Annotated in this window: 41 protein-coding genes and 2 pseudogenes (2 of these 43 cut by a window edge); 27 read left to right on the top strand and 16 right to left on the bottom strand. The window is 67.8% G+C overall.

The genetic code is table 11. The annotated features are described in order from the left end of the window. The 4 genes from ACFYPD_RS26605 to ACFYPD_RS26620 form a co-directional block, all read left to right on the top strand. Nucleotides 1-2,636, top strand: partial view of a DEAD/DEAH box helicase gene (locus ACFYPD_RS26605; protein ID WP_387118915.1) — the 3' end only. It extends 3,793 nt beyond the left edge of the window; the window shows 2,636 of its 6,429 coding nt (coding positions 3,794-6,429); the start codon falls outside the window, past its left edge; its stop codon occupies nt 2,634-2,636. Beyond that, a complete protein-coding gene (locus tag ACFYPD_RS26610; RefSeq protein WP_387118918.1) occupies nt 2,636-4,804 on the top strand; it encodes a UvrD-helicase domain-containing protein in 2,169 nt (722 codons plus the stop codon). Before ACFYPD_RS26605 ends, ACFYPD_RS26610 begins: the two co-directional genes overlap by 1 nt. A gap of 52 nt (nt 4,805-4,856) precedes the next feature. Beyond that, nucleotides 4,857-6,125: a protein kinase gene (locus ACFYPD_RS26615; protein ID WP_387118921.1), complete on the top strand. Its 1,269-nt coding sequence runs from the start codon at nt 4,857-4,859 to the stop codon at nt 6,123-6,125. A gap of 482 nt (nt 6,126-6,607) precedes the next feature. Beyond that, nucleotides 6,608-8,812, top strand: coding sequence for a hypothetical protein (locus tag ACFYPD_RS26620; protein ID WP_387118924.1), 2,205 nt, complete (start codon nt 6,608-6,610; stop codon nt 8,810-8,812). A gap of 35 nt (nt 8,813-8,847) precedes the next feature. Here ACFYPD_RS26620 and ACFYPD_RS26625 read toward each other — a convergent pair whose 3' ends face one another. The 5 genes from ACFYPD_RS26625 to ACFYPD_RS26645 form a co-directional block, all read right to left on the bottom strand. After that, nucleotides 8,848-9,462: a hypothetical protein gene (locus tag ACFYPD_RS26625; RefSeq protein WP_387118927.1), complete on the bottom strand. Its 615-nt coding sequence runs from the start codon at nt 9,460-9,462 to the stop codon at nt 8,848-8,850. Further along, nucleotides 9,459-10,184 (bottom strand): PD-(D/E)XK nuclease family protein, encoded by a 726-nt coding sequence (locus ACFYPD_RS26630; protein ID WP_387118930.1) that lies wholly within the window; start codon nt 10,182-10,184, stop codon nt 9,459-9,461. Before ACFYPD_RS26630 ends, ACFYPD_RS26625 begins: the two co-directional genes overlap by 4 nt. Further along, nucleotides 10,177-10,959 carry a DUF429 domain-containing protein gene (locus ACFYPD_RS26635; RefSeq protein WP_387118933.1) on the bottom strand — a complete coding sequence of 261 codons (783 nt, stop codon included), beginning with the start codon at nt 10,957-10,959 and terminating at the stop codon, nt 10,177-10,179. The genes ACFYPD_RS26630 and ACFYPD_RS26635 overlap by 8 nt, the downstream gene beginning before the upstream one ends. Nucleotides 10,960-11,240: 281 nt before the next feature. Further along, nucleotides 11,241-13,871: a hypothetical protein gene (locus ACFYPD_RS26640; RefSeq protein ID WP_387118936.1), complete on the bottom strand. Its 2,631-nt coding sequence runs from the start codon at nt 13,869-13,871 to the stop codon at nt 11,241-11,243. Continuing rightward, nucleotides 13,868-15,409: a hypothetical protein gene (locus ACFYPD_RS26645; protein ID WP_387118939.1), complete on the bottom strand. Its 1,542-nt coding sequence runs from the start codon at nt 15,407-15,409 to the stop codon at nt 13,868-13,870. The genes ACFYPD_RS26640 and ACFYPD_RS26645 overlap by 4 nt, the downstream gene beginning before the upstream one ends. Nucleotides 15,410-15,660: 251 nt before the next feature. On the opposite strand from ACFYPD_RS26645, the gene ACFYPD_RS26650 reads away from it, so the two are divergent. After that, entirely contained in the window at nt 15,661-16,545 is an 885-nt protein-coding gene (locus tag ACFYPD_RS26650; protein WP_387118942.1) for a hypothetical protein, read from the top strand. 79 nt (nt 16,546-16,624) lie between these two features. On the opposite strand, the gene ACFYPD_RS26655 is transcribed toward ACFYPD_RS26650, so the two are convergent. Beyond that, nucleotides 16,625-17,119, bottom strand: a complete 495-nt coding sequence (locus tag ACFYPD_RS26655) for a hypothetical protein (RefSeq protein WP_387118945.1) — start codon at nt 17,117-17,119, stop codon at nt 16,625-16,627. A gap of 119 nt (nt 17,120-17,238) precedes the next feature. On the opposite strand from ACFYPD_RS26655, the gene ACFYPD_RS26660 reads away from it, so the two are divergent. Continuing rightward, nucleotides 17,239-23,238, top strand: coding sequence for a DUF4011 domain-containing protein (locus ACFYPD_RS26660; protein ID WP_387118947.1), 6,000 nt, complete (start codon nt 17,239-17,241; stop codon nt 23,236-23,238). A gap of 117 nt (nt 23,239-23,355) precedes the next feature. Here ACFYPD_RS26660 and ACFYPD_RS26665 read toward each other — a convergent pair whose 3' ends face one another. Next, nucleotides 23,356-23,922 (bottom strand): helix-turn-helix domain-containing protein, encoded by a 567-nt coding sequence (locus tag ACFYPD_RS26665; protein WP_387118950.1) that lies wholly within the window; start codon nt 23,920-23,922, stop codon nt 23,356-23,358. A 491-nt stretch (nt 23,923-24,413) separates the two neighbouring features. On the opposite strand from ACFYPD_RS26665, the gene ACFYPD_RS26670 reads away from it, so the two are divergent. Next, the gene (locus tag ACFYPD_RS26670; protein ID WP_387118953.1) at nt 24,414-25,073 is read left to right on the top strand and encodes an HAD family hydrolase; all 660 of its coding nucleotides are present in this window, start codon (nt 24,414-24,416) and stop codon (nt 25,071-25,073) included. Here ACFYPD_RS26670 and ACFYPD_RS26675 read toward each other — a convergent pair. Further along, nucleotides 25,070-26,404 carry a multiprotein-bridging factor 1 family protein gene (locus ACFYPD_RS26675; RefSeq protein WP_387118956.1) on the bottom strand — a complete coding sequence of 445 codons (1,335 nt, stop codon included), beginning with the start codon at nt 26,402-26,404 and terminating at the stop codon, nt 25,070-25,072. The genes ACFYPD_RS26670 and ACFYPD_RS26675 overlap by 4 nt on opposite strands. 544 nt (nt 26,405-26,948) lie before the next feature. Between ACFYPD_RS26675 and ACFYPD_RS26680 the strand changes: the two genes are divergently transcribed. From ACFYPD_RS26680 to ACFYPD_RS26715, 8 genes are all read left to right on the top strand, one after another. Next, complete coding sequence (locus tag ACFYPD_RS26680; protein ID WP_387118958.1) at nt 26,949-27,686, top strand: hypothetical protein; 738 nt, start codon at nt 26,949-26,951, stop codon at nt 27,684-27,686. A 134-nt stretch (nt 27,687-27,820) separates the two neighbouring features. Next, nucleotides 27,821-28,189 (top strand): hypothetical protein, encoded by a 369-nt coding sequence (locus ACFYPD_RS26685; protein WP_387118960.1) that lies wholly within the window; start codon nt 27,821-27,823, stop codon nt 28,187-28,189. A 6-nt stretch (nt 28,190-28,195) separates the two neighbouring features. Next, nucleotides 28,196-28,873 carry a class I SAM-dependent methyltransferase gene (locus ACFYPD_RS26690; protein WP_387118963.1) on the top strand — a complete coding sequence of 226 codons (678 nt, stop codon included), beginning with the start codon at nt 28,196-28,198 and terminating at the stop codon, nt 28,871-28,873. A 282-nt stretch (nt 28,874-29,155) separates the two neighbouring features. Next, the gene (locus ACFYPD_RS26695) at nt 29,156-29,392 is read left to right on the top strand and encodes a hypothetical protein (RefSeq protein ID WP_387118966.1); all 237 of its coding nucleotides are present in this window, start codon (nt 29,156-29,158) and stop codon (nt 29,390-29,392) included. Continuing rightward, complete coding sequence (locus tag ACFYPD_RS26700; RefSeq protein WP_387118969.1) at nt 29,389-30,126, top strand: GPP34 family phosphoprotein; 738 nt, start codon at nt 29,389-29,391, stop codon at nt 30,124-30,126. Before ACFYPD_RS26695 ends, ACFYPD_RS26700 begins: the two co-directional genes overlap by 4 nt. A 63-nt stretch (nt 30,127-30,189) precedes the next feature. Beyond that, nucleotides 30,190-31,686 (top strand): APC family permease, encoded by a 1,497-nt coding sequence (locus tag ACFYPD_RS26705; protein ID WP_387118972.1) that lies wholly within the window; start codon nt 30,190-30,192, stop codon nt 31,684-31,686. A gap of 10 nt (nt 31,687-31,696) precedes the next feature. Next, nucleotides 31,697-32,353 (top strand): GNAT family N-acetyltransferase, encoded by a 657-nt coding sequence (locus ACFYPD_RS26710; RefSeq protein ID WP_387118975.1) that lies wholly within the window; start codon nt 31,697-31,699, stop codon nt 32,351-32,353. An 8-nt stretch (nt 32,354-32,361) separates the two neighbouring features. After that, the gene (locus tag ACFYPD_RS26715; protein ID WP_387118977.1) at nt 32,362-32,964 is read left to right on the top strand and encodes a hypothetical protein; all 603 of its coding nucleotides are present in this window, start codon (nt 32,362-32,364) and stop codon (nt 32,962-32,964) included. Nucleotides 32,965-33,222: 258 nt separating this feature from the next. Here the strand turns inward: ACFYPD_RS26715 and ACFYPD_RS26720 are convergent, their stop codons facing one another. Beyond that, nucleotides 33,223-33,777: a hypothetical protein gene (locus tag ACFYPD_RS26720; protein WP_387118980.1), complete on the bottom strand. Its 555-nt coding sequence runs from the start codon at nt 33,775-33,777 to the stop codon at nt 33,223-33,225. 233 nt (nt 33,778-34,010) lie between these two features. Between ACFYPD_RS26720 and ACFYPD_RS26725 the strand changes: the two genes are divergently transcribed. The 4 genes and pseudogenes from ACFYPD_RS26725 to ACFYPD_RS26740 all read left to right on the top strand — a co-directional run. Continuing rightward, nucleotides 34,011-34,283, top strand: coding sequence for a hypothetical protein (locus ACFYPD_RS26725; RefSeq protein ID WP_387118983.1), 273 nt, complete (start codon nt 34,011-34,013; stop codon nt 34,281-34,283). A 395-nt stretch (nt 34,284-34,678) separates the two neighbouring features. Continuing rightward, nucleotides 34,679-35,299 (top strand): hypothetical protein, encoded by a 621-nt coding sequence (locus tag ACFYPD_RS26730; RefSeq protein ID WP_387118986.1) that lies wholly within the window; start codon nt 34,679-34,681, stop codon nt 35,297-35,299. Between the two features lie 88 nt (nt 35,300-35,387). Further along, on the top strand, nt 35,388-38,663 hold the full coding sequence (locus ACFYPD_RS26735) for a CHAT domain-containing protein (RefSeq protein WP_387118988.1): 3,276 nt from the start codon (nt 35,388-35,390) through the stop codon (nt 38,661-38,663). A gap of 40 nt (nt 38,664-38,703) precedes the next feature. Next, nucleotides 38,704-39,035 (top strand): annotated as a pseudogene (locus ACFYPD_RS26740) (transposase family protein); the annotation flags it as partial. A gap of 189 nt (nt 39,036-39,224) precedes the next feature. Here ACFYPD_RS26740 and ACFYPD_RS26745 read toward each other — a convergent pair. After that, on the bottom strand, nt 39,225-39,710 hold the full coding sequence (locus tag ACFYPD_RS26745) for a hypothetical protein (RefSeq protein ID WP_387119409.1): 486 nt from the start codon (nt 39,708-39,710) through the stop codon (nt 39,225-39,227). An 822-nt stretch (nt 39,711-40,532) separates the two neighbouring features. Beyond that, nucleotides 40,533-42,185, bottom strand: a complete 1,653-nt coding sequence (locus tag ACFYPD_RS26750; RefSeq protein ID WP_387118991.1) for a hypothetical protein — start codon at nt 42,183-42,185, stop codon at nt 40,533-40,535. 636 nt (nt 42,186-42,821) lie between these two features. Between ACFYPD_RS26750 and ACFYPD_RS26755 the strand changes: the two genes are divergently transcribed. Together ACFYPD_RS26755 and ACFYPD_RS26760 are read left to right on the top strand one after the other, a co-directional pair. After that, complete coding sequence (locus ACFYPD_RS26755; protein ID WP_387118994.1) at nt 42,822-44,795, top strand: hypothetical protein; 1,974 nt, start codon at nt 42,822-42,824, stop codon at nt 44,793-44,795. Between the two features lie 84 nt (nt 44,796-44,879). Next, complete coding sequence (locus tag ACFYPD_RS26760; protein ID WP_387118997.1) at nt 44,880-46,499, top strand: hypothetical protein; 1,620 nt, start codon at nt 44,880-44,882, stop codon at nt 46,497-46,499. A gap of 667 nt (nt 46,500-47,166) precedes the next feature. Here ACFYPD_RS26760 and ACFYPD_RS26765 read toward each other — a convergent pair. After that, nucleotides 47,167-48,285 (bottom strand): IS110 family transposase, encoded by a 1,119-nt coding sequence (locus tag ACFYPD_RS26765; RefSeq protein ID WP_387119000.1) that lies wholly within the window; start codon nt 48,283-48,285, stop codon nt 47,167-47,169. 181 nt (nt 48,286-48,466) lie between these two features. Between ACFYPD_RS26765 and ACFYPD_RS26770 the strand changes: the two are divergent. After that, a pseudogene (locus tag ACFYPD_RS26770) lies at nt 48,467-48,706 on the top strand (IS630 family transposase); the annotation flags it as partial. Here the strand turns inward: ACFYPD_RS26770 and ACFYPD_RS26775 are convergent. Continuing rightward, nucleotides 48,703-49,632, bottom strand: a complete 930-nt coding sequence (locus ACFYPD_RS26775) for a hypothetical protein (protein WP_387119003.1) — start codon at nt 49,630-49,632, stop codon at nt 48,703-48,705. The pseudogene ACFYPD_RS26770 and the gene ACFYPD_RS26775 sit on opposite strands and share 4 nt — an antisense overlap. Before the next feature lie 327 nt (nt 49,633-49,959). Beyond that, nucleotides 49,960-50,835, bottom strand: coding sequence for a hypothetical protein (locus ACFYPD_RS26780; protein WP_387119006.1), 876 nt, complete (start codon nt 50,833-50,835; stop codon nt 49,960-49,962). Between the two features lie 310 nt (nt 50,836-51,145). On the opposite strand from ACFYPD_RS26780, the gene ACFYPD_RS26785 reads away from it, so the two are divergent. The 4 genes from ACFYPD_RS26785 to ACFYPD_RS26800 are packed head-to-tail and all read left to right on the top strand — an operon-like array spanning nt 51,146 to nt 53,771. Continuing rightward, nucleotides 51,146-51,403, top strand: coding sequence for a hypothetical protein (locus ACFYPD_RS26785; protein ID WP_387119009.1), 258 nt, complete (start codon nt 51,146-51,148; stop codon nt 51,401-51,403). Nucleotides 51,404-51,406: 3 nt separating this feature from the next. Further along, the gene (locus tag ACFYPD_RS26790) at nt 51,407-52,234 is read left to right on the top strand and encodes a phage minor head protein (RefSeq protein ID WP_387119012.1); all 828 of its coding nucleotides are present in this window, start codon (nt 51,407-51,409) and stop codon (nt 52,232-52,234) included. Between the two features lie 32 nt (nt 52,235-52,266). Continuing rightward, a complete protein-coding gene (locus ACFYPD_RS26795) occupies nt 52,267-53,601 on the top strand; it encodes a hypothetical protein (protein WP_387119015.1) in 1,335 nt (444 codons plus the stop codon). Nucleotides 53,602-53,612: 11 nt separating this feature from the next. After that, on the top strand, nt 53,613-53,771 hold the full coding sequence (locus ACFYPD_RS26800) for a hypothetical protein (RefSeq protein ID WP_387119018.1): 159 nt from the start codon (nt 53,613-53,615) through the stop codon (nt 53,769-53,771). Nucleotides 53,772-54,195: 424 nt separating this feature from the next. Here the strand turns inward: ACFYPD_RS26800 and ACFYPD_RS26805 are convergent, their stop codons facing one another. Further along, nucleotides 54,196-55,029, bottom strand: a complete 834-nt coding sequence (locus ACFYPD_RS26805) for an IS5 family transposase (protein WP_387119020.1) — start codon at nt 55,027-55,029, stop codon at nt 54,196-54,198. An 893-nt stretch (nt 55,030-55,922) separates the two neighbouring features. Here ACFYPD_RS26805 and ACFYPD_RS26810 point away from each other — a divergent pair. Continuing rightward, the gene (locus ACFYPD_RS26810; protein WP_387119023.1) at nt 55,923-56,096 is read left to right on the top strand and encodes a hypothetical protein; all 174 of its coding nucleotides are present in this window, start codon (nt 55,923-55,925) and stop codon (nt 56,094-56,096) included. Nucleotides 56,097-56,242: 146 nt separating this feature from the next. Here ACFYPD_RS26810 and ACFYPD_RS26815 read toward each other — a convergent pair whose 3' ends face one another. Continuing rightward, a protein-coding gene (locus ACFYPD_RS26815) for a hypothetical protein (protein WP_387119025.1) crosses the window boundary here: on the bottom strand, nt 56,243-57,671 show its 3' portion. Its footprint extends 212 nt past the window's final position; 1,429 of the gene's 1,641 nt are visible here — the last part of the coding sequence; its start codon lies off the right edge, out of view; it ends in the stop codon at nt 56,243-56,245.

Consider the following 57,671-nt stretch of genomic DNA (forward strand, 5'->3'; position numbering starts at 1 on the left):
CCGACCTCGAAGCCACCCTGACCTGGGAGGAGCAGACCGACGGCGACCGCCGTTTCCATAGTGAACTGCGCGAGTACGCCCGCCCCGCCCGCCCAGCCCTCGTCGAGATCGCCCCCGGCAACAGCTACTACGTGCGGGGCTACAAGCACGAGATCTCCGGCCTCGACATCGGCCCGGCCGATCGGCCCGCCTATGAGCAGTGGCGGGTCTGTGCCCAGTGCGGGTACGTGCGCACCCACCTGGCCAAGGAGGACACCAGCGCGTGCCCGCGCTGCGAGGACGGGGGCATCGCCGACCACGGCCGGCTGTTCCAGGTGCTCCAGCCGACGCGGGTCTACAGCCGGGACAAGCGCGACGACGCCCGGATCCGGGACGACAGCGATGACCGGGACCGCCGTTTCTACGCCACCAGCGTCGCGGTCGACATCGACCCCGCCAAGGTCGAGTCGTCGTGGCGGCACGCCCGCGACACCTTCGGCGTCGATTACAGCCGGCACGCAATGATCCGCCGCTTCAACCTCGGCGCCCAGCGCTACGACCGGACCGCCGAACTCTTCGCTGGCGAGGAGGTGCGGATCAACCGGTTCCACACCTGCACCTCATGCGGTGGCACCACGGTGGATGGCACTCCGGCGGCCAGCCAGCAGCTCGCCGCGCAGGCCTCCGGCACGACCGTAGTCCAGGGCGCGGAGCACCACCTGCCGTGGTGCCCGTACCGGCGTTCGGCGGCCGGCCCGAACAGCCACGTGGATCTGATCCTGGCCCACGAGCTGGAGACCGAAGCGCTGCGCATCCTCATCCCGGCGGCGACCGCGATGGTGCAGGAGCGGCTGCTGTCCTTCGCCGCCGCGATCCGGCTCGGCATCGCGGCCCAGTACGGCGGCGAGCCGGCCCACCTGCAGGCCGTCCCGGCCACGATGCCCGACGGGCACAGCGAGGGCACCCGCAACTTCGTGGTCGTCTACGACACCCAGCCGCAGGGCACGGGATATCTGCACCGTCTCGCCAAGCCGGACGAGTTCCGGGCGGTCCTGGAGCTGGCCCGGCAGCGCATCGTCGACTGCGACTGCCGGCACGAGGCCAAGCCCGTCTGCCACCGCTGCCTTCTGCGCTATGCCCGCAACGAGCACTTCGCCCTCATGAGCAGGGACGAGGCGCTGGGCATGCTCGACAAGCTCCTGGACAGCTGGGGCGTTGAGGAGGGCACCCGTACCGATGAAATCTCGCTAATCCACCAGGTGGAGAGCGAACTGGAGCTGCAGTTCCTGACCAAGCTGCTGGCCCTCGGCGAGACGCCGGGCTCCGGGCTGCGAATCGACCGACGCCGGGACCACGACGGCGCCCGCATCGCCGACCTGAGGTTCGTCCGGGACGGCGGGCAGAGCGTCACGCACTGGCAGATGAAGCTGCAGAACACGGTCAAGGGCACCCGACCTGATGTGCACTTCAAGCGCCTCGACGCGCCGGCGCCGGAGGTGGCCGTCTACCTCGACGGGTTCAAGTACCACGCCTCTTCGCAGTACAACCGGCTCGCCGACGATGCCGAGAAGCGCGCCCGGCTGCGTGCTCACGGCTACCTGGTCTTCGCCTCCACCTGGGACGACGTCAAGACCTGGGGGAGCGCTGAAGGGCAGGGGCGCTGGACGCCGTACGGCGGGGTCTGCAAGCAGACGGCGCGGGAGCGGTATCGGCAGTTCCTCCCCGGCGCGGATCCGGACGAGCTGGAGGAGGCGATCTGGACCAACCCGATCGAGCAGCTGATGCGCTTCCTCGCCGACCCGGACCTCGTCCGCTGGCAGCGCCGAGCGGAGGCGACTCTGGCGGGCATGCTCAAGCAGGCCCGTGACAACAGCCCCACCGACTCCGCTGGTGTCGGTGATCGGTTGCTCGCCTCGCTGCGCGGCGAGCCGCTGCCTGCGCCCTCGCCGCAACGCCACATCATCGTCGGCCGCGCGCGTGACAACGCAGATTGTCCCGTAACGGTGGTCGTCGACAGCCGCAGCAAGCCTCTGCCCACGTGGTCGGCGCTCACCGTCGTCGACGATCTGCCGGCTGCGGTTGCCGGCGAGGGACACAAGGAGCGCTGGGCGGCCTGGCTCGCCTGGGGCAACGTCATCCAGTTCCTCGCCAACGGCGGCGGTGACGCCGGCCAGCTCGCGAACTCCACCCTGGGCACCTTCGATCCCGCGTCGATGGCGGTCACCGAAGGCACCGGACTCGTGTTGGCCCAGCGGGCGCTGCCGTTGGACGAGGAAACCGCCACCTGGCTCGGCGTCGCGCCGCAGCAGGTGCCAGCCGACCCGGAGCCGGTCGACGACGAGTCGCCTTGGCATGAGGTCCTGCAGTACATGGACCGTGACGAGGACACGCTGGAGCTTCTCGTACAGCAGCTCGCGCGGCAGAACCTGCCCGCACCGGTCGTCGGCTACGAACTGGGCGACCAGGCGTGGCCCGCGGAGCTCGCCTGGCCGGATCGGCGGATCGCCATCGTGCTCACCGGCCGGCCCGACGATCCAGAAACGGAAGATCGCGACCGGGCGTACGCCGAGGCGGGCTGGCACGCGCGGACCGCGCGCGGATGGTCGGTTGAAGAGCTGACAGCACAGCTCACGGGGACGAGTGGGGGAGAGAGCTGATGAGCACCGGAGCCATCCTGCGGATGCTGGACCGCGCCGACAAGGAGGTCATGAAGCTCACCCGCGCGGACATCGGCGCGGTCTACGAGTTCATGCACAAGTTCCGACACAACCCGGAGAACCCGGGCCTCAACCTCAAGGCGCTCAACAGCGACTCCCGGCTGATGTCGGCCCGAGTGAACAAGGACTACCGGGCGCTGCTTCTGCATATCGCCGACCGCGACTACCTGCTCGTCGCGGTCAAGCATCGCGGCGAGGTGTACGACGACCTGTCTCGGTACGCGTACCGGATCAACCGGGTCACCGGTGGCATCGAAGTCGTCGACCTCGCGCCCGTCGGCGACAGCATCATCGGCCGTGTCGTGCCGCCGGACGCCGACCCGCAGCCTGCCCAGAAACCGCTCTTCGACACGTACACCGACGCACAGCTGCTGGAACTAGGCGTCTCCGAGCCGCTGCTGCCGCAGATCCGGGAACTCACCACCGAAGCCGAACTGCTGGAGCTACTCGACCGGGCACCGCAGCTCACCACCGACGTCCTGTTCGCGCTCTTCGACGGCACCCGGTACGACGAGGTGCTCCAGCAGGTCACCGACCCGGTACGCGCCGACGAGCCGGTCGACCCGGAGGACTTCGAAGCGGCGGTGCAACGCCCCGCCACACAGGTGACCTCGGACGACGAGGCGCTGCAGGCGATCATCGGCGAGGCCTTCGAGCGGTGGCAGATCTTCCTGCATCCAACTCAGCGCAAGCTCGTCGAGAAGAAGTACAACGGCCCCGCGCGGGTCGGCGGCGGTCCCGGCACCGGCAAGACCATCGTCGCGCTGCACCGAGTCGCGCACCTCGCCCGGCAACTGCCGCCCGGCACGGACAAGCCCATCCTGCTTACCACCTTCAACCGCAACCTCGCCGCCGACCTGCGGACCCGGCTGCTGGCCCTCGGCGGCCAGGAGCTGGTGGCGCGCGTCGACATCGTCAACATCGACCGCCTGGCCAGCCGGGTCGTGACCGAGGCGAAGGCGGGTGGTAGCCGGCGGGTGGTCGACGACAACCGGGTCTCCGAGCTGTGGAGCGAGTTCCTCCTCGAGACCGGCGAGTCCCGCTGGGACGCGGAGTTCCTAACCGCCGAGTGGACCCAGGTGATCCTCGGTCAGGTGCTCAACTCCCGGACCGAGTACTTCAAGGCACGTCGCCCCAACCGTGGCCGGAGCCTGACCCGGGTCGAGCGGGACCAGATTTGGCAGTTGACCGAGCGTTTCACCACGTGGCTCGAGAGTCGCGGTGTCTGGACCTGGCGCCAGGTGGCCCAGCGGGCAGCGCGCCTGGAGATGGACCGCGCAGCCGCTTCCACCGAGTCTTCCGGCGGCTTCCACCGCCCGCGCTACCGCCACATCGTGGTCGACGAGGCGCAGGACCTCAGTGCCGCCCACTGGAAGATGCTGCGCGCCATGGTCATCCCCGGACCGGACGACATGTTCCTGACCGGCGACACCCACCAGCGCATCTACGACAACCACGTGACGCTGAGCAGCCTCGGCATCAACATCCGTGGCCGTTCGTCCCGCCTTACGCTCAGCTACCGGACCACCCGTCAGATCCTGGCCGACGCGCTCCAGATCATGACCGGGGAGGTGTACGACGACCTCGACGGCGGCGAAGAAGACCTCGCCGGCTATCGGTCCCTGCTGCGAGGCGGCCGGCCGGTGTTCCGGGGCGCGGCTACCTGGGCGCAGGAGCGTGACCTGATCGCCGAGCAACTGCACACCTGGGGCAACCCCACCGACGGATCCGTCGCCATCTGCGTCCCCACGAGGGAACTCGCGGCCGACGTGATCAGCCGACTGGACGCCGACGGACTGTCGGCCGTGGAGATCGGGCCGGACGGTCCGAAGCAGCCCGACGGCATCCACGTCGGCACCATGCACCGATTCAAGGGCCTTGAGTACCAGCGGATGATCATCGCCGCGGTCAGCGATGGCCTCGTGCCCCGGCAGATGATCAGCCGCTACCGGGACACCGATCCCAAGCGCTACCAGCGCGAGCGCCAACGGGACCGGTCCCTGCTGTTCGTGGCCGCCACCCGGCCCCGCGACGAGCTGGCGGTGTTCTGGCACGGCACGCCCAGCCCGTTCCTGACCGCCCGTCTCGTGCAGCGACAGCTAACGTGAGTGCCGGCCTCTGTTCGGGCAGGGGCCGGCATGCGACGAGGGGAGGCCAGAGGTGCAGGCGCGGGACCGCATCGGCGACCGGTACGAGCTGACGTACCCGATCGGGCGTGGCGGGATGGGCCAGGTCTGGGCGGGCTTCGACGAGCGACTCGACCGGCCGGTGGCGGTCAAGTTCCTCCGGCAGATGGAGGTGCCGGAGGACGAGCGAGACGTCGCGGTCAGGCGCTTCCGGCGGGAAGCCGGGGCGACAGCCCGACTCGACCACCCGGGAGTGCCGACGGTTCACGACCTGGGTCAGCACGCCGACGACCTCTACATCGTCATGCAGCTTGTCCGCGGATATCCGCTAGCCGACCTCATCGCGGAGCAGGAGCAGCTCGCCGTCGGGGAGTCGGCTTCGATCGCCGCACAGGTCTGCTCCGTGCTCGCTGCCGCTCACGCCGCCTCGCTGGTACACCGCGACCTTAAGCCCCAGAACCTCATGATCACACCCTCGGGAGCAGTCAAGGTCCTCGATTTCGGCGTCGCCGCGCTGCTGGGTCCGGCCGAACAATCTCGCTTGACGGTCACGGGTCACACACTGGGCACTCCCGCCTACATCGCGCCGGAACAGGCCTCAGGCGGTGCTGTCGGCCCGGGTGCCGACCTGTATGCACTCGGATGCATCCTCTTCGAGATGCTCACCGGACGGCCGCCGTACGAGGCCAAGAACGCCCCTGACATGCTGCGCCGTCACATGCAGTCACCGATCCCAGTCGTCACCGAATACCGATCGGACGTGCCCGACGACTTGGCGCATCTCCTGTTCTGCCTTCTGGCCAAAGACCCGTCCGAGAGGCCGGCATCGGCTGCGAAGGTCCAGCAGCTCATTACGCCTTTCCTCGACGAGGTCAGCGCGGGAGTCTTGACTGCCCGGAGGGCTCGGCCGACCGGTCCTGCTTCTTCGACCCCCGCAGTTTCCGTGCCGTCGCAGACATCCTCCCAGGCGCTGGCTGAGTTGCGGGTGCAGGTGCAGGAGCTGGCCGAGAACGAACGGTTCGTGCAAGCGGCCGAGTTAGTGGAAGGTGCCCTCACCTCTGCTCCCGATGTCGAACGGTCCACTGAGGAGAACATTGCTCTACGACTCGATCTCGCCAACCTGTACGTGCTTGCGGGCAGCTTCAGGAAGGCTCGTCAGGCCTTCGATGCGCTTGCGCTGGATCTGGACCAGTCAGAGGATCGACAGGGTCTTGCCCACGAATGCCGGGAACAGGCGATAGCTTGCCAGTTCGAGCTGGGCGAGTCCGCAACTACCGAGGTACCCGCTACCCGTTTGCTCTGACGAGCAGGAGGGACTGTTCTCGCTGGTGCTAGCCTTCCGGCTTGTCGAGGCGGGGTAAATCGCCGCCTGGACGTCCGTATGGCGGTGGCCTCCTGGGCCAGTATTCGCCGCGACCGTGCAGTGCTGACCACCGGTTGCGCCTGGCGGCACCTCCCACCGGATCTGGGGTGTCCAAGGGAAGCGTGCACACCCGGATCGTCGTTCGGACCCGGGCAGAGGACTGTGGCGGCGGCTTCACGCGGACGCCTTCGACCAACTGGGGCTCGGTGGGCACCGCTGTCTGCTCCGCGCTGGCCACGAAAGTGCTCCCGCGGCCGGCGCTTCTCATCCAAGGATGGCCCTTCCGGCCGACGGCAATGCCTCATGTCGTCGGCAGAACCCGTCAGGATCGGTGTTGTCCAGCGGCGGTCGTCTTCGTACGCTCCTCGGCATGCTCACCTGCGGAACGGCTGGCCTGCTCAATGTTTGACTCGGGTATCGGCGTGCCGCCGGCGATCATGGCCGTGAAGGTAGGGCACTACAAGGGGCTGCAGGAGCAGTGGGTTCGTTGGTCGGATGGCATGGCGTTGTTCGGCGCCAACGGCGCCGGCAAGACGAACTTCCTGGAGGCGCTGGCAATCCTGATGGGAACGCGCGAGACGGTGCGGCTGGCGAGCAGACGACTCGCGGAGATAAGGCCAGGCGGCCTCGAGTTGCTTGTCCAAACCTCTGTCGACGAGCTGCCCTGGGCGCCCAATACGGCGCTCAACCCGGAGATGCAGCAGTTTGCTCGCGCCTTCGGCAAGGACTCAGGACGGTTGTCCCGCATCCCCTCGGACGCAGCCTGGTGGGAGGCCATCGGCATCCGCGACGGGACCGGCTTCCTCGACGCGCTCCGGCCGCTAATCCCGTCTCCCGCGGTCGCGGAGTACCTGAGCTCGCAGTGCGAGCGTCCGATCGTCCGCTACACGCTTCAGGACTTCGCAATCGAGCGGAGTGACGCCATCAGTAGACGCTTTACCCGCACCCTCGTCGGCGTCAGGACCGATCCTGCTGTGGTATTGGAGACGAAGGATGCCCTACGCCTGATTGCCGGCCGCATGGACCCGAGGCCGGCAGGACAGGGGTTCCCCGGCCACGTCGACCTGCTGTGCCTGCCAACCACGGACACATCACCCGCGCATCTGGAGTGGTTGCCGCGTCGTCGCGACTGGGATGAAATTGACGATCACGTCCTGACTGAGTTCCGTGCCGCCCTGAAGCCCGCCGCAGACATTGCCGAGAGTCTCGCCGTTCTTTTCGACGCCGTTGATATGGACACGGAACCCCACTGGTGGCTGCACTCGATCGCCGCCCGCCATGCCAACAGAGAGCTTGCAGTGACGGTGCCCAAGGTGAAGGTGGTCGCGCGCGGGGAAGGGGACGCGGACTTCGCCGTCACGGAGCGCGGTGGGCATCAGACTGACCACGGGCCACGTGGTGACGAGGACGCGCTGGAGCGACTCGCGGCAGGGCAGCGGCGGTGGCTGGACGAGGCCTTCGCCACTGCAGCTCGTGGCCTTGCCGAGTTCGCCCGGCGGGCGGCCTGGCAGGCCACAGTCCTGCGCGGCCTCGAACCGTCTGAGGTCGCACACGTCGTCACGCCGATCAACGACAGGGTTCGGCTAGCTCTGGCAGGATTCGAAGTCTGGACCAGCGAAGCGCTGGATCAGCTCGTCGACGCCGTCGAGACAACTTTGACTGCAGCCGCTCGGCGCGAGCTGCTGCAGTGGGAGGATGAGGGGAAGCGAGCGATCTGGGAAGCCGCGCGCAACCTCTCTAATCTTCAGCCGCAACTGACCGTCCGGGTGTTCGATGAGCCCGAAGCTCACCTGCATCCGCGGGCGCAACGCTCCGCCGCACGGGCACTGAACCAACTACGCTCAGCGAGCCAGAACATCGTCTTCGCTTCCCATAGCCCTCATTTCCTGGAACTGGCCTCCTGGCAAGTCATCCATGTCGAGCGGGGGCGCCGAGGAACGACCGTGTCGCCACTCTCATCAGCTGATCTCCACGTAGGTTCAGTCTTCGCCCGCGACTTGGGGCTCACTCGTGGAGAACTGTTCACGGCGATCTCGCTCCTGCTTATCGTGGAAGGAGAGCACGACCAACTGGTCCTGCAATCCCTCTACCATGAACGTCTGCACCGAGCCGGTGTCGCCATCGCGCGAATGGGAGGCACCAACAATCTGATCAACGTGCCGCAACTAGACTTCATCAAGCAGCACCTGGACATCCCCCTTGCGGTACTACTCGACTACACCCGCCTCGACGAGGTCGACAAGGGGGTTCCGGATGGGCGGCTCCGACAGGAGGAGCGCAAGCTGCGAGAGTTGCGCGAACTGCACAAAGCCTGCCGGGGGCGGCAGCGGGCCATCAAGGAGTTCGCCCTCCAACGGCCAGACATCATCGCGTATCTCAACGAGGAGGCCATCCGAGGTGACGTACCGGACTTCCCTAGTTGGAGCTCGATCATCGAACAATTCGAGACCGCGCCTACCCGGCCTTCGTTCAAGACGTGGGTGCTGGAGGAGTACGGGGTGGACTTGACCACTACGGCTCGCATCAGCGGGCTGTTGGGGCGAATGACGGAGGCTGGTCTGCCGGCTCACCAGGATCTCGACGAGATGGTCAACGCCATCGTCGAGTTCACACTCGCACGCCGTTGACCCTCTCGACGGTCGTCTGTGCGGACTCCCCGGAGTCAGGTCTCGTCTCTGATGATCCGGTCGATGTGATCGGCTGCCACTTCCCAGCAGCGCCAAGCCGCGTCCCGAATCTGCCCTATCCAGGCCACCTCGTCGATGCCCGTTCCCTCAGGCAGGACCCACCGCCACACCGGAAAGGAATCGTCCTCCCGTTGCCACGGAGGCCCGCCGAGGTCGGAACGCATCCGCGGGGCGAGTCGGCTTAGCTCGGCGCTAACCGCTTGGTTACGGCGGCCGCGTTCACCGGCACGGACGCCGACGAACAGGGTCGTTTCACCGTGTTCGTCAATCACGTGCTTGCCCCACTCAATGACGATCGAGGCTGTTGCCTTGCCGCGGTCCATCCACCGGCGTCGGACGATGACGATTCGGGGCTTGCGCAGGTCATTTGCCTCAGCCCGCACCTCAATGTCGTCACCGTCGGCCAGTGATGACGCGTCGTTGGCGAGGACGTCGACCAGGTCCAGCAGGAGGTCGTGCAACGCCTGGTTTGCGTCCTCACGTAGCTGTGCCCACGTATCGATGGCCTGCTGATGATCCAGGTAGAAGCGGATCCGTGGGTCCCCGATCGGAGGTAGCTGGACTTCGGAAAGTTGCTTCTCGATCGTCACTGATGTCTCTTTCCGTAGAGCCGATGCAGTGTCTGTCGGTACTGGCTTACGGCGGTCGTGACCGTACGGCCGTCGATCGCAGAGTCGAGGGCTTCGAGGACCTTCCGCCATGACGCGCGGCGCCACGCGGCGATTGCCTCTTGGGTGTCGGCGGTTCGTGGTGGGCGGCCGGTTGGCGTGATGAACAGGAACCTGGCCTCCGGTGCGTCCTGCCAGTCCTCGAACAGGCGCTGGCACTGCTGATCCGACTCGGGAGCGTCGATCTTCACTTCCAGCACCAACGCCCAGGAATCGCTCTCCACGGCGACGTCGGCGCGAGACTGGCTGCACACGACTTCCGTCGTCACAGATACGGAGGCAGTGCTCTCGACCTCGCCGCCTGCGAGATGAAGAAGCCGAAGTAGGAGCCGGTCACCTAACCCATGATCGGCTTCGGGATCGCAAAGCCACGCCAAGGCGGCGCTGTGCGACAGCTCGCGCCGATGGACTCCGCAGATCGTCAACAGATCGAGCGGCTCGCGGCGCCAACGACCGGACTGCTCAGCCGCCTCCTGGCCGACGCGCATGGTGTCGAACAGGCGATCCCAGTCCTCGCTGTCGACCGACGGTCGGGACTTCGCCTGGATGTGCCGCTTCCATGCCTCACTGACCGCGGCGAACGCGGCAGGCCACGACGACGGGGAGTCGTCAGCGAAGGCGATCTCAGAAGTGCCGTCAGCCACGGACCATCCCATCACGACCTTGGACCGCCGTAGCGGGTGCGATGATCGTCGCCACCGGGGGTGGGGTCTCCGCGGGCGGCCCGAGGACCTGGCAGCGGGTGTGGCCGTGGCGGGCCCACAGCAGCGCCGTCCATGCACACAGCAGCGCATCAATGAGATCTTCGCGATGCTTATACGCCCGGTCGTTCAGCGGCGAGCCCTCCGTGATCAGCAGCCCTGTGACCGGATGCGACTCGAGGTGCAACGGCGGGTCGGCGCTGCGGAGCTTGTCCAACCGACGTACCAGGTCATCGCACGCCGCTGCCCGGGCAGGCCGCCAGTCCGCCACCGGCAACCGGCGCGGCTTGCGTTTGTAACAGGGTCGCTCTCCGTCACTCTCGTAGCCGAGCGCTGGGACGCCGACGAGCGTGGTGTACGGGTAACACTCGCTCACCACCCGGCCCCGAACCGGCGGGCCCTCGTGGCCTGCCTGGTAGGACCAGCCCCTGCTCACGAGAGCGTCGAGCAGCGCCACTCCCGCCTGGCGGGGCGATGCTCTGTTTGTGGAGTTCGCGCTGACCTTCCATCGCCCGTACCGCTGCCCAACCTGTCGCTCACACAGCCGTTGCCCTGACGGGTTGGTGACGACCAACGGCGCGTCGACGAAGAGAAGCGCCAGGTCGTCGTGGGCGTGCTGGTCGATCCACTCGATGGTTGGGTCGATTCCCCGGGTCCACCCGGCGGCGAGGACGGTGCCGCCGTCATCGAGTGCGACGACGCCCGACTCGTTGGCCACTCTCCCAGCCCGATCCGCCCAAGCAAGATCTACTCCGAGGTAGCGCTTCGACGCCATGATCTACATCTATCGCAGTCGTAGCTGGTTGAGATCATCCGATCGGACCGACCCTCCGCATCACTCGACAAGGCTTTCACTGGACGCGATCGGCGCTGCCGACTGCACCGCCGACTCAGCTTCTCGACACCGAGCCAACGGTTCGCCAGTTGGGTGTGGAATAGTGCCCAGCTTCAGCCGGAGAGCGCGCCTCCTTAGGTGAGCACACCTAAGCCCTCGCCGGATTAGGTCGTCCTGAGCCGCAGAGTCAGGGCGACCAAATCGATCCCGAGCCTGGCGCTCAGCTCACGTACCTCCGACGGACTCGGAACCAGTGGACGGGTACGGGCCCCGGGCGGCGGCCCTGGACACCCGGCGGTGAGTGAGGCTGGCGTGCGGGTGCTTGAAAGCTCATAGAGCCGCCACATGGCCGTGCGCGAGTCTGCGAGGGCCATCGTCTGCCCGGCCGCGGCGATGAGCACCGCACGACCGGACCCTCTGGCCGCCACCACCACCTGATCGGCCACCCGTTGCAGCGCCGTCGCCACCAGTGCCGCCGCCCGAAACGCATTGCGGTGCTCTCCCTCGACCTGCCACACACCGTCGCGGCACTCGACTGTCACCCCGGCCTCGGCGAGAGCCGTCCGAGCCGCCGCGTAGGGATCGTGGCGCGACTCCCGGGCAAGAGTGATCGTGTCCCAGAGGGCTGCGCTGCTCACTACACGGGCGTAGGGCTGGGTCGCCGGCAGGAGGAGGTTTTCCGCGAGCTTGGGGTCCGCCTCCGCAACCCACTCGGCGGTGTCCCGCCACGCCGCCGTGGCGACAGTGTCCTCCGTCCGTCCGCCGTACAACTGGGCGTCGTGTCTCAGCGTTGCCATGGCGACCGCGAGCAGCGAGTACAGCCGATGGAAAGCTTCGGGTGGCAGCTCATCGCGAGTTTGGTCGTCGGGGACGAGTGACCCGGCCAGCCGCCGGAGGCCCTCCCGCCAGGTTTCCTCGTCCTGCCACACGCCGGCGGCGAGCAGGGTCAGGTAGAGGGCCGTGATGGTCATCCGCAGCGGCATCGGCGGCGCGGTAGAGCCGTCGTGCGATCTGGCCGGTGCCACCGCTGCTACCCAGCGCGCCGCGAAGCGACGGTAGCGATTGCGCTCGTCGGGTGGGACGGCAAATACAGCGGGCTTCCCGGCAGCCGCTTCGTCCTCCGTGACGTCTTCAAGGACCGACTCGTCCTCGCCGTCGGCGACCTCACCCTGGTCGGCGTCATCGATCGACCAAACGGTACTCGCGTCGGCTTCAGCCGCCTCGTTTCTCGGGAAGACGAGTCGCGACAGGTCCGGCCCAAGCAGCCGGTCACAGTCCTCGAGGAAGTCAGCCCACCGGTCGCTCGACCCGATTCGATCGTCCACCCTCCCGCCCGTGGTGTGCGGGACGTTCCGGGCAGCGGCGCCGACCTGGACCGTCAGACGCTCCAGGTCGGCGCTGAACCGCTGGGCGATCACCGGGTCAGTGAAGAGGTCGACCCGATCGTACGACCGCGGCAGCTGCGCTTCGTTGCTGGCATCCTGTCGGGGCCGGCAGCGCGACGTGTCGGTGACGAAGACGATGGCCGACTCCTGGCGTACGCCGTCAACGTCGACCACCGCGCGGACCGCGCCGCCGGTCAGCTCGGGAGCCAGGAAGCGGGTCGCCGCCAGCCCGGCGGGAACGGTGCCCACGCCGAGCCAAGTGCCGGGGACCGCGGACGGTGAGGTCTCGATGAGCACCGGCGCAGCCATGGTGGCGGCGAGTTCCACTAAGAGGGCGCCGTCGGCCAGTGCGCAACCCAGCAGCACCGGGCCCGGCCGACCGGTGTCCGCCGCCGATGCGGGCGGACTCGACACGAGCTTCCTGACCGCCGACCCGGGCTGCCGATCACCCGGGGGGAAGAGCGAGCCGTCCTGCGGTGCGAGGACTACCAGCTCGCAGTTGCCGCCGCCCGCAGTGCTGAGCAGCAGCGCGGACGCGGTCACGTTGGCGCTACCGGTCAGCCCGGCGTAGGCACCATCTGCCGTACACCACTCAATCAACTTGCCGTGCCGAACAGGCCCGCCGACCAACACCGTGAACTCCCGGTCCACGACGTTTTCGGTGGCCCGTACCAGCGCCGCGCCGTCGAAAATGCCGACGCCAGGCTGGACCGCGACACGTACGGACTCCGGCTTGGTGCGTCGGAGCAAGTCAGTGACCGCGCGGGCGGGCGGGTCGTAGAACGGCGCGGACAGGTGCAACGCCCGGACCGGCTCGGTGGGGACTTGCTCCAGCAGCGGACGTCGGAGGTTGCCGTAGGCGCGCATCTGCGACCACTGCTCGTCCAGCGTCGCCGGCCGCATACGCTCCGCCACCTGCCGCAGGGTGGCGGCGATCCAGGTGGCCACTCGAACGATGTCGGGCAACTCATGCAGCCAGTCCGCGACGTCAGCTATCAGCTGCGGTCCCTGCTGCCGGCTACCTCGGGCGACCGCCCACAGTTCCCTGTTGTATCCCCAACCGGACAGCGTCGGGTTGCCCGAGCCGATTGCCAGCCATACGTCCTCGTCGCCGAGGAGCACCACCAACTTCGGGTGGAACGCCCGTTTGCAGGCGGCATGCCCGTGCTGGTACGCCACCCCGGCCCGCCGAACGTCCACCGGGTCGTGCACGGCCTGACCGGCGTCACCGAGGATGGTGATCCGTGCGCCGAGCGCGCGGGCAGTCGGGATGGCGAACTTCTCCAGGAAGCCGAGGTCGACCGTGTACCCAGTAATGACTACCTCGCGCAGGCGGGCAGCATCGACGCGGTCCCGCCACTGCTCGAGCAGCGTCAGCGGCGACCGAAATGACCTCTCTACCCCGCTCATGCCGGCAGTCCCAACAGCCGCTGTCCCCATGGGGTCACCGGTTGGGCCGGGTCGCGGGTGAGCAGCCCAACCTGTGTTGCGATCCCAGCAAGCTGATTGATCCGCAGTCCGATGTTGCCGCTGCCCTCCGACGAGTCGGCGAAATAGGCGCCGTTGCGCTCGTGTAGCCGGCTGAACAGGGACATCGTCCCGTCCCGGTTGAAGGTCACCTTGCGCAACGCCACCCGCCGGGACTGTGCCAGCATGTCGTCGACGAGTCGTCGACCCAGCTCTGTGAGGGGGCGTTGATTGAACTCCCGGCGTAGTTGCGCCACCCAGGTCGGGTCAAGATAGGTGGGACGGCGACCTTTGAACGAGTAGAGCTCGAGCCCGGTCAGCGAGTCGAGTCGTCGCGCGCCTAACAACAGCAACGCCATGTCGGTGAGCACACCTGCCTTCTCCCGGAGCAGTTGGTCTTCAGCTGGCGCGGGATGTCCGGACGCGTCGACCACAGACGGCAGGCCGGCCTCGAACTCGGCGAGCGGCTGCTCGGGAAGCAGCTCGGTGATCCACTCATGAAGGTGCCCCCGGGAGGCCGTTCCCGCATCGCGGACCTGCTCCACCAGCGCGGCCCACAGGCGTCGCCACGCGCCGACCGAGTGACGACGCAGCACCACTCCACGCCATGCGGCGGTCTGCTGCTCGCCAGCGAGCAGCTGGTCATCCCGCGCCGCCGATCCGTACGCCACGGCGGCGGCGAAGGCCTCCAGCCAAGTGCTGGCCCCGGGGTTGAGCTGCCAGGCCCGGGCCAGAATGCGTAGGCTGGCCCGCCTCGTCACGTCGTTGCCGGTCCACGTGTGCGGGTCGTGGTGTCCCTTGACTGTCGCACTGAGCACCTCGCTCAGCGGCTCCAGGTCCGGCGTGCCCACCTCGTGTTGAAGGCTGAGCCGGCTGAGCGCGGGAGAGGGAAGTGCGAGTCCACCGCTCCGTTCGGTGGCCGTGATCAGCGGAGCGAAAAATTCGCTGACCGCAGGCGGACAGGAGTGCCGGCCGGCCCGCAACGCGCCTCCGTCAAGCGCTACCGTGCCGAGGGCCACGCTCGGGCCGTTGTACTGCGACCAGAAGCCCCAATTGCGCGGCGAGTACGAGCCTTTCCCGGAGGCGTCCGCGAGCGAGAACTCCGCCCCAGGCTCGGGCGCGAGCCGCAGGTACGCATCCACGCCGTGAGCCAGTCCCGGCGGTTCATCCGCGCTGTCGTTGGCGAGGGAAATGCGGGCCAGGCCCACCTCGGCACGACGGAGAAGCCGGCGGCAACCTTCCCGGTCCAGCCCGACGCGCTCCGCGTGGGCAGCAATGGCCCAGTAGAGGGTGTAGTAGCGGGCGTATCGGGTTACCGTCGAGACGCCGGGGACCAGCATGTCGACAGCCGACATCACTGGCGCCTCCACGGCCAGCGGGTAGCGGCCTGCGCGCGCCAGCAGACCTGGCTCGCACCAGTTCGGCCCCTCGATCTGAGACTGGCCGAAGGCTGCGGAAGCCTCGGGGGTGGAAAGCACCATGGTGGCGATTCTTGCGGGCGCAACGCGAACACAGAATGGTCCATTGGGGCCAAACGAGAATCATCCGGACCGCTTCAGGTGGCAAGCGTGCCTGTCCGGCCGCAGGGTCACACCACGTGCTCGCCGACAGTGCAAGGACGGTCCCTTGCAGCGCCTACTGCCGCCTAGTGAGGGTCGCGCTCCCGCCGCCCGCGCCGCTGACCCAACCAGACGATCCGTCATCTCAGCTGTCCGTTACGCCGAGTGCAGTCGTGAACATCACGCCGCTAACGTACCCAGCACGGGAGGTGGTGGGGATGGCCGCTCGGCATTGGGACGCCTGGTTTGAGAAGGAGCAGCTCGTCGTCCGGCGTCGCCGGTTGCTGCCGTGGTTAAAGGCGGACGTCAGGCGGATTCCGCTGGCCACGCTCCTCGACATCGGATCGCTCACCACAGCCGACCACGCGAAGCGTCGCGCGCGACTCACCGTTCAGGCCACGTCGGCATCGAACCTGACCGAGGTCATCCCGGTCAAGTTCACGCCGGAGCAGTGGGACCTTGCCGGCTGGTTCATGCGGGAACGGAACGCGGTACCGACCGTGCCGCCGCAACCTGGCGAGGAGCCGTCGTCGGGAGGGGTGGCCTCGCCCCGCCCGGTTGTCGACGTCCCGGCACAGTCGCAGCGACGGCCGCAGCCGACGGCCGCTCTGCAAGCGAATCTCTCGACCAAGCCGGCCTCGTCGCCGCCGACCAGACGAACCACCGCGTCGACAACTCCTGTGATGCGCGCGGGCGATGGCAGGCGGTCCGTGTGGCTGTGGCTCCAGAACGGGAAGATCCACGCCTCCCTCGTTCCGATAGGCAACGTTTCGCCGCGAAAGCTGAGCCCCGCCGATGTCGCCCATCTCCTGCTCGCTGACACGTCCCGGGCGATGCCAGCCATCCGTGCGTTGACGGGTGCCGCCGACAGCCACCAAGCTCTGGCTCGCTTACGGAGCTGGCGGAGGTCAGATCGGGTCGTCGTTAGCATGGACGCCTCCGACCTCGCCGGGAGGCGCGTCACTGAGGCCCTACAAAAGCCGGGCCGGAGCAACCCGGACGGCAGCGTTCGGACGGTGTCCGGCGGCCTTCCGAGCCTGAACAAGCGCCGTCGGTGAGGACGAGCCACGGAGACGCCGACCGCGCATGGGTAGCGGAGCCGGTCCTCGGAAGCGATGCCGGCGTCTCCGTGCTTGCTCAGGCAGTCACCGAGCCGAGGCCGAGGCCGTCGAGCAGGTTGATGAGTTCGTCGTCGCGGGTCGCCTCGTAGCCACGCTCGCGCAGCTCCGCGACCAGTTCAGCCTCGCCGTCGAGCGGAACCTGCAGGTACTCACCGTCGTGAACCGTGAGCACGACTTCGCCGTACCGGTCCTGCAGGTCCTGCGGCAGCACGCTTAACGCCCGCGCCGTGACCATCTCGGGCCAGCTCATCTCCACGACCGCACCCACCTCGGTGATGTCGAAGGGCTCGTCGTCGGCGTAGTCCTCCGGTTCGTAGCAGTCGGGGCCGGCGGGGTTCTCCAGGTGCGTCATCTGCACCTGTCGAGCCTCGCCCCAGGTACGGGCGGCGGCGAGCGCCCTGATCTCCGCGGCCTCCCCGGCGGCGGTGTCGGCGTCGACGAAGGCGAGGCAGTCGTGATTGGTGGCGTGGCCGTAGACCAGGCGCCGGGTGTTCGGGTGGTGCGTCGTCATGGCGCACATCCTGCCCGAGGGGTACGACAACCAAGATCGGCATACGGCCGGGGGAGGATCCACCGGACGGATGACCGTTAGGCTGGCCCTTCCTGGCCTCGCCACCTGGAGAAACCCTCATGTCCGACAGCGTCTTCGCGCAGTTCACCGCCGACGACGACCAGCTCGCCGTCGCGTTGCTCGTGCAGCCGGCGATCAACGCCGCCCTGGTGCACAACCGGGTACCGCTGGTCCGCCACCTCGCGCTGGTCAACCGCGCCACGGAACCGCTGGCGGACGTGACCCTGACGCTGGAGCTGCTCGGCCCCGACGGCGCGCTGATCGAGCCGTGGGCACGTACGCTCACCGCGCCGTTGCGGCCGGGCGCGAGCACCGGCTGGGACGACTTCCGGGACGTCACGCCCGACCGGGCGCTGCTCTACCGCACCGACGAGGCGTTCCCGGTCGACTACCGCCTCACCGTCGAGGCGGGTGACAAGGCGTTGACGCTGGTCGCCCCGTCACGAGTGCTGGCGCACAACGAGTGGTTCAACAGCCCGGCCCTCTACGACAGCCTGGCGGCCTTCGTGCAGCCGAACACCCGGGCGGTCGAGGCGGTCCTGCGATCGGCGGCGCAGCTCCTGCTCGCGCGGACCGGCTCCGGCTCGCTGCAGGGCTACCAGGAGGGGGCGGAGCGGGCCGCGCTGATCGCCGGCGCCGTGTACGAGGCGCTGCGCCAGCTCGAGATCACCTACCAGACCCTGCCGGCCTCGTTCGAGAACAGCGGCCAGAAGGTACGGACGACGGCCGCCGTCCTGGACGGGCGGCTCGGCAACTGCCTCGACCTCTCTGTCACCTACGCCGCGTGCCTGGAGGCGGCGGGGCTGCACCCGCTCATCTTCATCAGCGAGGGGCACGCCTTCGGCGGCTTCCTCCTCGAGGAGGAGCGGCTCGGGTCCGCGGCGGTGACCGAGACGAACCTGCTGATCTCGATGGTCGACTCGGGCCGGGCGGTGCCGGTCGAGCTGACCCGCGTCGGGCCCGGTGCGCAGTCGGCGACGTTCACCGAGGCGGTACGGGTCGGGCTCGGCCACTTCCGCGGGGAGGGTCACCGCCTGCAGGGCGTCGTCGACGTCCACCTCGCGCACCGCTCCGGGATCCGGCCACTGCCGTCGGCCGACGAGCTGGTCGCGCCCGCGCTGGTCGACGCCGAGACGACGCCCGACGCCGGCGCCTCCCTCGACCTCCCACCCGGTGTCGCCGCCGCGAAGCTGCGCCAGCTTTCCGACGAGGGCGACGAGGTGCCGCAGCCCTCCGACGGCTCCCCGGCGCGTATCCAACAGTGGCGGAAGTCCCTGCTCGACCTGAGCCTGCGCAACCCGCTGCTCAACCTGCCCAAGCGCGGCCGGGGCCTGGACCTTCACGTGCCGGCCGGCGCGCTCGCCCTGCTGGACGACCTCATCCATGACGGCCGCCAGGTGCAGGTCATCCCGCAGGACGACATCAGCCACGTGCACGAGCTGGCCGGCGCCCGCCGGGCGCAGGACCTCGACGCCGAGATCCTCACCCGGGAGCTGCGTACCGACCGGCGGGTCTACGGTGCCGTCACCGAGGCCCGCTACAAGACCGCCATGCGGGCGCTGCAGCGCGAGGCGCGCACGATGGAGCAGGAGACCGGCAGCAACTACCTCTACCTGACCATCGGCACCCTGGTGCACACCAAGACCACCGGGGGAGAGGCGTACGCGCCGCTGTTCCTCCTGCCGGTGCGCATCGAGGGCGGCAGCGGCCGCCGCCCGTACGCAATGGTCATCGATGGCACCGAGGTCGCCAGCCCCAACTACTGCCTCATCGAGTGGCTGCGCGTCAAGCACGGCGTGCGGATCCCGGAGCTGGAGCAGCCGGTCCTCGACGAGCACGGCATCGACATCGCGAAGACCCTCGCGGCGATCAACACCGGGCTGGTTGACAACCGGCTGAACTACCGCATCGACGAGACCGCCAGCCTGCGGCTGCTGCAGTTCTCCACCTTCCAGATGTGGCGAGACCTCGGCGACCACTGGCCCCGGTTCATGGAGAACCCCGTCGTCCGGCACCTGGTGGAATCCTCCGGCGCCACCTTCGACGACCCGGCCCGCCCGGACCAGGGCGCCGACGTCGCCGTGGACGAGGCGGAGCTGCACCTGCCGATCCCCGCCGACGGTTCCCAGATGCAGGCCATCGTCATGGCCGAGCGCGGCCAGTCCTTCGTGCTCGAAGGGCCGCCCGGCACCGGCAAGTCGCAGACCATCACCAATATGATCGCCCGCGCGGTCGCCGCCGGCCGGTCGGTGCTGTTCGTCGCCGAGAAGCAGGCCGCCCTCGAGGTGGTGAAGCGCCGCCTCAAGCAGATCGGTCTCGGACCGTTCGCGCTGGATCTGCACGGGCGCAAGCAGTCCCTTAACGCGATCCGACAGCAGCTGCGCGACGCCCTTGACCAGTACGACCTGGGCAGCGACGGCGACTGGACGGCCGTCGAGACGGCCTACCGGACGCGGCTCGCCCCGCTGGCGGAGTATCCGGCGCAGGTCCACACCGCCAACCCCGTCGGCATGTCGCTCTGGTCGGCCTACGAGCAGGTCCTCGCGTACGGGGACGGCCCGGCCGCCCCGGTTCCGGTGAGCTACCTGCACGCACCCGCTGAGGTGCGCGCCCAGGTGGAGACGACGCTGCGGGAGTTCCCGGCCGCCGCCCGCTCCGCGCGGGTCCGGCCCGAGCATCCCTGGGCGCTCAGCGGCTGCCGGACCCTCGACGGGCTGCACGGCGCGGCCGTCACCGAGATCGCCGCCGAGCTCGAACGGCTCCGCGCCGACCTTGCCGCCCACCCCCACCTGGTTGGGCTGCTGCGGACGCTGCCTACTCCGGAGACCGTCACCGAGCTGCAGGCCGGCGCCTGGCTCGCCGTACGCGGAATGTTGCCGGATAGGGAGACCACCTTGCGCGCCAGCGACCGGCGGTGGGACGAGGCGGCGGCCCGGCTCCAGGCGGAGATGGCTGCCTTCCACCAGGGCTTCGCCGGTGAGCTCGCCATCTTCCGGCCGGACGTGTTCGCCCGGCCCGAGCTGGCCGCGTGGCACGCCGAGGCGCAGGAGGCGGCGAAGAAGCTGCTCGGCAAGCGCAAGCGCCGGCAGGCCGTCGTCGACAAGCTGGCCGTGCACCTGGTCGCCGGCGCGGCGCTCGACGTCGAACGGGTCGAGGTGACCACCGGACGCCTGGTCGCCGCCCAGGCCCAGGCCGCCGCGCTGCACCAACACGCGGTCGCGCTCGGCGGCCTACGGATCCCGGCGTGGCAGCCCACGAACCCGGACGCACAGCAGCGGCTGGCAGAGGCGATCGAGGCCACCCGGGCCAGCCGCACCCTCCTGGCCCGGCACCCGCAGGCCTGGGAAATGTTCCAGCGCGGCGTGTCCGACGTCGACGCCACCCTCCTGGACCGGATCGCCTCCCGATGGCGGGCCTGGCGCGGAGTGCTGCGCTCCGCAGAGCCGGAGCTGGCCCTGTGGTCCGCCGGCTCGCACTGGGTCGACGCCTGGCAGCGGGACGGCGCGACCTGGCTGCACGACCTGCGCAGCGAGGAACTCTTCCCGCTGCGCCGCTGGGCCACCGTCCTCACCCACGCCGACGTGCTCGCCTCCGCCGGCCTCACCGACTACCGCGACCAGCTGCTGCGCGCCGACGTGAACGGACAGTTCGCCGAGGAGGCGTACCGGCGCGGGGTCGCCGCCGCCTCCCTCGGCGAGCGGGTACGGGCCGGCGGGCTGCAGTACTTCGACCCGGAACTGCACGACGACGAGATCGCCCAGTTCGAGACGGCCGCGGGTGAGCTGCGGTCGGCGCTGCCCGAGCGCCTACCCTCGGTGCTGGTCCGCCGCCGCCCGTTCAGCCCGACCGACCGGCGGGGCCGCTTCGCCGACTTCGCGGCGGAACTACGCCGCAAGCGCGGCGGCCGGTCCTTCCGGGAGCTGTTCGAGCAGTACCCCGACGCCGTGCTGGCGTTGACGCCGTGCGTGCTTGTCAGCCCCGCCTCGGCGGCGAACTTCCTGGCCCCGGGAAGCCAGCGCTTCGATCTGGTCATCTTCGACGAGGCGTCGCAGATCCGGGTCGCCGAGGCGATCGGCGCTATGGGGCGGGGCAGTGCCGTGGTGGTCGTCGGTGACTCCCGGCAGATGCCGCCGGCCAGCTTCATGCAGGCCAGCCACACCGTCGACGACGTCGACGAGGGCGACGGCCCGGTGCTGGAGGACCTGGAGAGCATCCTCAGCGAATCCGTCGAGTCGGGGCTGCCGCAGCGGTGGCTATCCTGGCACTACCGCAGCCACGACGAGTCGCTAATCGCCTTCTCCAACCGGTACTACTACGACAACAAGCTCTCCAGCCTCCCGTCGCCGGGGATGAGTACCTCCGGGGGCATCGCTTGGCGGCGGGTCGACGGCCGGTACGACCGGGGCGGCTCGCGGACCAACGACGTCGAGGCGCGGGCCGTCCTCGCCGACATCACCCGGCGTCTGCACGACCCGGCCACCGCCGGCCAGTCGATCGGCGCGGTCACCTTCAACATCCAGCAGCGGGACCTCATCCTCAACCTGCTGGAGGACAGCGCCGATCCGATCATCCGCGAGCAACTCTCCGGCACCGTCGCCGAGCCGATCTTCGTCAAGAACCTGGAGAACGTGCAGGGCGACGAGCGGGACGTCGTCCTGTTCTCCCTGGCCTTCTCCACCAACCCGGAGACCGGCCAGCTTCCGCTGAACTTCGGTCCGCTGAGCCAGGCCGGCGGTGAGCGGCGGCTCAACGTGGCAATCACCCGGGCCCGCCGGCAGGTGGTGCTCTTCTCCTCCTTCGACCCGTCAGACATCGACCTGTCCCGCACCTCGGCGGTCGGCACCCAGCACCTGCGGGCGTATTGCGAGATGGCCGCCGCCGGCGCCGACCGGCTGGGCGACCTGGCCACCGACCGGGCCGAGCGGCGCAGCCGCATCCGCGACGATGTGGCCGCCGCGCTGCGCGACCGCGGCCACGAGGTCCACACCTCACACGGCCTTTCCGACTTCACCGTGGACCTCGCCGTACGCCGGCCGGGCTCGGCCCGCTGGCAGGTGGCCGTCATGCTGGACGGTCCCGACTGGAGCGCCCGCCCGACGGTGGCCGACCGGGACCTGGCGCCCGCCCTGCTCCGGACGATCATGGGCTGGCCGGAGGTGGTGCGGTTCTGGCTGCCGGCGTGGATCCACGACCGGTCCGCGCTGCTCGGCCGCGTCGACGACGCCATCGCGAAGGCCGACGCTCCAGAGCCGCCCGCGCCGGGGGAGGCCGTCGCGCCCCACGGTACGGTCGAGCTCCCGTCGCCCCGCGCTGCCGAGGACGTCGAGCAGGTCCACCTGGTCGAGCTGTCGGGTCCACGCGTTGCGGAGGACACCGAGCCCGCCACGGGAGTAGCGCCGGCACCTGTCACGGGCCTCGCCACCGCATCCGCGCCGGCCCCCGCCGCGAGCGCGCCGCCGGCGACGACCGGCGCCATCGAAGTCAGCCCCTTCATCCCGTACGCCCCGACGCCGCTCGGCGACCAGAGCGACCTCGACCTGCTCTCCACCGACCAGAGGGTGCGCGGGCTCGTTCGGGAGGCGCTGCGGGAGATTACCGCGGCGGAGGGCCCGGTCGAACAGCACCGGCTCGCCCGCCTGGCCCTGGCCCGCTTCGGCTTCCTGCGGACCCGGGAGGACCGGCGCCTCGCCGTGCTCGCGCTCGTCGACGCCCGCCGGCTGTATGACCACCCTACCGTCGGGCGGTACGCCTGGCCCGAGGGGACGGATCCGCAGACCTACCGCGCGTACCGCGTCACCCAGGCGAGCAACGACCGGGCGTTCGAGGAGGTGCCGCCCGAGGAGGTCGCCAACGCGTTCGTTGGCGTTCTGGAGAGCGTGCCGAGCATGGACGAGGAGCGCCTGCTGCGCGCGGGGCTGGAGCGCCTCGGCTACCGGCGGCGCACCGACAAGATCGACAAACTGCTCCGGTACGGCTTGCACGTCGCGGTGACCAGCGGTCGAGTCCGGTTCGACCAAGAGGGCCATCTGACCCTGGGTCGACATGAGTCATCGACGTGACCGTGCCTGGGGGAAGCCCGGGCCGGCTACGCTGGCGACTTTCGCTTGTCTCATGGTGCACCGCGCTCGTTGAGCCGAAGAGCGATCAGCATCCCAGCACATAAGTGACGGTCGCGATCATGCCCGGCGCTCGATCGCCTCTGAGCGGCAGGGAATGCACCTGCCAGCAGGTTGGCCAATGTGCCCCGGACGCGAGCAGCGGCGGCCACCGCCGGTCATCGGCGGCGCCGCGCCGCCACGCTCGGCGCAACCCGGAGCGCGGGTCTGCTTCCTCTGCGGAGCAAATCGGTCAGAAACCGGTGCCCGTCTGCCTTTCATTGAATGGTCTTCAAGGCTTCGGGTGACACCCTGCCTGTCACCACCGCTGGCCGAATCTGTCACCCTGCCCTGCTGATTTGTCACCCCAGAGGCGGTTCCCGTTCGCCCGCCTCCGTTGACCAGGCGGTAGACGCGGGTGGCGATTCCGGCGGCCTTGGACACCGCCAGGCGGCCGAGTTGCACCAGCTTGGTGAGGCATCGCTGCACCGTCCGCTCCGAGCAGCCGGCGTAGTTCGCGATGGTGGCGACGGAAGGCCAAGCCTTGCCTTCGTGGTTGGCGTGTGCGGCGATGGCGATAGCCACGGCCCGCTCGTTCTTCCCTAGGTCTTTCGTCGCGAGAAGAGCGTCCTTAACGGCAAGACTCATTGGCCTCGGACCTCCTACGTCCGTCGGGGCCACGGGCAGGTGTTCTGCACCAACGCGGCCGAACTCCATCTGGCATCCCGCGCCGTACCAGCGAGGGGTCTAGTGATCCACGCTCACCTATCGCTGAAGGTCAAGTCGCAGAGGAGAGGGGGACCGGTGTCATCCACCATTGGACGGACTCTAGCGGTGGGCGGAGCGGGTGCGACGACGTCAGATGGCATCGGTTGAAGCTCGACGGCAAGCGAGATCGACGTTCACACCGAAGAGTTCATGGGTTCGACGCTCAGCGTGCCGGAACCTGGGTCAGCCTGGCCCGGTGCGTTTACGCCACCTCCGGCGCGGTCGACAGGCCAACTCGACCAGGCCTGTCCGGGCGCGAAGGCCGGCGGCCATGTGGAGCGCGGGTCTCTGAAGGTCAAGACCGAGCGAAGTCCGCGTACGGAGCTGCAGCCATCCGTGTTGATCACGCTCGGCGGAACCGGCACAATCAGATGGTGATCGCGAGTGTGTTCTTCGACGTTGGAGAGACGATCGTCGACGAGTCCCGGGAGTACGGGACCTGGGCGGACTGGCTGGGTGTACCCCGGCACACTTTCTCGGCAGTCTTTGGGGCGGTGATCGCTCGCGGCCTCGACTACCGGGAGACGTTTCAGGTTTTCCGTCCAGGCTTCGATCTGACGGAGGAGCGGGAGCGCCGGGCAGCGGCTGGTCAGCCGGAGCACTTCTCGGAGGAGAATCTGTACCCGGATGCTCGGGCGTGCCTGACCGGACTGCGTGAGTTGGGCGTGCAGGTGGGCCTGGCCGGTAATCAGACGGCACGGGCCGAGACAATTCTGCGTGCCTTGGACCTGCCGGTGGATCTGATCGGCACGTCGGATGGTTGGGGTGTGGAGAAGCCGTCGGCGGCGTTCTTTGAGCGCGTTGTGGCGGAGGCGGGCTGCCCAGCCGATCGGGTGCTGTACGTCGGGGACCGGCTGGACAACGACATCCGGCCTGCGCAGGAGTCTGGGATCGCGACCGCGTTGGTCCGGCGCGGCCCGTGGGGGCACATCCTCGATGACAAGATCGTTAGCGAGCGTTGCCTGTTCCGGCTCGACTCGCTGGCTGAGCTGCCCGAGCTGGTACGCAAGCACAACGAGTCGGTGGCTTAGCAGTCGGGCAGGGCGGCTCGGCTCGCGGTGAGGGCGGCGATCCGTTCATCGAGCTGCCTGCCCTGCCGGCTGTCGCCGATTGCCGGCCGGACGGCTCGGACGCGGTCCAGGCCGGTGCCGTACCAGTCGTTGTGCAGGGCGTCCATCGCCTGGTTGAGGTAGTCGGCGGCGTGGTCTCCGTCGCCGCGTTGTGCGGACGCGAGGTCGGCGAGGATGACACTGCGTTGCTTGGCTGCCGTGGCGGCCAGGCACGTGAGCGCCCCGGTGAGCTGCTTGGTGGCCTCGGTGTAGTCGTCGGCCGCTAGGGCTGCGTAGCCGGCGAATGACTGCAGCCGACCGTCGTCGTAGAAGTCGAGCCATTCGGGCGGCGTCGGGTTGGCTTCGATCGCGGTAGCGGCGAGGTCGATCTGGTGACGGCTAGCTGTTCCAGCGCCGGCGCGGGCTTCGACCTCCGAGGCGACGCAGTGGAGCCAGGAGCGGACGGCCGGGCTGACGCCGTGCCAGGTGTGCTGGAGCGCCGCGTCGACCAGCGGTCGGGCGGCGGAAGGGTTGTGGCTGAAGGCGGGAATGAAGGCCATGTGACCGAGGACGGTGGCGGCCAGGGCGTGGTCTCCGGCTTCCCGGGTGGCGGCCAGGGCGACGTCGTAGCAGCGCTGAGCGATGGCAGGTTGGTTGAGGTCGAAGAACGCCAGCCGGGCGGTGAGGAGCGCGGATTCGGCGAGGGCGGCGGCGAGGGTGGTGCGGCTGGTGCCGCTCGCCGCGCGGACGAGCCCGGTGCCAAGCTGGGTGTGGGCGTATGCGGCCTCGTAGAGCGACCTCGCCGGGCTGGTCCAGTACAGCGCCCGCTGGCAGCGGACGATCTCGGTGTAGGCGTCTGGGTCGACGGTCTTCGTATCCGCATGCGCTGCCTGCGGGTCGAGCGACAGCAACGGAGCGACCAGGGGCAGCATGCTGGCGCCGAACAGTGCGCGTAGGACGGCTGCGCGGTCCCAGCCGGCTTCGTTCTCGTCTCCGGTGAGCATGTCCCACAACCTCCTGAACTCGTGCAGTGTCTCCGCCTGCGGGCACAGCGCCAGCTCGTCGGCGGTGAGAAGGCCGAGTTGGTTGGCTGGCTTGTCGAAGATGGCTACTAGGTGCTTGCGGTAGCGCGGGTCCGGCCACCGTTCGCCGGTCTCCCATCGCCGCACCGTGTTGGCGTTGAGCCCGGTGTCGCTTTCTCCAGCGAGTCTTATCCCCGCGCGAATGCGCTCGGCGACCTCCTCATACGACCAGCCCCGCTGGAGTCTCTCCCACGCTAGCCGTCGGTTAGGGGCATAGCGCCTTCCGGCCATCTGAGCACCTCCCGCCTTGCCTGTCCACGGCGGTCACGCTAGTCACCTCCGTTATGGCCCGTCATTGCCTGGTTGCGAGCGGACGGCTAGTGGACGGTACCGCCGGCCTCTCGCGAACGGTTCCCTGTTGACAAGCGTCGAAGCCCGCTGCTGTGCGGCAGGTCGGCTCACCGACCCATTGTCATCGACATCAGGGAATTCATGGTGGACAGATTGATCGAGTCTGGCAATCCGGCCAGGGAGTTGACTCGGCCGATTGCTGCGGCGTCCGGATCCTCGTGCCCGAGGCTGACTCCTCGTCCGCGTACCGCCATCGGGCTGCGCGGGCGAGTGATGGGCGGGTTGCTCCCAGCCGCCGCCTCGCTTTGGCGGACCTGCCCGGAATTCTGGCGGGTCCGCCAAAGCTGGCAGCCGAGGCACAAGGAGGTGAGCCACCCGCCACTCACAGCGCCGCCCTTAGCGGCGGTGCTGCCAGCCGCCTAGCTCCGCAGGCCCGCCCGACCACCGCAGACGGTCACACACCATCTTGAGAGGAACTGTCGCCATGACGGTAGCCATTGCCGACGTAATCAAGGTCGACCTGCCCGCGCCGTTCACCAGGACCTGGATGTGTATCCCCGGCATCACGGTCAACGGATCGACGTTGACGATCAAGCCTGAGGAGTTCTTCTTCCGTTACGAGAACCCGAGCTGGCTGTTGTGCGACTGGCAGCGGGTCCGCGACGAGCTGCTCCCGGCCGCGGAGAGCGAGGACCTGACGATTGAGCAGCTGGTGCTGGACTTCGTCAAGGAGCATGGCTACGCCACCACCGATCCGGCCGAGGTGCTGCGCACCGCACACGACGTCTACGCCTACATGTTCCGGGAGGAGCACCTGCAGGATCCCGGCCTGGACTTCGTGCCCGACGGGACGCTGCTGATGCTGCGCGAGTGCGGGACCCTGATGGCCCTCAACCGGGTCGAGCTGGACGGGCATATCAGCAACGTTTCCCCTGCCTGGATGCTGTGCGCCGCCGCCCGAGTGGTCTACGATCTGGACAAGGCGACCGCTGAAGTGCTCGACGAGCTGTATCACGGCACCTGGTTCAACGAGTCGCGGCGACGCGAGAGCATCCTCGCGCACGCGGCTCTCGGCGGCAGGCTGGTCCACGCCTGCCAGGGCGCTCCCAACATGTCCGGCGGCTGCGTCGTGCCCTTCGGCACCGACGTCGAAACGATGCGCTGCGAGCTGGCCGGCATGCGCGTGCCCTGGATCGAGCGGACCCTGGCCCCGCTGACCTGAGAAGAACCGGTGGCCGCGCGGCGCCTAAAGCCGCTTCATCCTGCCCGCGCAGGCCACCTCTAGCCGAACCGGTGGCCGCGCGCGGCGTCTCCCGCGCCGTGCACGACCACCCCGGGAACATCTGAGGAGTGGTCGTGGCGATTGCCAGGGACACCAGCGGCCGGGTCGTGACGGTCCGGGACATGCTCGACGGCATCAGCACCTCGCTGAAATACACCAACTACCAGCTCGACACCGCCGGCGTCGGCCATGAGCCCCACCCATGGAACTGGACCGAATCCGCCGGCCACTTCCGCAGCGTGGTCACCAAAGAGGCCGAACTCGCCGAACACATCGCCCGCACCATCGACCGCTGGGTCAAGGCCAACCCCAACGCAGACGCGGCAAACCTGGCAGCGATGCGCGCCGCCTCCAAGGACCTCAAGGCAGCGGGCCGAAGCCTTATCAACCTGGGCAAAAAGATGCGCAACGTGCAGTCCTGCCTCGACGTCACCCAGTCGTAGCGCGCCATGAATACCAGCATCTCGACGGCGATCAACCGGCACGCGTGGGACCGCCAAGCCCTCCTCGCGCTGCCCGACGACCGACCGATGACTCCCGGCCGAGTCGAGTGGACCCAGTATCCGGGCCACGGCCCAGGGATCGAGTTGTTTGGCGAGGTGAGCGGGCTGACCGTGGCCGAACTCGGCTGCGGCAACGGCGACAACCTGGCCCCGCTGGCACTACGCGCCGCTGACTGCGTCGGGGTGGATGTCGCACCGCTGCAGATCACCCGGGCGCGCACCCGCTGGGGACACCTGCCGATCCGCTTCCACTGCGCCGACGCGCGCATCTTCCTCGCCCGCACGCACCCGCTGGATATCTGCTTCTCGATCTTTGGGGCGGTCGGATTGTGCCCGCCTGACCAGCTCCTGCCGCTGATCTCACGACAACTGCGTCCCGGCGGCCGGCTGCTGTTCTCCGTGCCGCATCCGCGCTGGCTCGGCTCGCGTCGGAACATGATGCGGCTGGCGGACGGTAGCCGGGTACCCGTTGCCCGCTGGACGTCAGGACCGCAGCGCTGGAAAGCCGCCGTCACCGCGTCCGGGCTGAGATGCCTAGACGTAGCAACCATCGACAGCCCGACCGGTGAGGTCTGCTGCCTGCTCGTGAGCGCGCAGAGGGCCGGCGGAGATTCCAATGCCTGAATTTGCTGACCACGCGACATCACCGACGGTGCCCAACCGGCGCAGGGCTCAGCGCTCCGGCTTGATGACATTCAGTGGTTCCTCGGCCTCGACCTCACGCCCGACATCCCCGTTGACGTGGTCGTGCACCGGACTTCAACCAACAACGCGAAGCCCAGCGACTGGTGGCTACGGGTGCTACGGCAACGCCCTGAGTGCGAGTACATCGCTCTCGACCCAGCATCCGCCCTGGATCGAGATGGTTGGCAGAGCCTTCGCCCTACGCCGAACTGCGAGGCCGCGATGAGCCCGATCGACGACAGCTACCACCCCGCGGATGTCTTCGACTCGGCCCGCCGCACAGCGCAACAGCACGCCAACGGCCGCACCTGCTTCAACTGCACCGACAACAGGACCTGCATCCAATACGCATGGGCCCTTGACGAACTGCCCCGGCACCCCGGCGGGCGCGACGTCCTGAAGGAACTCAAGATCCCCGTCCCCATAGAAGCTCCGACTGAGGAAGGCCAGCAGCGGTGATCCCAACTCGTCCTGGCGCAGAAGATCACCGACCGGTAGGGCAGCTGCACCTGGAGCTCACACCCGCGAGGCACCGGCAGGCGCGGGGGAGTGGGCCGGATCGGCCGGCGCTGCTTGCTGATGAGTTCTTCCTGATCGCGCACGACGACCAGACCGGCCGGCCGCGTCTGCACCAGAGCGCGATCACCTCCGGGTTGGCCGCTGCGCTGCTCGGCGAGCTGGCCGCCGCCGGTCGGATCTCGTTCGACCGGGGGCACATTTACGTGCTGGACCACCGGCCGCCCACGGACGCTCTGCAACACCTCATCCTGGACCGGCTGGTCGGCGAACCTCAGCACACCGCCACGCGCACGTGGCTGTCGTATCTCGCCGCGACTGCCCATGATGAGGTGGCGCGCCGGTTGTGGCAGGCCGGCAAGGTCGAACCGCAGCAGCAGCGGCGCTTCCTCCGCACGGTCACGGTGCACGTTCCGACGGACATGAACGTCGCCGCCTGGTCGTGGGCCCGGCTGTCAACGAAGCTGCGCCAGTACGAGGAACTGGACGCGTTCGACCTTGCCTTGGCCGGTATCGCCGCGTCCTGCCGCCTGGAGCAGTTCATTCTCGACGGCGCGCCCTACGCGGTCGGCGCGCACCTGCGGCGCCTGCTGGCGGCCGCCCCGCAGCCGATGCGGGAACTCCTCGCCGACCTGGACACGACGATTGGTCACACCGTTCTGAGCCACCGCACCTGACCTCAGCTGCGAGACACCACCCCACCGCACACCCTTCAAGTCCTGAAAGGGGGCAGCTTCCCCATGCCCAGACCCCATCCTGACACCGTGTCCGCGGTGCTGGCCCGCGGCCGGCTCGGCATCCCCGCCGTGGTGTTCTTCGTCGTGGCGGCCGCCGCGCCGCTGACCGCCGTCGCCGGCGGCGCGACCACCGGGTACGCCGTCACCGGCGTGCTCGGCATCCCACTCGCGTACCTCGTGGTCGCCGCGGTGCTCGCCCTGTTCGCCGTCGGCTACGTGGCCATGTCCCGCCGGATCGTCAACGCCGGAGCGTTCTACACCTACGTCACCCGGGGCCTCGGCAGGCCGGCCGGCGTCGCCGCCGCCATGGTTGCCCTGGTCGCCTACAACAGCATGCAGATCGGTTTGTACGGCGTCTTCGGCGCGGTCGTGTCCGGGTTCCTCAACGACCGGTTCGGGATGGACACCACCTGGTGGCTGTGCGCCGTCGTCGCCTGCGGGGTGATCGCCGTGCTCGGCCTGCTGCGCATCGACCTCAACGGCAAGGTCCTGGCCGTCCTACTGATCGCCGAGTGCGCCATCGCCCTGGTCTATGACGCGGTGATGGTCGCCCGACCCGTCAACGGTCTCGGCGTCAGCTTCGACACCCTCGCCCCGAGCAACCTGATCGGCGCTGGCATCGGCGCCGCCCTCGTCACGGGCATCGCCGGTTTCGTCGGCTTCGAAGGCACCACCGTGTTCGCCGAGGAGACCAAGGACCCCAAACGCACGGTGCCCCGCGCCACGTACATCGCCGTGGCGGTCACCGGCCTGCTGTACGGGCTGTCGGCGTGGGCGATGTCCGTCGCCACCGGACCCGACCAGATCGTCGCAGCCGCCCAGACCGAGGGCACCGACCTCATCTTCAACCTCGTGGCCCCACACCTCACCTCGTCGCTGGTGACCCTCGGCCGGTGGCTGTTCATCACCTCGCTGTTCGCCGCCCTGCTGTCCTTCCACCACACGGTGGCCCGGTACGCGTTCGCGCTCGGCCGCGAACGGGTGCTCCCGAGCGTCCTCGGCCGAACCAGCCGGCGCACCGGCGCGCCGAAAGCCGGCTCCATCCTCCAGACCTCCCTCGCCGTGGCCGTGCTCACCGGGTACGTGCTGGCCGACGCCGACCCGATCGTGCACCTGTTCTTCTGGCTCACCTCCCTCGGCGCGCTCGGCGTGCTGATCCTGATGACGGCCACCTCGGTCGCCGTGCTCAGCTACTTCACCCAGACCGCCCACCACGACGGCATGTGGCGCACCGCCGTCGCGCCGTTCCTGTCCGCCCTGGCCCTCGGCGCGATCCTCGTCGTCACCGTCGAGCAGTTCGACGTCCTGCTCGGGGTCGAGCCGACCTCCCCCCTGCGGTGGATATTCCCCGCCAGCTACGCGGTCGCCGCGGCGATCGGGCTGGCGTGGGCGTTCACGCTGTGCACCGCCCGACCCGACGTCTACCAGACGATCGGCCTCGGCGCCGACAGCGCGACGGCGCCCCTACGCAAACCCGATCCCGTCCGCCAGCCCGTCTGAGGAGCCCCCAATGGTCACGACCCGCACCGATCTCACCGTCCGGCAGGCCACCGTCGACGACGTACCGGCGTTGCTGCCCGTGTTCGCGGAGGCGTTCTCCACCGGGACGGTCGCCGAGTGGGCCGTCCCGGAGCCCGCCGACCGGCTCGAGGTGTTCACTAGCTACTTCCGGTTCATGCTCGCCCTCGGCCTGCACTACGGCAGAGTCGACACCACCGACGACCTGTCCGGGGTGGCGATCTGGTACCGGCGCGATGAGACACCCTCGCCCCACCCTGACCACCTGTACGGGCTGGAGGAAGCCACCGGCCGGTACGCGCCGAAGTTCCTGCTGCTCGACGCGATGTTCGCCGCCCGCCACCCGCGTCTGCCGCACGCGTACCTCGCCTACATCGGCGTCGCCCCGGCCGTGCAAGGCCGGGGCGTCGGGTCGGCGCTGCTCGCCCACGCGCACGAGGCGCTGGACGCCGAGAACCTGCCGGCGTACCTGGAAGCCAGCAACCCCCGCAACTGCGACCTATACACCCAACACGGCTACGAGGCCGGACCGCCGATGCAGCCCACATCGTCCGGGCCACCCTTCTGGCCGATGTGGCGCGGCCAGCTCAACGGCGGCGTCCGCTCGCCGTTCCCACCGCCCAATCCCTACTACCGACGGCCGCGGTGAACGCCGCCATGACGACCTCCGTACGCCGGGCGCGCCCGGCCGACGTTCCCGCCGTCACCGCACTGCTGGTCGACGCGCTGTCCCGGGACCCGGTCGCCGAGTGGCTGGTGCCGGACGCCGACAACCGGGCGGACGTCCTGCATCGGCTCCTCGCCGTCGACGTCGACCACGCCATCGAGACCGGCCACGTCGACGTGACAGGGGACTGGTCAGCGGTCGCGGTGTGGCGGCGCCACGACCTGGACGCGCAACAATGGGCGCTCGGCGACTACCACCTGACCACGCTCGCTGGCCGGGCGGCTCCCCGCTTCGGCGAGCTGAACGCCGCGGTACGCAGCTACCGGTCCGACGCGCCGCACCACTGGCTGTCCTGGCTGGCCGTGCAACCCGGCTACGGCTGGCCGGTCGCCGACGAGCTGCTGCGCCAGCACCACCAGGTGGTCGACCGGACCGGCCACCCGGTGTACGCAGTCGTCACCACCGAGGGCGCCCGAGACCTGCTCTGCCAACACGGCTACCGCGCGGACCTTCCGCTGCACCTGTCCAGCGGACCGAGGCTCTGGCCACTGACCCGCGCCGGCTGCCCGATCCGAAGCAGCGGCACCGGCTAAACGTTCCTCCGATGAGCCCAGTCGCCCCACCGCCAGCAGCTGGGACACCAACCAACATGGGTCCGGAAGGTGTGACCACGTAGGTCCGCAGGGTGCGGACCAGCCACCCGAAACACCCTTCCGGGCCCTTCGCGCATGCGCGCCGCGGGACCATGACGGGGTGGCCGATCGCCGAGCGGAGGGCATCGTCTACCAACTGGGTGCTGTCTTTGCCTGACTCGCGGCGGGTGCCCGGGTAGCGCCAGCGGCGTGCCTCGGCTAGCCACCCTCCCCGCAGTCTCCGGCCGATTCCGGGCTCTCCTTCGGTGGGAGGGCGGCGGTCATCACGGGACTACGCCCGCCGTAGGCCTTCAGGAGGGTTTCCTTCGTGACCTGCTTCAACCCAGCCGGAGTCAGGAGCCAGGCGTCCACCGGGTCGTGGAATCTCAGGGTCAGACTGACACTGCTCTGGCTCCACAGCTTCAGGTCTTCGGAGGCTTCTGGCAGCTCGACCGTGAGGATCGAACAGGGCGGAGCGTCCACCAGGAATTCGTAGGCGCGCGTCTGCCCCTGGACCGAATCAAGCTCCGGAAGAGCGACCAAGGCCAAATTCGTGATCGGCGCGGGCGATCTGTTCTGCACCTTTAACCGAGGCGGCCCGCTCGGGCCCCACGGCGTGATCTCCCACCAGTAGGCGACTCGGGAGGCGTACCGCCGCTCGTACCGCTGGCGCTCGAGCTTGGCCAGCTGCAGCTGGGATCGGTTGATCTCCTGCTGGTCTCGATACGTGATGCCAGCGACCGCCAGCGCCCCGCCCGCGAACAGCAACGTCATCGCGCTCGTGGCCGCCTGGATGACGTCGGTGATCTTAGCGCGCTCGCGCGGCGTCGACTGGCGACGCCGGCGGCGAGCGGGAGTCGCGCGACCTCGCGGTCCTGGTCGAGCCACAGGTGCTCCCCTCATGCCTCAGCCGCCTTCGTCGCAGTCTTCCGCTGCTAACCGACAAAAGGAAGCGAATCCGCACCTCGAGGTGGGCACCCGCTTCGCTGTTCGGTCGACTATGGTCAGTGCCGCCTCCTGCAGAGGAGCACGGCGGCGGCCGCGGCGACCGTGAAGACGGCGCCTCCTGGCACGTCAGATGGTGCCGCTTCGTGGGCGGCCGCGACTGCTGCTGGTATCACGGCGGCGACTGGCACCGCGGCTCCGGGTTCGCGATCCGGCTCGTCCGCGAGGCCCAGCGGGCCGGTACCGCGCGGACGGGTGTCTGTGTCCGTACCGCCGGCCCGGAGGCACCCGGCCTCGTCCTCACCCAGTTGGTGACCCGGGTGCCGCTGAAGTAGCTCGGCGGCCTCGAAGTTGTCGATCCTTCCCGGCTCTACGTGGCAGCGGCCGGCAGGTGAGAGTCACGTAGCCGTCATCCTTCTTGCTTGCTGTTGTCTCGAGGTGATACCTGGTGTGACATGCCAGGGGAGCTTGAATGGGCAGAGGTCAGTGACCCGTCATGGGAGATCAAGTTTGTTCGAGAAGAGGATGATCGTCTGATCCGGTTCACCGGGCCCTGCCCGCGCTGTCGCCACCAGACTTCGACGGACATCCCCAAGTTGATACCAGGTATGCCTGTCCTGCGCGGTGAGGCTGAGGACTTCACGATGTTCTGCGGATGCGGCCATCCACACCCGAACCGCCCTGACGGTGACAACAGTTGCGGTGCGTACTGGCCGTTCGAGGCAGAGCTTTGAGTCTCACCCCGCGGTTACCTCGTCGCCTCAGCATCGATGACAAGCGTTGGGCGCAGCGGGCGAGTACGCTGCAGTTTCACGAGCTGGAGCATGTACGGGCGACGGCACAGCAATGGCGGACCGGCCTTGGCGGACTGACCGCGCTGCTGTCGGTCAGCTCGGTGGTCGCTGCGCCGAACCTAGCCGATCAATTGGCGGGGGGTCACCGCTTGCTTGTCGGCGCACTAGCGTTCGCCGGCCTGCTGGTGCTGCTGTATGGCACATCGGAGGCCATGCGAGGCGCCTTTGGCCTGCCGGAGGCCGCGACGGCGATGACAGGGGAGCGGCTTCGTGCGTGGGAGTCTGCGCAGGCGCGTGCCGTTGCGAGTTCTCTGCGAAAGGCGCGGGCGGCGTGCCTGGGAGGGATCCTTCTTCTGATCGCTGCGGCGGTCGCGGGATTCGTTGCGGCCCCTACCTCAGCCGGGCAGCTTGTGGAACTGGACTCCTCGGCTGGCATCTACTGCGGAAGGCTTCGCGATGGCAAGGCCGGGACGGTCAAGGTGGTGGGCCGCGATGGCTCGGTGCACATCGTCGCTTTGACGGCTGTCACGGCGATTAGGCCAACTTCGGCATGCTGAATGATGAGCTTTTGATTTGTTTTCGAGTTGACCCTTCGGGCGCCTTGGCCTATGTCTTTGGGTGGCTGGGCAGGGTAGCGTACTGACCGTGTGGCTCTCCATCGCCGGGTCAACGATCATCGTCCTGTTTTCGTGGAGGATCTTCGCGAAACGCAAGGTTCTATGGGTACTCCTGGCGGCTGCCGCGTACTACTTCCTCCAGTGGTACTTCTTGCTAGGCCCAGTCCTACATCTACTTCTGCGCCTGATCCAGATGTCATTCCGTACTGCTCGGATCGAGACCCCGCAACCGAGACTGCGGCACCGGCAGATGATCAGCCATGCGAGGACGGTCCGGCTCATCCGTCAGGGTGACCGGCTGATGCAGCGTTTCAAACCCGATGAGGCACTCGGGCGCTACCGGCGCGCGGTCGAGTCCGATCCGTCGGTGGATCTGCTGGCGACGGCGTTGGTCCGATGCTCCGCGGCGCTCGAGGCGACCGGCGATCTTCAGGAGGCCCTCGATACCGCGATGAGGGCAGAGCGCCTCGCTACGGAGCATCCGGAATTCTCATCTGCCGTCACGCCAGCCTCACGATTCCAGCAGGCCGTCGTGCTCGCCCAGATCGGGCGGCGTCAGGACTCCCTCGCACATCTCCATGCCGTGCAAACGGCGGCGGGCGTGGACCCGTGGCTGAAGGCACGAGCAACGCTCCTTCGTAGTGAGCTCCTCGTTCGAGCCGGGAAGCCCTCTGAGGCCGCCGAGATGCTTCAAGCGGCCACGGCAGCTCGGGACTTCCGCCGCTCCCGGCGCCTGGCTACCGCGTACTGGCTGGCCCTGTCGGCCGCTAGGGAGGCGGCCGGGGACTTGGACGGGGCCGAGGCGGCAGCCGATGAGGCCGTAGACGCGATTGAGTCTGATTACGTGCCTATGGGAGACGCCGCTAGCGTGGTGGTCAGTAACGTCCATCGCCTCGTGGAGGCGGAGCTTGAGCTTTCGGCTCCGCTCGTTCGGCAAGCTCAGCTACGGCTGGCGAAGGGAGACACCGAGCTTATCGAGGACAAGGTCGGCTTTCGTCACTCCAGGTCGGCCGGACGCGCGGCACTCGCCGCGGGAGACCTTCTGGGTGGTGCCCGCGCGGCCCTGCTGCTCAGCCAGGCGGCACTTCATGACCGGCGACTGGATGTGGCCGAGTGGTACAGCTCCCGCGCTCTTCTCGCCCTCGACAGGTCTCGCTATCTCCTGCGTTCTCAGGCCGACCGGTACTCTTGGACGAGCGCTACGAGCGACGCCGCGGCCGTTCTCCTTGCGGTGACCGCTGAACGTGACGACGGGGCGTTGTTGGAAATCATCGAATCGTTGCGCCTGCAGGCGCTACCCGGAACTGCAGCCGGCAACGAATACACGCCCGATGAGCTGCCACTGACGACGGCGACCGCGGTGTCAGTGGGATCAAGCCCAAGCACCACAATCGGCCGTCTCAACGCGGTAGACCGAAAAATGATCAGCATTCGCGAGACGAGTGAGAAGATCGCACAGGGATTGACTACCTGGTTCGGACTGTGGGTCTCTGCCGATCGCTTGTACTGGGGAGTGAGCGAGCCCTCCGGAGACAGCTACGGCGGGTGGGTCCCCTTCGGCGAGGATGCACCGGCCCGCGCGGTGCTTCAATCGCTTCACGATGCACTGCCAGTGCTTCGGCCAAGGGAGGCACCTCTGATCAGCGCTCGTCGGGCTGCCCAGGGACCCCTAAGCACAGCATGGGCGGCGGAGAGCAAGCTCACCCGTGAGGTGAGCGAAGCCTTCCTCCCGGCGCGACTACGCGAACACCTTCGAACCCGGCTACCAAGAGACCAGCACTGCCTGGTGGTAGCACCGCCGGCCGAACTGGCACACGTGCCCTGGGGCCTGCTGCACGTCGCCGACGACGACCGGCGAGTCATTGAGGTAGCCGACTGGACACTCGCACCTTCGGTCTCCCTACTAGATCACGTCCTGAGCCGTGAGTCATCCTGCACAACGGGGCTCGGCCTTGCTGTCCTTGATCCCACCGGCGGCGAGAAATCTGCTGATTGTCGGGAGGCACCGTTAAGAGCCGCGCAGAGGCTGAAGGCCGACATCCCCGCCGCGACGGTGCTCCTTGCCGGTCCGTGGGACATGACGGTGCCACGCGCGACGCGGAGAAACCTTTCAGATTCGCTACGTGCGCTGGAGCGCGACCGGGCGGTCTTCTTCGCCTGCCACTGCCGTCGCGCACCGGCCGGCCGGTCCTCGCAAAGCAGCCTGATGCTCAGCACGCCTGACGGCGCAAACGAGGCAACCCTTTCAGCCCAGGACTTGCTCACCGACTCCGCCACCGACCCCGCGTTTCCTCTTCCGGCCGAGGTGGTGCTCTCCACCTGCGACTCCGCTGGTGCATCGGCAGCCGCAGGCGGCGAGTGGCTGTCTATGGGGCCCGCCGTGCTCTGGGCCGGCGCCAGCGCGGTCGTCGTCTCGCTCTTCCCGGTGTTCGACAGCGACCGGCTCGACAAGTACCTTGTGCAGCGGGCCGCCGACCCCGGTCGCACGTCCGCTCTCACCGGCGACCTCCTTAGCTATCAGCGAAGATCACTCACCGCCTGGCGTAATGGCGACCGGAGTTGCGCACCGTTGTGGTGGACGGGCTATGCACCTCTCGGTCATCCATACCTTTCGCAGACGGTCTCTCAGCCTCCGGAGCACGTCCCAACCCCGACAGCTGCACGGCAGATGCCTGCGGTCAGGCTGTCGGCAGAGGCCGTGCGTTTCATCGAGCTAGCGGGATCAATCTACGAGGTGATCCGGCCTGAGGTCGTCACCACGCTCGACGTGGCAGCCGAGTGGATGAGCGATAACGACGAAGACGCATGGAACGGCACCGTCGCTGCAACCATGCAAAACCTTTTCGCCGCAGATCTGCTTGCCATCGAATTGCTACGCGACGCGATGCTCGGGCCCCTTAGGGTGCGAGAGGCACGGCGGCCCCACCCCGGAGCCCCCGCGCTTTCGCAGTCGTTAGTAGAAGCAATTGAAGAAACGAGATCGGCAGTGTTGGCGCGAGGCCGCTCAGTCATTCAGCCAGAAGACCTCGTGCTCACTCTTCTTAAGCGGCCCGGACCTGCACGCCGGCTGTTTCGGGCATTGCGATACGGGAGGAGGCCGCAGGTGGTTAACGGACTCATGATTAGCGCTGACTGGTGCAGCCCCTGCCGGTGGGTGCCGCTAGACAAGGTCGTGTTTGGCGTTAAGCCTGAGCGGTTAGCATCCATGGATGCGTTGGGACTCACGTCAACTCAACCCGAGCCCGAGGCACCTAAGCGCAGCAATCACGGATCGTTTACGTTCTCCACCGGCCGGTGGACGTAACCGTTCATTCAGAGACGTCTCGTCACTCGGTGATCGGTCCATGGTGGATCATGTCGGGGTCCAGATGATCTCGGCGGCCCGCCAGGAGCCGATCTTTCCGTTCACCGGGCTGCAGCGGGCCCAGTTCCGCAAGGCTGGTGCGGCTGGTCGCCGAGCGTGGCGGTGACGCGATCGCTGACGGTCGACCGGGCCGGCAGTGGTCTCTCGACCTCACCGATCGGGTGTTGCTGGTGGCTGCTTACTGGCGCGAACCTGACGATACGGCAGATGGGTCCGCTGTCCGGGGTGTCGCACTCCGCCGCGCATCGGGTCATCGACACCGTCGGCCCTCTGCTCGCTCTGGCGCCGGGGCGCCGGCGTCCGGTCGATCAAGGTGATCCGCCGACTCATGGTGTCCCTGACCCTCACCACCACGCCCTTTCCGGCACGTATCTGGGCCTGGTCACACTGGCGCCGTCGACGCCAACACCAAGCCCGCGTCAGCCACTACCGTCAACGCGGCTACCCGCCATAACTGCCGTTGCAGCACTAGGTCGATCTTTAGCCTGCCGTGGCATGACCCTACGACGAGGTGTATGGGAACCGGAACGATTCGAGGCCGTAGGCGCCGCCGCTGCCAGCCGGCGCCAGGTTGAACTGCCAGTAACTTGGTCGTTGCAAGTACGTCCGGGCGGCATCGAGATTCGCGTCGTCGACCACCCATGCCACAAAGATGTTCGACGGTACCCCGCCATCCACTTCTGCACCCGCGGCGATGGGCTCGTCCGGACCCCCCGACCCCATACTGAGTGACATGCCGACGCCGCAGTACTTCCGCCCATCGATCTGGGTGGTCGCGTATGGGGTGCGGCAGTCCCGACCGCGTCCAAGTGTGGCGCCGGGCCCGGCGCTGAACGGCACCGCCGACAGGTCGTAGAAGAAGCTAACCCCGTACCCCCACGCCGGAGTTGGCCGGTCGGTCAGCTGGTTCTTGACGATGATCTTGATTTCGTACCGGATCCTGGTGTATCCCGGGTCTCCCAGCTCAGTCCCGATCTCGATCGGCAACAGGGCGACCTCCAGCGGATATCTGCGCTCAGTCTTAATTACTTGCCGGTTCCCCGCCGGCGGCGCAGTGGACGGAGCAGGCACTAACGTCGATGGAGCAGGCACTGACGTCGATGGAGACGCCGGCGCAGGGTTCGTTGCGCCGTGCGAGGAATCCGTGGCGCTGGAGCAGCCCGCCAGGACAAACCCGGCCAGTAGAGCCGATGCGTAGGTGCAGGAGAATCGATGGGCCATCGTCGTATACACCATCCTCTGCGCGTGTGCCTTCCCTCGCGGATACCGCGGACTTCGACCGGGGCCATCACATCATGCAGTGCGTCCAACACGGCTGGTATCGCACGATGTGCTGCCGGCGTGCCAATGATCGCCTTGAGTGTCGGCTTGCGGTGGCGCCGTTGCAGGCCATGGCGGCGTGTGCAATAAATCGCCGGTGGGTACCAGAGGTGGACAGACAGGGGCGGCCGCATCGTTTGGCTCACCCGGTGGCGGCGCTGGCGGGTTGCTCCGTGCAGCAACGCCGGGCGGCTTGGCGGCTGCGCGTCAACCGCTTGTCCGGGCCGGACGAGCGGTGGCGGCGAGACGCAGTGGCTGCTGATGCTTCCATAGGTCGCTGTTGGCCGAACGCACGAGCGTGTACCGGGTCTCATCGGTCTTCCCTCATAGCGCGGATCGCCGCCTCGTGGCGGCGCAACCTGCCGCGGGCTGTCTACGAGGGCGCCACCCAGTAGTTCCCCTTCGCCTACCAGCGGTTCATGAGGTCGGTCTGCAGCGCCAGCGCGCGTAGCCCGAACCGGTGCTGGCGAGTAAAGAAGCCTGGTTTGCTTACCGAGTCGCGCTGTCGTATATCGACGAGGGTAGGTTTAGCCACCACGCGGCGGCGGTTCGGGTGGGCGGAGGGATGTCCGGGCGGTTGCGGATGCGCCGGAGGATGGCCTTGTTTCGGGTGATGCCGAGGCCGTAGATCAGCGCGTCCAGCGCCGATGCACTTGTTCTGCCCCTGGTGTGGTGCCAATGTCGAGCATGCAGATCGATGGCGCTCATCCAGTAGTGGTCGGAGCTGCTCCCGCCGATGTGTCCGATCGCCGAGGCCGCAGCGAGGGTGACCGGGGGCGGCAGGCCGGGCGCGACGGTGAGTCGTTCGACGAGTGGACGCTGCTTTTCGCTGCCGAGGATGCGCAGCGCCTCGATCAGGGCCCGGGCAGCCTCGCTGCCGCCGCTGCCGACCTGAGTGACAAGTTCTGCTGCTAGGGCGGCCGCTAGTGGCGCACGGTACGGCGTGCCGAACAGCAGGAGCTGTGCGTACAGACGCACGTCGAAGACTGGACTGAATATCATCTCCTCGATCAGGTCGGGCAGCAGGTTGTCCGGGAACCGCGGAGCCTCCTTGACCATGCTGGCCACGGTCGTGTTGGCGATCCGCTCCGCAAAGGCGCGCTGGGGGTTGGTCTCGGGCAGCGGGCGGAGTGCCACGGCTTGGGTGGCCGCGTGGCGCAGTCGTCGGCGGGCGTCGGACGCCAGGTCCGCCGGGATCCGCCGCAGCAGCTCGGCGGCCAGCAGCCGCGTGTCTTCGTAGTACGCGGGATCGGTGGCGAACTCGTTGACGATCGGTACCAGCCGTCGCACCTGGGGCTCGGTGAAGTGCCCGTACCGCAGCTTGCGGACGCAGGCGAGCAGGGCGCCGTACTGGGCCCGGTCGTTGGTGGGATGGACGAGTTGCTCGAGGACATGCGCGGCTGCGTCAGGGTGGGGACTGCCGTCGAGCACACTGACCGTCTCCACGAACACCTGGTTGGTGCGGTCGGCGGCGAGGCTGGCGCAGGCCGCGACCGCCGGCTGTTGGCTGAGCGGGTGGGCGAGCAGCCGGTTGAGTGCCTCGTAGCGCTGGGCCCAGGACACGCCGTCGGCCACGATCATTTCTGCCAGGAGCCGCTCCCCCAAGCGCACCCAGGTGGGGCGGGGCAGCATCACCTGACTCGCCCCGGTGAGCAGGGCCGTCAACTCGTCCCAGTCTGCCCCGGTGACCACATCGTCGGATTGCACGGCTTCCAACAGCTCGCCTATCCGGTCGACGTTGGCCGGGCCGTCCCGGTACTGCTGCCGCTGTAGCAGAGGCGCGGCTCCCGGGATCGCTGCCGAATAGCGGCAGATGGTGTCGATCAGCACGACCAGCCGGTGCGCGGGCACCTGCAGCAGTTCCTCGTACCGCCGAACAGCCAGGTAGGGCACGCGGACCTTGGCCGTCTCCCACCGGGAGATCTGGTAGACGCTCGTCCGCTCTGGCCAGCATCCTCCCTGGAAGTCGGCGGCGAACGCCGATTCCCGCCGCCACCGCTCCTCGGGGCTGTAAAGGCGGTTGACCCGGAGCAACCAGCCGAACCGGTGCTGCTGCGGCGACCAACCGGCACGCGCCGGCACCGCTCGCGGTGAACGGTATGGCCGACCGCGACCACGCCCGGAACCGCTCTGCTCGCCCATCAACCATTTATTGCACTCAGCGGGTGGACGTGCAATCAACCGGCCGAACCCCGCACGCTCACTCGATCATCTGATGGTATCTGCCGATGGGTCTGGAGGGATTATCTATGCGTCGGGTCAGAGAGCCTCTCCGTGCTGTGCTGCCGATGTTGTTCCTGGCACCGGTACTAGCCGCCTGTAGTAGCTCCGGAGGCACCGCCGTTGCGAGCTCAGCACCACACCATCGGAGCAGGCGACGGCCGCATCCCCGTCTTCCTCCCCGAGCAACGCCGGATTCCCCGGCATGGTGATGGCGGAACTATCAGACGTTCAGGTCCGTAGGGGTGATTGACGCGGAGCAACCAGCCGACCCAGTGCTGCTGCAACCACCAGCCACACCCTGCGAGCGCCGTTCGCGGCGAATGGTAAGGCCGACCACGAGGGCCCGGTCACTACTCTGGTTGATCAGCCATTTATTGCACTCACCAACTCGAGGGCGCAATCAGCCGGCCGAACCCCGACCGCTCATCCGATCATTGGCGGTGACGGATCCGCCATATTTGATCACGCAGAGGACCCGGCATGAACGAGTTAACTGGATCGGTACGAGCGGGGGCACGTCGACCCGTCCCAAGGCGACGCCGAGCGGCGGCAGAGATGGTTGCCCTCCTGCTCGCCAGCCTGCTGGTCGTCTCATGTTCGCACGCGCCAGGGCGGCCTGCGTCGGTGGACGGATCCACATCCGCGACGGTCACCCCGGTCGGGGACGCGATTGACGTCGCCGTGGGCCCGGGCCGGGCGCTGTCCGTCGAGGTACCCGACGTGGGGCGGATCACCGGGGCGGTGGGCGCGTTCACTACGGCGGGGACCGTCCAGATCCGCCCGCAGCGCACCATGTTCGCCGCCTCCACGGGTTTGGAGTCGGCCGGCCTGGGCGTCGATCTGACGTTCCACGGCACCCAGCTGCAGAAGCCGCTGAGGCTCGAGTTCCGGGCCGGCCAAAGTCCCAGCCCGCACGCGCTGCCTGTCGTCGCCCACAGGGCGGACAATGGTGCGTGGGATGTGCTTCCCGCCAACCGTGACAGCTCTGGCACCTTCACAGTTGACGCCAGACGGTTCTCACTGAACGTTCCCGGCTGGGCTAACCCGGTCACGTGGTGGAAGACCCTCACTGCCAAGCTCGCGTCCGGCATCGGAGGGCGGACCACGCCCTTGAGCTGCTCCGGCGCCCCAACCTGGTTCCACCTGGACGCCCGCCACAGCGACCTGGTCCACACCTGCGCCACCACCAACCACACGAATGACGGCACAGAGGTGGCCGAGGTACGAATCAAATCCAATCGTGGAGTGTCCGTCGAGGTCACGGTTCCGGGGCGGCCAGCGTACGTCTGGGTGGAGGGCATCCCTTGGTCTGTGCGGAAGTGGCAGGCCGACCGGCTGCACTTCGATGCGAATCAGCGGGTGATCCTTCCCGCCGGCGCCTCCATGACCGTCGGCTACCCCCGAGAGTACACATCGACACCCTTCTCCTTCTTCGCATCTGGTACCAGCTGGCTGGCCGCCGCCGACACGCTGATCCGAGACCTGGTCGACCTGACCGGGGAGGTTGACAAGTACGGCGTAGGTATCGCGTACACCGAGGTGAAGTGCGCGACGGGCTTCGCAGCCGGCCCCGCCGGCCTGAACGTCGGAGCCGCAAGCCTGCTCGATTTTCTCACCTGCTGGACGGGCTCGCTGTCGGAAGAGCTGAGAGACATCAACAACGCCAGAAAGGTCATCTCCCAGCTCGGAACTGGCGACGCGGACGCGCTGGTGCGGCAAGCCAAGGCGGCGAACGCTCTCGGCTGGCTAGTTGCGCTGTGGCCGGCGTACCAGCTCGGGTTCGGCAACGTCGCCGACAAGATTCGAGAGCTGATCACCGAGGGCCGTGGTGCGCAGATCAGCTACCACATGGACCCGCCAGCCGCTCCACCAACCGGAGACGACGGCCCTCCTGGTCGCACCAGCGGCGGTCCTGCCGGGGGCGATGGTCCGGGGGGCGAGGAACCTGCGAGCGTCACCCTGGCACGCGGGCCGGTCGCGCCGCACGGATACCGGTATGCCGTCCGGCTCAGCGGCTTGCCGGCCCGATCCTCGGTCACCGTGACCTGCTTCGACTCGGTCAGCACCGGCGGCTTCTACACCTTCACCATGACGACGGACGCCGCAGGTGACGCATTCACCCAAAGCCAGTGCTACTCCGCGGACGGCCCGGAGCACTGGGTGACCGCCGGCGGCAAGAGCTCAAATCACCTCACCTGGAGCGGTGCACCGGCCGGTCCCGCCGCACCGCCTCCCCCAGCGGCCCCGACTCATGCCGAGACGGTTGGCGTGGCCACCCACACCTGGACCAACTACGCCAACGCCGGCGGCAGCGAAGGGCCGACCATCCCCCCGTACACGACCGTGCAAATCTCCTGCCGGCTCCCGGGATTCGCCGTCGCCGACGGAAACACATGGTGGTACCGGGTGGCCTCGCCGGGCTGGGACAACCGGTTCTACGCCTCTGCCGACGCCTTCTACAACAACGGATCGGCAAGCGGGTCCCTGCACGGCACCCCATATGTGGACGAAGCCGTGCCGTTCTGCTGACCAATGAACCCAGCCCTGGTGGCGATGCACGAAAAGTCACCTCGGAAAGTTCGCCCTCATCACCTAATGAAATGGAGGCCAGGGATGCGACAAGCACTCATCTCAGCATGCGGTGCGATGCTGGCGGCCACATTGGCAGTCAGCGCCTGCTCTGCCTCCAAGCCAAAGAAGGTTGAGCTGGCACCCGCCAACAACAAAGCCGTTGGTGAGAAAATCACGGTCACGGGAAACGTGCCCGTGAATCTGAAGGTCCAGACGGATGAGAAGGTCGGCGCCAAGTTCCAGGCGGTCATTCCAATGGGCCCCGCCGTACACCTAGAACCCGTAACCGACCTTCCAGAGGCCGCCACTATCACCTTCCCACTCGCCAACGCTCTAGCGCCCGGAACCACCCCACTGGTGGCAACTGCGGACACAGACAAAGGCCCATGGCAGCTGGTGAAGGCCGCTCTGTCCGCCGACAGGCGGTCGGTGATCGTTCAGGAGAAGCACCTGGCCAAGTGGTGGCAAATCCTCATGCCGGACGTCCCAGCCATGCAGGACCTGTTCGTGAAGGAGCTCAACGCTGCCATGCAGGGCGACATGCTTACCGACGCTCCGCAGCCCAAGTGCCAAAACGAGGACCAAGCCAAGGCCAACCTCGACGTCAACGTAATCACTAAGGACAGCCTGTCCTGGTGTCTCGGCATGGAGAAAGGCAAGCGGGTACTGAAGGCAGCCAACCGGACCAAGTTCCCCTTGCGGATCATGGTCACCCTGTCGTCAGGCAACGGCCAGACGGGCAAGGTACTCGGGCCAATCAACATTAAGCCGACCCCCTTCACGGCACTTAACGACCGTGCGGCCGGCCTAATGCTCTTGACACCGTTCCAGGAAGTCGCCTATCCAATTGACGTAAAACCGGACGATCGGGTATCTCTGTCCACGGAGTTTGAAAAGGCCGGCTACAGCCTCGGGATACTGCAGACAACGGTCATCGCGCTGTTAAACATCGAGGCCGACTTCGGCACCAGAGGCAGCAAGATCGGCAAAGTGAAAACTGAAAGCTTTACCGACGCTGCAAAAATCATTGATGGTCTCATGAAGAATGACACCTGCGCTTACGCGGTCATGCAACCCGCTTACAGCACAGACGTGCGACAGATCGACTTCACCAGGATCGTTCGAGAGTGCTTCACCGGGCAGCTTGCGGCAAAAGCCTTCGGCTGGCAGTCCAGCCTCGTACTGCCCATCATGACCGAGCAGGCGGCCCAGGGCTACTACACCGAGGAGTTCCACGCCCTAGGCGACAAAGTCAACGGACAGGTCCACTCCCGCGCGCTCTTGTTCGGGGGTAACGGCCAGCGGCCGCGCCTGAATCCCGATACGCTCGTGGGTAGATGGACGTACGACTGCAGTGACAACAATTACCACATCGTTGCTGTCATCACGCCCGATCACAAGGTCGAGTGGACCCTGAACAACGGCGAGAAAGCCGCTACTCTACGCTTCATCAATGAAGGGTCAAATCTTGCAGCAGTAGTGGAGTCAACCTTCTACCAGGGCCAGGAAATATTCCGATACAGCACGGCAGAAGAGGTCGACTGGATGCGCCCCTTGGCCACTTACGGCGTCCATATGGATGACGAAGGGCGCCTCGAGTTCTCCGGCACCAGCAGCCTCGACACCCTCTACAAGGAGGGTGATATCCAGACCCAGTGCTAAGTCCCTGAGGTATCCGGGCAGCGACAGGGCCGGCACGACTTCTCGCGCCGGCCCTGCTTCTTTCCGCCGTCCCTTCGACCACCCGGCGGCCCGACGGCGGCCTAGCCGGCTGTGGACCAGTGGCCCATTGTCTCCCAAGCGGCCGGACGACGGCGTCCCGTGGATGGGAACCAGGTCGACGCCAGCGGCGGACCTAAAGGCGGGGTCACCAGCGTAATCATCGCAGCCCGCGGGCCGCGGAGATGCCGCCAACCTGTTCCTGCTGGGTCATCCATGAAGGAGCGGGGCCGGGCAAGGCTCTGGTTTGACCTGCTGACGTTGATTTTTCCGGTTCCGGCAACGGGTTTCGGGCAGGCGTGTGTGCGGTGCCGGGGTCAACGGCTGGGCCGTAGGCCCACCCCGCAGGGGCTTGGCCTTGACGCCGGCGCCGTGCGCGCCATGCTCGTGATGCCGGAAGGCGTTGTGGGTGGTCGCGTCACCAGTTCCGACCGATGTCGGAGGGGCAGGCCGAGGGGTTCGGCTGCCGGTCATCCATTCGCCCACGGAGAGTCGGGGCATGGTGGTGTGCGACCGTGACCGGACGGGGTCAATCAAGCGGGCGGCCTCGCCGTCGGCCGACGGGGGTCAGACACAGAACGAGCTCGCGTCCGGTCACGTCCGAACCTGCTCACGCCGCCGGGGCGGCCGGTGCGAGGGCGCGGATGTGCCCGTCGCGTAGGCCGTAGTAGACGAGGGTGAGCAGCTTACGGGCCACCGCGACGGTGGCGATGTTGCGTCCGCGTCGCTCAGCGACCCGGGCACGGGTAGAGGTCAACCAGCCGGCGGTGTGCGGGACGCCGTGAGCGGCCTCGACCGCGGCCCACCGCACCAGCGTCGAGCCTTGTTTGGTGATCCGCCCCCGGTGCACGACAAGGTCGGACTCGCGGTGCCGCGGGGTCAGCCCGGCCCACGAGGTCAGCTGCGCCGGGCCGGGGAACCGGTCGACCTCGCCGATCTCGGCGACGAACACCGCCCCCAGGACCGGTCCGACACCGGGGATGGCCTGGATCGCGGTGTAACCGCGGTGCCCGGCGAGTCTGGCCCGGATCGGCCCGGCAACCGCGTCGATCTCGAAATCGACCGCGTCGATCAGCCGGCACAGCGAGGACACCCGACCTCGATAAGCCCCGTCCAACGGTGCGCGAGACAGCAGTTCCCGCCCACCAACGCCGAACAGATCCGAGACAGCGATGTGCACGCCCTGTTTGGCCAGCACCGCGTGCACGGATGCCTTCAGGCCGCTGCGCCACGCGACCAGCTTGGCCCGATACCGCACCAGCTCCCGCAGCTCGCGCACCGCCGGCGGGGCGACATAGGCCTCCGGCAGCCTGCCCATGCGCAGCAGATCCGCCAGATCGGCGGCGTCGCGGGCGTCGTTCTTCACCCGCCGGTAGGCGAAGCCTTTCACTCCCAGCGGATGCGCCAGATGCACCTGCGCGCCAGCCGCGGTCAGCACATCAACCGCCCAGTACCAGCCATAGGTGGCCTCCAACACCACCTCCGGGTCCGGGCCGGCCTTGGCGATCTCCAACCCCAGCGCGACCGGGTCGTTGTCGATCCGCACCGTGTCGAGCTTCTCGCCCGCCTCCGTCATCCGCACGATCACCGACCGGCGCCGATGCAGATCGATACCCACGATCTGCCGGCCGTCGTACTCTGCCTGCATGAGGGGCCTCCTTCGTCGTGAGACGTGAGCACCCCGAGCATCCCGCCGGGACCCACGAGGAGCGAGGCCCCGCTCCTTCATGCCATCAAGCCGTAGGCGGCAGCGAGGGCGGCGCCGGTCGTGATCAGGCCGGTGAACACCGTCGGGCTAATGGGCGCAGAGGCATTGAGTCCCCCTGCCGCCGGCACTAGCTTGTCATGCACGCCGCGCTGACAACACCACGCAGCCAGATGATCATCGGATCAACGCGCTCATGCGTGACCTGCACTTCACCCCGACCGGATCCTCCTGGATCAACCAGGTCGAACGCTGGTTCGGCTACCTCAAGCAACAGGAGATCCGCCGCGGCGCCCACAAGAGCGTCCACAGTCTCGAGGCCGACATCCGGGCGTGGATCGACTGGAACAGCAACCCACGCCCGTTCGTCTGGACCAAGACCGCCGACGAGATCCTCGACTCACTCGCCCGATTTTGTAGGCGAATTTCCGGCGCAGAACACTAGCAGTGCTCCTTCTTCGCCTGTTCGGCGACGGCCCTCGCCTGCTTCAGTAGCTTTGCAACCTTGCTCTGGTAGCCGCTTCCCTTTTTGCGCCAGGCTGCCGTCTTCAGCGATACCTGATTGAGGAGGTCCTTGACTTGGTTCGCGTCTGGCGCTTGGGGCGGTGTGTAGTCCGGTAGAGCGGCGGCAGCCTGTTGATATTCAGTCAACGTGCGGTTGAGGTCCGCAGCCGCGTCCTTGAGCGAATCGATCTCGCTCGTAAGGCTCAACATGTCGCTGTCGATGGTGTAGGCGTCGCTCTCCACGGTGTATGCGTCGCTGTCTGCGGTGTATGCATCGCTGCAAGCAACCGACTGGTCAGACTCCCTGTCTGCCTCCGCAGCGTTGGCTTGCGCGTCCGCGAGGTGGTCCCGAGCGGCGGACAAGTGGTTGTCGAGGTCCGAGAAGGAGGGCGGCGTGGCGAGCCCAGCCCGAACGTCCTTCATCTTCTTCAGGACAGCGTCGCCTGCGGAGGCGATTCGCTGCTGGCTCTCTTGCAGGGAGGCTGCGGCTGCCGCGCTCGCCGCAGCCGCCTCATTCGCTGAGGCGTTGGCCTGAGCAGACGCCTGTACGGCCTCCACGGCCTGGTTGTAGCTCTTGAGTGATCCCGGCTTCAGGGGGAGAGACGCGATTGCGCCGTCGTCCTGAGGTACCTGAAGGCTCATGCTGGAGCCCGACACGGTGCCGGAGATGTTGCGGACAAGCCCGAACCCTTGGGGGAAGCTGAGAGTCAGGGCATTGCCGTCCAACGTGCCTGTGAAGGCGGCGTGCGACGGAGTCGTCGTAGTCGCGCCAGGATGGGCCATGCTGATCTCATCCAGGGTTCCCGACAGCGCGTTCGCCTCCCGAGTGATCTGAACCAAGACGGCGCTTGTTTCGTCGGCTCCCACCCAGATATGGGGGAACTCCTCGACCTGGCTGCTGAGTCGCGAGCAGGAAGTCACAGCGAGTCCCGCCGTGAGTAACAGGCCGGCAATCAGTCGCCGAGCACGCCAGGGGCACCTTCGCACCGCTGCAACCTAGCGATCATGGCATCCACGCGGTACCGCCATCCGGACGGTGTCCCCTGTAGCTACGTCTATGGCATCCGCCCTCCCGGGATGAGGCCATGGGCAGGGCAGAGCACGGCCGAGGGGGAGGCTGCCCGGCCTCTCAAGGCGGCGAGCGACGGTACATCGTGGGCGGACAGGTCTGCCTGCACGCCTGGAACGTCGGCTTCACTCTCGGCAGCGGCGGTGTGTCTCCATCAGGTCGAAACTGTCACCGGCGAATTTTGTCGCGGCCTCAACTGCCTCGCGCTTTGTTGTCCAGCCTGCTTTCATCCCCTCTCGCAGCCGGGAGGCGTATTCGATCACCTCCGCCGGCCGCAACAAGTCCTCGACCAGGTAGCAATCCAGCGCCGTGGGCCAGGCACGTTCATTTACTCGTGCCGACCCGACGAGGATCCCCACGTAGGCCAGCCGCAGATCGTCACCACCGATGGAGTCTGTGCCGCCGCCGATTCCCGGCAGGTACCCCGGCGAGTAGTAGGCCGGCAGTGCCGTGTCGAGCACATCCACTCCCTTGCCACCGCCGGGCAGCCGCGCCGCCGTCGAAACGCTGTCGGGTATGTGCTGGCCGGGCGACGCGACCTGCCGCGGGCAGAACCGGCGGCCGGCCTCGTCACGGGCGAAGGTCAACAACCGCTGCTTCCGCCGGTCGACCGGCGGCACAAATCCGACACCGAGCCTGCGGGCGAGTTCCTGCCCCCTCGCGTTGGCCTTCGCAACCTGTGCGGCCAACTGCTGCGGGGTACGTGACGGCAGCACGATCGAGCACCAGGCGGGTGGCACCGCTTGCAACTGCCAGCCCAGCTGGTCCGCGAGCTGTAGGTCCTCGGCGCGGACTCGGAGCAAGAAGGCGGCCATATCGCGGCGGACCCGGCGCTTTCGCGGCCTGTCGTAGGCGTCCTCACCTCGGTCAGGAAGGTACGTGTCAGGTAGACCTGCTTCCTTGGCGCTGAGGTTGTCGTGGAGTCTTCCCTCGGCCCACAGCCGGTCCCACGCCGTGGTGGGAGTGATGGCCGAAGGCTGAGGGGCTGGAGTGATGGCCAAAGACTGAGGCGAGGCAGATGTTGGACTGGCCGCGGCCGAGGACATGTCGGGTGCGGCAGGGTGCTCCGCCCCGGACGAGCTGCAGCTGGTCAGGACTACCGCACAAACGAGTACAACTGACCGCCGCAGATGTCCAGCCTTCGCCTCCAACACGACGACAGATTAGCCCCAGGTTCCAAACAGGGGCCCGGATGCTGTGGGCACCCCTGCGTGACGTCCAAGGCTGAGCCATAGGGCCGTGCCTTTTGGCCTGCTCATGAAGGCCGGCCGAGTTGAACCCGACCCCTTCGCGCAAGGAGCGCGTGGCCGGATGCGGCTGCGTTACCCCGCCGTGTTTCACCACCAAGTCGAGCCGGCGCTTCGCCCGCTGTCTGTGCGGGCGCAATCCCCATGCTTGGGTATCGACCTCGGCGGCGATTTCGTGAAGCTGAAGCTGCACGACGACGTGCTGATCCTTGAGCGGCTCATCCGCAGCCCGGCCGGGCTGCCGGTGTCCCGCCCCGACGGCGGTGTGCAGGTCCAGGGCGTGCAGGTCGCCGTGGTCGCCGACCCGCCGGCGGGAGGCTGAGCCGTGGCCGAGCCGGACCCGTGGCTGCCGCTGCGCCTCGACCACGAGGCGCGGGTGGTCGCCGCCGAGCGGCGGGTGCCGCGGGCCGCCCGGAAGGCCATGCGGACGTGGCTGGCAGACGCCGGCGCGAAGGCGCTGCCGGTCACCGCGGCGGCGCTGCCGCCGGACCCGTCGGCGCTCGCCGGCGCTGGGCAGGCGTGGTTCGATGCGATGACGGTGCACCTGGTGCCGGCCGTCGACAAGACGTTCCTCGAGGGAGTCGCCGACGCGGGCGGCGACGTCGACCTGCTGCGCGTGGCGCAGATGACGGACGAGTACCTGGCGGCCCTGCCCAACCGGCTGACCGGCGTGCCCGGCTCCGCGTGGCAGCTGGTGACGGCGGCGGTCGCCGAGCTCAGCGCCGAGGGGGCGAGCATCCCGCGGCTGCGCGACGCGATCGAGGCGATCCTCGGCGAGCGGTTGTGGGAGGACCGGGCGGTGACGATCGCTCCGACGGAGACGATCGGCGCGTACAACGCCGGGACCCTGACCGCGTGGCTGAGCGCCGAGCAGGTGCTCGACGAGAAGCTGGACAAGGTGTGGGTGGCCACGCACGACGAGCGGACCCGGGACGACCACCGGGACGCCGACGGGCAGCGGGTCGCCCTAAACGGCGTGTTCATGGTCGGCGGGGTGCCGATGCGGTACCCGGGCGACCCGGCCGCGCCGCCAGGGCAGACGGTGAACTGCCGCTGCACGATGATCGAGGTGGAGGCGACGAGCCCCTGCCTGTGGTTCCGAAGCACCCGTTGCCCCGGCGTGACTGGGGCACCGGGTTGGACATCACGGTGACGGCGGCGGCAGCCGCGAAGGGTGGCAAGCAGATGGCGACGTGGAAGGGGACGCTGGCGCCGCTGGGTGCCAAGTCGGGCGACCGGCGGATCTTCGCGGCGGACGGCGAGTGGTCGTTCCGCGAACTGCCGCTGGCGCTGAGGTGGGCGCGCGAGGACGCCCCCGGGCACGAGGGCGCGGTGACGATCGGCCGAATCACGACCGGCGAGGTGCAGAAGTCGAAGCTGGTCGGCGCGGGCGACTTCTTCGACGCGGTGCCGGAGCTGGGCGAGGCGCTGGAGCTGCTGCGCCAGGGCGTGCTGTTCCCGAGCGTGGACCTCGACGACTTCGAGTTCGTGTTCACCGACGCGGACGGCACGCCGATCGAGGAGATGTCCGACGAGGAGTGGGAAGCCTTCATAGAGGCCGGCGAGGAACCGTACATCACGGTGACGAAGGGCCGGGTGATGGCGGTGACGCTGGTCGGCACGCAGGCGTTCATGGAGGCGAAACTGGAGCTGGTCGACGACGAGGAGCCGGCCGACGGCGAGCCCTCCGATGAGGAGGAGAAAGAGGAAGAGCCGGTCACTGCGGCCGGCGCGGCGGCGACGAGCAAGCAGGTCGCGCCGCTGTACCCGCCGAGGACGTGGTTCGACGACCCGAGCCTGACCGAGCTGACGCCGATCACCGTGACCGCCGACGGGCGGGTGTTCGGGCACCTCGCCGACCGGGACTGCCACCTGTCGTTCCTGACCGGCGGGCAGTGCGTGCTGCCGCCGGACGAGGGCGGCTTCGACTGGTTCCACCGGCCGGAGATCCAGACCGCGGAGGGGGAGCTGGTCGCGGTCGGGCACATCACGGCCGGCACCGGGCACGCCGACCTGTCTGCCAGCGCGGCGGCCGCCGTCGAGCACTACGACGACACCGGCACGCAGGTCGCCGTGGTGCGGGCCGGGCGGGACGCCCACGTGGGTCGCGGGGTCGCTGGTGCCGGAGGCCACCGAGGAGCAGGTGCAGCTGCTGCGCCGGTCGCCCCTGTCGGGGGACTGGCGGTGGATCGGCGGGGCGCGACAGCTCGTCGCGGCGCTGTGCGTCAACGTCGGCGGGTTCCCGGTGGTGCGGGGCCGGTCGTCGGGCGGCCGGGCGTACGCGATGGTCGCTTCGGGCTGGGCGGGCTGGAAGCCGTCCGACTCGGAAGGCCGGCGGCCGGAAGCGCCGCTGCCGCCGGCCGCCTTCGAGGCGGCGGTGCGGCGGCGGTGGCCGCCGGGTTCGCCGCCGAGCGACAGCGTGCCGCGAACGCGGCGGCGGCCGAGCGGATTGCAGCGTCGATCGGCCGGGACCGCCGGACGCTGGTGGCGGCGCTGTCCGCCGAGGTGCATGGGGAGTAGGGGAGGAAGCAGTGGGCTGCAACTGCGGCGCGCGGCGCCGGGGCGGGACGGTGTGGGTGCTGTCCTACGGGGACGGCCGGCAGGGCGGCGAGTACGGGTCGAAGACGGACGCGGAGATCGCCGACGTGCGCAAGGGCGGCGGCGGGACGATCCGCCAGGTGCAGAAGTAGTGGACGAGACTGGCAGGCTCTGTTGATTGAGTAGGAGCCGTCGGGGTGGGCCTGACGGCCCCGTCGGCCGTGGTGGCGAAGATCGCGGCGAAGAAGCGGTGAGCGAGCATGGGTCATCAGTAGCGGGACTGCCTCGGGGGGAGGCGCCCAGGTCTCCTGACTGCCCTAAGATCACCACGCCCAGTCAGACGCAAAACGAAGGGCATGCCCCGTGGACTTCATCATCGATCTGCTCAAGGTCATCATAGTTGATCTGTTTTACTCCATCATTAAGGGGATGCTTTGGCTGTTGTTCCTGCCCCTGCGTCTCATCTTCCGCCGCTCCCGCTGATCGAGTGTGGGCCTCTTCGGGGGCCCCTTTCGTTTGCTCGCCGGCCGCTCTAAGAGGGCGTCTGATTCACGTATTTTGCGAGTGATGTGATCTTCAGATGTCTCGCCAGGTTGGGGTGGTTTCGTCGGTGACCCGTTTGGTGAGGTTGTCGATCATCGCGATGCGGATCATGCTGGCGGAGTTGTCGGGTAGGGCTTCGTAGTCGCGGGCCAGGCGGCGGTGCAGCATGATCCAGCCGAGTGTGCGCTCGACGACCCAAAGGCGTTTGACCCCGAGAACCCTTTGATGTGCGGGTCCTTGGTGACGACCTCGACGTCGATGCCGAGGGTGGCGCCGTGTTCGATGACCTTGTTCTTGAAGCCGGCGTCGACCCAGGTCTTGGCCAGCCGGGTGGGTGGCTTTGGCCTGGTCGAGCAGGTCGATGCCGATGGTGTTGTCGCTGGCGCTGGCGGCGGTGACGATGACGGCGAGGAGCAGACCGAGGGTGTCGGTGACGATGCCGCGCTTGCGTCCGACGATCTTCTTGCCGGCGTCGATGCCCTGGCTGGCCAGCGGTGCGTTGGTGGAGGTCTTCACGCTCTGGGTGTCGATCACACCGGCCGATTGCTGGGCGGCGCGTCCGGCCTTGGCGCGGGCCAGGCCGGTGAGCTCGTAGTTGATCTGGGTGAAGATGCCATCGCCTGTCCAGGCGGTGAAGTAGCCGTAGACCGTCTGCCAGGGCGGGAAGTCATGCGGCAGATAGCGCCACGCAATGCCGGTGTGGTTGACATAGAGGATCGCGTTGAAGATCTCCCGCAGGTCGTAGGTGGGTTTGCGTCCCCCGACGCCGGCATCGGTGCGAGCCTGGCGCCAGGCGTCCAGTCGTGGTGCGATCAGCGCCCAGCGGGCGTCGGACAGGTCGGAGGGGTAGGCAGGTCGTTCGGCCATACGACGTGTCTACTGTGGAGCGCGGGTGGATCGCACTTTGGGTCCGCCGATTCCCGAACTTTGTGAACCAGACACGATCCGCGGATCAAAGCAGGGCATCTCGCATCGGCATCAATCAGGTGAACCTGGCCCCAGTGGTGATCATTCGACCCTGCCGACGCCTCGCCGACCAGGCCCACGAAAGCAGCAATACATAGCCGGAACGATCAAAACGCCCAGTAAGGCGCCCACTGGCTGGCCCGAGCGTCTACTCCTATGTCTCGCATAGGGCGCGCTCGTGGGTCACGGCCTTAGCTCGTTTAAACGCGCTCAGCCGTCGCTGTCGCAATCGCCGCTACCCCGCTACTGTCACACTCCGTCGTATGATTTAGTCCGTCAGGATCGCTCGTATGATGTGCGAGCACGGGCCCCGAGGGGTGGTCCACACCAATTCGTTAAACGCAGGATGCGATGACGCCTGCCCAAATCAAGGAGGCCGATTGACTTACAGCGAGAAGCGGACGACTGCGGCGCGAGACTACTTGCAGTGGCAGCGGGACTGCCTCTGAACATTGGAGATCAACAAGGCGAATGACGAGCGACGCTGAATGTTCGGTGGAGCGCAATGCCGCTGAGTGCGTATAAGTGCCAAATCTGGTCGTAGTGTGGCGATTGCGAAGGCGTGAGCGTGTGCGACTGGGCTCGTTCGATCGGTTGGGCCGCTGGGCAGTTCATCAGCCCAGCGGCCCAACCGTCTTTTTGGTCCGGCCCAGTGCGGAATGCATCGCCTTTTGCAGCCCGGTCCATCACGCGCTCGACGATCCTGCTGACAACTCGTCCAGTATCCCGCCATTTCATGGCTAGGCGGTCGGTGTCGATACCATGCTCGGCCAGGATGTCTCGACGTGCCACCGATGCGATGGGAAGGCGACACGATCGTGGTCGAGCGCGAGGCGCTCGGCGAGGAGGACCTGCGCATCGAGCCGAACGTGCACGGCAGGTACGTGGTGATGGGCGGCCACTGGATGTGGGAAGAGGTGCCGGTCGACGCGGCCGACACGGTGCACGGGATCGCTGAGCGGCCGTAGCGTCCAGCAGACTCCGGGTGTTACCGAGAGACGGAAACCCGGGGGACCGGCGGGAAGCTGCCATGGGCGTGCCGGCGGATGGGTAGGTGCGCTGGCCGGCACCCTGGTGGTTGCCGGCCAGCGTCGGGCTCGCGTGCCAGCTGGGGTTATGTGGTTCCGAAAACCCTGGCACGCAGCCCCGTAGAACTCGTCGTGACGTTAGGGGCGTCGTCGGGACACGTGTTGGACGTGGTGAACGTGCCGCCCGGGCTGCCCGCAGTGTAGACAGTGATGATCTTTCCGTATGTGGCCGTGAAGGTGATCGCAAGGCGGACGACATCACCACGTGAAACTCGAACTGGTCCGAACGAGAATGCGGTGTCACCTGCGGGTGCCGCCGCGGCGGAGGCGACGACCGAACCGTTCACCGCCACTGTCAGGTGCGCCGTCACCCTAGAGTCGGGATCGATCTGCACGGTCGCGGCCGAGAGGGTGCCGACGCCGACCGGCACCGTAAACGTTTGTGTGGCCGTCCCGCCCGGCATTGAGAGGGCGTTGTTGGGGTTTCCACGGCACATCGCGCGGCCCGCATTGGCGGGGCCGTAATTGTCGTATGCCTTAACTGGCTGTGGCGCGGCCGGCGGCGGATTGCTTCCTCCGCCAGGGGGCGGCAGCAGCGGGTTGGTGCCTTCGCCAGGGGGCTGGGCCGTGTCCCGGCGGATGGCGACATGATAGCGGTCGCGGCGATTGAACTGATCAGCGAGCGCGCTGACCGAGCCTCCCATGAACTCGATGAAGGGGCCGGCCACCATTAGCGGTGCGACCAGCAGTACCTTGGGACCGAGCGCGGTGACTAGTTCCTTGACGTTGAAGCATCCCGCGAGGAGCTTGACGGGGCCTTGGCCGAGTGAGTCTGCGCAGCTCGTGGCAGTTATGAGTCTGTCCGCTATCTCAACTTTCGGGGTGTTGACAGCGTACCCGAGTTTGGTCAAGAGCTTTAATAGCGAGTCGACCCCGACGTAAAGGGCATAGATCGACCACGCGAAGCCATCGAAGCTCGTCCTGACCGTCGAGGCTGACCCGACGCCTAAGGACGCGCGGAACGTGACTGACTCGCGTGGAGGCAAAAGGACCGTGTTGAGCGGGGCAAGCCGAGCGGCCTTCGCCCAAAGTTCACCGCCGGGCTTTCGGAGCACCGGCAGCCCGGTCTCTAGCATCAACGGATACCGCCGGTTGTTGACGATAGTCAGTATGCGGTCGGTTCCAGACTTGCCGAGACACCAGTAGACAGTGCTCCCGCTGTCGGAGCTGATGCGATATCCGTCGCCACGAGCGCCCGATTCGTCCGGGCACTCTGGCTCCCGAGCATTAGCGGAAGCGCCGCCACTGAGCGGGTCGATGAAGTCCTCGCGAAACCCTGTTAACAGCTCTCCTAGATTGACACCGATGGCGTTGAAGATCGAAAAATGGTCAGTCGCGAAACGGACGCTGCGGCGGTCGGTGGAGACCTCGGCTTCAAGGAGATCCCAGGGGCCATCGGGTTGTTCCGCCCGCGCGACCAGCACGCCAGTGTGCTCGCCGACCGCTCGGCGAAGC

Origin of the sequence: Micromonospora sp. NPDC005299 (assembly GCF_042872345.1) — a bacterium.
In the GTDB taxonomy this organism is placed as follows: Bacteria; Actinomycetota; Actinomycetes; order Mycobacteriales; family Micromonosporaceae; genus Micromonospora.

Coding starts and splice junctions, on each gene's coding strand:
- ACFYPD_RS26610 (WP_387118918.1), top strand. CDS start 2,636: ATGAGCACCGGAGCCATCCTGCGGATGCTGGACCGCGCCGACAAGGAG.
- ACFYPD_RS26640 (WP_387118936.1), bottom strand. CDS start 13,871: ATGAGCGGGGTAGAGAGGTCATTTCGGTCGCCGCTGACGCTGCTCGAG.
- ACFYPD_RS26645 (WP_387118939.1), bottom strand. CDS start 15,409: ATGGTGCTTTCCACCCCCGAGGCTTCCGCAGCCTTCGGCCAGTCTCAG.
- ACFYPD_RS26655 (WP_387118945.1), bottom strand. CDS start 17,119: ATGACGACGCACCACCCGAACACCCGGCGCCTGGTCTACGGCCACGCC.
- ACFYPD_RS26660 (WP_387118947.1), top strand. CDS start 17,239: ATGTCCGACAGCGTCTTCGCGCAGTTCACCGCCGACGACGACCAGCTC.
- ACFYPD_RS26665 (WP_387118950.1), bottom strand. CDS start 23,922: ATGAGTCTTGCCGTTAAGGACGCTCTTCTCGCGACGAAAGACCTAGGG.
- ACFYPD_RS26670 (WP_387118953.1), top strand. CDS start 24,414: ATGGTGATCGCGAGTGTGTTCTTCGACGTTGGAGAGACGATCGTCGAC.
- ACFYPD_RS26675 (WP_387118956.1), bottom strand. CDS start 26,404: ATGGCCGGAAGGCGCTATGCCCCTAACCGACGGCTAGCGTGGGAGAGA.
- ACFYPD_RS26680 (WP_387118958.1), top strand. CDS start 26,949: ATGACGGTAGCCATTGCCGACGTAATCAAGGTCGACCTGCCCGCGCCG.
- ACFYPD_RS26690 (WP_387118963.1), top strand. CDS start 28,196: ATGAATACCAGCATCTCGACGGCGATCAACCGGCACGCGTGGGACCGC.
- ACFYPD_RS26695 (WP_387118966.1), top strand. CDS start 29,156: ATGAGCCCGATCGACGACAGCTACCACCCCGCGGATGTCTTCGACTCG.
- ACFYPD_RS26705 (WP_387118972.1), top strand. CDS start 30,190: ATGCCCAGACCCCATCCTGACACCGTGTCCGCGGTGCTGGCCCGCGGC.
- ACFYPD_RS26710 (WP_387118975.1), top strand. CDS start 31,697: ATGGTCACGACCCGCACCGATCTCACCGTCCGGCAGGCCACCGTCGAC.
- ACFYPD_RS26715 (WP_387118977.1), top strand. CDS start 32,362: ATGACGACCTCCGTACGCCGGGCGCGCCCGGCCGACGTTCCCGCCGTC.
- ACFYPD_RS26720 (WP_387118980.1), bottom strand. CDS start 33,777: ATGACGTTGCTGTTCGCGGGCGGGGCGCTGGCGGTCGCTGGCATCACG.
- ACFYPD_RS26750 (WP_387118991.1), bottom strand. CDS start 42,185: ATGGGCGAGCAGAGCGGTTCCGGGCGTGGTCGCGGTCGGCCATACCGT.
- ACFYPD_RS26755 (WP_387118994.1), top strand. CDS start 42,822: ATGGTTGCCCTCCTGCTCGCCAGCCTGCTGGTCGTCTCATGTTCGCAC.
- ACFYPD_RS26760 (WP_387118997.1), top strand. CDS start 44,880: ATGCGACAAGCACTCATCTCAGCATGCGGTGCGATGCTGGCGGCCACA.
- ACFYPD_RS26765 (WP_387119000.1), bottom strand. CDS start 48,285: ATGAAGGAGCGGGGCCTCGCTCCTCGTGGGTCCCGGCGGGATGCTCGG.
- ACFYPD_RS26785 (WP_387119009.1), top strand. CDS start 51,146: ATGCGGCTGCGTTACCCCGCCGTGTTTCACCACCAAGTCGAGCCGGCG.
- ACFYPD_RS26795 (WP_387119015.1), top strand. CDS start 52,267: ATGGCGACGTGGAAGGGGACGCTGGCGCCGCTGGGTGCCAAGTCGGGC.
- ACFYPD_RS26805 (WP_387119020.1), bottom strand. CDS start 55,029: ATGGCCGAACGACCTGCCTACCCCTCCGACCTGTCCGACGCCCGCTGG.
- ACFYPD_RS26810 (WP_387119023.1), top strand. CDS start 55,923: ATGCGATGGGAAGGCGACACGATCGTGGTCGAGCGCGAGGCGCTCGGC.